This is a genomic window from Nocardia sp. NBC_01730, from assembly GCF_035920445.1.
Classification (GTDB): Bacteria; Actinomycetota; Actinomycetes; order Mycobacteriales; family Mycobacteriaceae; genus Nocardia.
Genome location: NZ_CP109162.1, coordinates 1498196 through 1555866, shown reverse-complemented (window position 1 = coordinate 1555866; position 57671 = coordinate 1498196). Strand labels below are relative to the sequence as shown.

Sequence of the window (57671 nt, the reverse complement as noted above, 5' to 3'; positions counted from 1 at the left end):
CAACTGCGGCGAGATGTCCTTGCCCCCCGCGCCGAACACGCCGCTGACCTGGTCATTGCCCAGTGGCCGCCCGTCGGTGACATCGTCGGAGGTGAGGGTGAAGGACGCTAGCCGAGGAAGTGCGTCATACGGGTTGTAGGTCATGGAACCTCTTTTCGGATCGGTTCAGCTGTGCAGTAGGAAGTGTTCGAGCACCCGGGTGCCGAATTCGAGAGCCTCCACCGGAACCCGCTCGTCGACGCCATGGAACAGGGCGGTGAAGTCCAACTCCGGCGGCAGCTGCAGCGGCGCGAAACCGAAGCAGCGAATCCCCAAGCGGGCGAACGCTTTTGCGTCCGTGCCACCGGACAGCATGTAAGGCACGGTGCGGCCACATGGGTCGTGGGCCAACACCGCGTCGTTCATCGCGTCGACCAGGTGCCCATCGAAGGTCGTCTCGTAGGAATCGAGTTTGGTGATCCACTCGCGTTCGACATCTGGGCCGATCAGTTCGTCCACCTCACGCTCGAACGCCGCCTGCCGTCCAGGGAGCACGCGACAGTCGACCACGGCCTCGGCGGTCTGCGGGATCACGTTGGCCTTGTAGCCCGCCTGCAGCATGGTCGGATTCGCGACGTCGCGCAGCGTCGCGCCGATGATGCGGGAGATGGTGCCCAGCTTGGCCAGCTGACCCTCGATGTCGGGACTGGACGGGTCGAACTCCAAGCCGGTCTCCTCGGCGACGGCGGCAAGGAACTCGGCCACCGAATCCGAAAGCACCAGCGGGAAGGTGTGTTTGCCCAGTCGCGCCACCGCGGCCGACAAAATGGTCACCGCGTTGTCCTCGTGCAGGAACGAGCCGTGACCGGCGCGGGCCTTGGCGCGCAACCGCATCCAACCCAGACCCTTCTCGGCCGTCTCCACCAGATACAGCCTGCGTTCGGTGCCGTCGGGGCGCGGGACAGTCAGCGAGAACCCGCCGACCTCCCCGACCGCCTCGGTGATGCCCTCGAACAGGTCGGGCCGGTTGTCCACCAGCCACTGCGCACCCCACTTGCCGCCGTTCTCCTCGTCGGCCAGGAACGCGAACACCAGATCACGCGGGGGCACCGTGCCCTCGAGCTTGAACTGGCGGGCCAGTGCCAGCATCATCCCGACCATGTCCTTCATGTCGATCGCGCCGCGACCCCACACGTAGCCGTCGCGCACCGCGCCCGAGAACGGGTGCACGCTCCAGTCGGAGGCCTCGGCGGGCACCACGTCCAAGTGCCCGTGGATCAGCAGCGCACCCCGGGTGGGATCGGCACCTTCGAGCCGCACGAACACGTTGCCGCGCCCCGGCGCCCCGGATTCCACGTACTCGGTGGTATACCCCGCCTGATTGAGCTGATCGGCCACCCACTGCGCGCACTCACACTCGCCCTTGGTGGTAGCCAGATCGCCGGTGTTGGAGGTGTCGAAGCGGATCAGCGTGCTGACCAGATCCACCACTTCCGACACCGCGCGTGAGCTTCTGTTCGGATCGATTCCTTCGCCAGTTGCGGACACGTCCCCCTTCCTACCACCTGACGGACGAGCCGCGGTGCGTACTCCCGCCGTGCCAGATCCGCGCGCACTCGGCTGAGGTGGGTAATCAGCCCGCTCGAGGCTCCGGGCGTATCCGCATCATCGTGATCGTAATCGGTGCCTCCCCTGATCCCTGCTGGTCGAATCCCGGGTCGGGCCGTCGAATCTGGTGATCCGGCGACGGCAATCTCGTCGGCATTCGCCCAGGCCGGAACTTCCCCACATCGCCCGATGGTGGCCCGCCGCCCGCCGGTTCGTCACCGCTGAACGTGATCACAGCCGCACCGACAATTGTTCGGGCGCGCAGCGATAGGCGAGTCAGTCCGACTGGTGCACACGCGCCGCGCCGATTCGATGTATGCGGTCGCGACCCCAAGCGCCCAATGGTTCCAGAGCGGCGTTGAGTGTGACCCCGAGGGCGGTGAGGCGGTATTCGACCCGGGGCGGCACCTCACGATAGACGACCCGGCTCACGATCCCGTCCTCCTCCAGCTCGCGCAGCTGCTGAATCAGCATCTTCTCCGAGACGCCCGGCAGGCCCCTGCGCAATTCGCCGAAGCGCCGGAAGCTATGGGTGGCCAGCTCCCACAGAATCAGCGCCTTCCACTTGCCGCCGACTACATCCATCGCGGCGTCGATGCCACAGAAATATGGCCCGGATCGCTTCGCGCCCATCGTCCGACCTCTCTACCTGCTTACACACCGTTTCGTAAGTACCAGACAAAATAGTAGGTACTTGCCGGTCCGCCGGGTACCGGGCAATCTTGGGTTCCAGCGCGCTGACCACGACGTTTTCGACCTTCCAAGGAGTTGAACCGCAATGGCGGAGATTACGAGCACCCCGGTGGCCATCCTAGGGCTGGGCGCGATGGGCCAAGCGCTGGCCGCAACCTTCCTGAAGGCGGGTCTGCCGACGACGGTATGGAACCGCACGCCCGGCAAAGACGCCGACCTCGTCGCCGCCGGAGCCGTCGGTGCTGCCACCGTCGACGAAGCAATCCGCGCGGGAGGACCGATTGTCACGATCCTGCTCGACCACGCGTCGGTGCACGCCACCCTGGACCCGGTGGCCGACCGGCTGGCCGGACGGCAGCTGATCAATTTGACCAGCACCGCTCCCGGCGAGGCTCGTGAACTCGCGGCATGGGCCGCCGAGCACGGCAGCGCCTACCTCGACGGCGGAATCATGGCAGTGCCGTCCATGATCGGCCAGCCGGGCGCCTCGATCCTCTACAGCGGCTCACGGGAAGTCTTCGACGCCCACCGCGAGACCCTCGAATTGCTCGCTGCCGCAGAGTACTTCGGTGACGACGCGGGATTCGCGTCAACCTACGACTTCGCCCTGCTCGCGGCCATGTATGCGATGTTCGGCGGCTTCTTGCACGGCGCGGCCATGATGCATTCGGTCGGCGTCTCGGCCGCCGAGTTCGGCGAACGGGCCGCCGCATGGGTAGCCGCGATGACCCAATCGCTTCCGTACCAGGGCGGCGTCATCGACGCCAGCAGCTACGCCGACCCCGTCCAATCCATCGCCTTCCACAAATCCGCACTCGATGCGATCAACCGCGCCAGCCGCGACGCGGGCGTCACCGTCGACTTCGTAGCTCCCCTCAAATCTCTCCTCGACCGCCAGGTATCCGACGGCCACGGCGCCCTCGCCTTCGAACGCACCTTCGAAGAACTCCACTGACCACCACCGCGAGCCGTGCGCCCGAACCCCCTTCGGCCGCACGGTCCGCGCGGCGCCGCCGCGCCGAAGCCATCCCGAGTATCCCCAGGTCCAGGCGCGATTTGGTCCACGCGGAGTGATCCGATAATCTTGCTGAGCACCACCGGTCCGGGTGGCGGAATGGCAGACGCGCTAGCTTGAGGTGCTAGTGCCCTTTAACGGGCGTGGGGGTTCAAGTCCCCCTCCGGACACAAAAACAGGGCGAATTTACCCAATCCGCGTGTCAGGGCAATGCCCTGACACCCACCTCTTTCCCATCCTCGCTGACCTGCGGTTTTCCGCCTGCGGGGGTGGTTCGTGTGACTGAGAACACACTCGCGCCGGTCATCCCGCTTCTCGTTCCCGGCACCACCGGTCGGTTCCCCGCGGGGCAGTCGGGTTCCGGTCTGCCGCTGCCGCGGATTCGTGAGCGCCACGAACAGACCGGCTTCTACTCGATACGCCCCATCGATACGAATGGGCGGGTGATGGACCGGGCACTACTCGATGTGCTCGCCTGGAAGCCAGGTGATCGGCTGCGCTGGCGCGTGCACGAGGACCTGATCATCATCTCCCGCCCTGGCTACGGAACGGTCGGTGTCACCAAGCACGGCCATCTGCGGCTGCCCGCGGAATCCCGCCACGCGGTGGGCCTGGTCATCGGCGCCCGGGTGCTGCTGGCCGCCGACCCGACCCACGGCATCCTCGTCGTCTACCCACCCGAGGCCCTCGCCGAGATGGCCGCCTGCCGCTTCGCCGGTGCCGACGACGGAGACCTGCCGTGAGCGCCGGCGCGGCCCGCGCGGCCGACATCGCGGCGGCGCTGCGGGTCTTGGACGGGCTCGGCCTGAACCTCGCCGACCTGCACACCACACCGCCACCACGCCCGCCCGCACCTACCTTCGCCGAATTCATCCCAGCCGTCCACGACGCAATGCCCGCCGGACGGACCCGCGATCACTACAAGACCTACTGGGACAAGCTCCTCCAGCAAAACGGGTGGCCCGAGCACCGGATCGATGAGGTGACCCTCGCCCAGCTCGAACAACTCGCCGAGAAGATCAAGGCCTCGCGCGTGCGACGCCGCAACGGGCGCGACGGGCGCAAGGTCGTCCAGCACGTCATCGACGCACTGCGCTACCTGTACCGCCGGGCAGAACACGACGAGCTCATCGATCCCGCCGACAATCCGACCACCAAACTGGACAAACCCCGAACCCTGCCCTCGACGCGGCGCGCCTTACCAGCGGCGCTGCTGGCCGAGATCGGCCGGGTAGCTGCTACCACCGGCAATGACCCCGAACTCGACACATTATTGCTGCGGCTGCATACCGAGACGGCGTGCCGCCGCGCTGGGGCGCTCGTGTTGCGTCCGCGGGATCTCGATCCGCTGCAGTGTCTGATCTTGCTGCGCGAGAAGGGCGACACGCAGCGCTGGCAACCGGTGTCACCGACCCTCATGCGTGCGCTGTGCCGCCACAGCGAGGACCGCGGTGGCGCCGCGAACGAGCAGTTACTGCGATACCGCAACGGCCATCCCATCACCCGCCGCCGCTACGACCACCTGTTCAACCGGCTCGGCCGACACCTGCCGTGGGTGCTCACCCACGGCATCAGCATCCACTGGCTACGTCACACCACCCTGACATGGGTTGAACGGACCTTCAGCTACGCGGTCGCCCGAGAATTCGCCGGACACACCGACAACCACAGCGAAGGCGCCACCACCACCTACATCCGCGCCACGGTCGAGGAAGTCGCCGCCGCGGTCGCACTGCTCACCGGCGAACCACACCCCCTCGCATCCAGTGACGGCGCCGCATGGATGCAGCTCGATCCGGCCACGATACGGACAAAGGAAATCTCGTCATGACAACACACACCGACATGCGCGAGCGGGCAACGCGAACAGACATCGACCCCACGGTGGCATGCCCTGACGCGAGTACGACACCACGCCGACGGACACACAGACGACCATCGGCAGCGTTCGACGTAACTCCGTCTCTCGCCCAGGGAGCTGCGCTGTGACCACAACCATCACTGACCAGCCCACCGCCACAACCGATTCCGACCTCAATGGGCGAGGCGTGGCGAACGAGATCGACATGATCCCTGCCTACCGTCGGCGCAGACTGCGCTGGCCGTGGTCGCAGCGAACACCGCACATCCGAGCCGACCTGGCCGAGCGTGTCGACCAGGCCTGCGCTCGAATCCCGTTGCAGCACAGCGTCGAGCTCTATGAGGCGATGGACGACAGTGAAATCGACGCCGAGCGACGGTTGCGGAAGGGCTTGCGTCGTAAAGCGCGCCGTCAACGCAAACGTGTGTTCGTCGCCGACCTCGCCGCCGAGAACCGCGACCGCCGCGAGACCGAGCGGATCCGCCGCCACGACGACCGTCAGCGCCGGTGGCATACACGGGCACGAGCCAGTCGACGGCGCTTCACCAGCGCCGACGCTCAGGAGGCCACGCTGCATCGCAAGGCGACGTGGTCCTCGCTGCGGCTGCGTGTGGTCATGGCCGTGGGGCTGGTGTGGTCAGCGATCAATGTCGGACGCAATCTTGCCCCCGCCGACGGCCCGACCGGGCCCACATGGTGGCTGCTGTGGATCCTGTCCTTCGGCATCGAGGCCATGATCTCGGTACCGGTCTTGGAGATCATGTCTCAAGCCGCCACCGCCGCCCGGCTCGGGCACCGAGTGGAACGCACCAAGATCATCGCTTTCGAAGCGACACTGTTGATAGCCACGGTCAGCCTCAACTGCGGACCGCACGTGGCCACGGGGAACTTCGGGCGCGCCGCGGAATACTCGGTCGCACCGATCATGGTGGTCGTGCTGATGTGGCTCCACGCCTGGCTTTCCGCCCGCTACGCCACCCTGATCGCCGAGGTCACCACCCCACACGACAGCAGCCACACCAGCAGCGACCAGACCGGCAACACAGGTGCCGATCGTCGCGAGCATGTCGTCGGATCGGGGTACTCGCATCCCTCCGCAAGCAGCGCAACGGAATTCCAGTCTGTGCACACGGGCCAGCCGGAGGCGGCGGCGATAGTTCGTCACCTCGCACCCGTTGCGACGCGGTCCGAGGCCACCACAACCACCGAATCGGTTGCCGCGCTGGCACCAACACCCGTTGGCGGTTCGGTAGACCAAGGCCCATACGCCACGACCGCTGTCGACGCCGAGCCGCATGACCGCTACACCGCGGTGGCCATGGAGATGGTACGGACAAGGGCGTCCCAGAAGTCCGTTGCCCACATCGTCGGAATCCTGCGGCTGGCCGACGGAGGACTCAACGCCAACGCCGTGGCAACTCAGATGAGCCGCGACACCCACACCGACTGGACCCGCTCAACGGTCGATCGAATCATCAAATGCGCCGACATCATCGGATTCCGCACCACCCCCCACGAACAGGAGGCACGCCTCACCGGGCGAACGGCGTAAACACGCCGCCGAGCCGCACTCGAAAACCCTGAAACGCCGGGGCAATCCCCGCGTCGTGGGTGCCTCGACCGCATCGAGGCATCCACGACAGACACACAACAAAACAAAAGCCCCCAGCTGCGAACTGAGGGCCGAACAACCCGAAGGCTGACGCATTGACACGCAGGCTTCAGGGTAGCTCACGCATGGGCGCGCCATCAACTGCTGCCAGAAACGACAGCAGCGGTTCCAGCGCAACCCCGCACCAGCTATCCCCGATACCCGAACCATCCGCTCCCACCGCCCCCCTCAGCTCACCCGACATGGTTGCGCAGGCGACGTTCACACGACTTGCACCATCGCTGGCAGCGCGGCGTTCCATGCGGCTATGGCGCCCCGAACTGGGCCGCTACAGCGAACACGCCCAACAACTGACCAAACGACTACCGCCCCAACCGGCGGCGCTGCCCCTCTATGTGCGACGTCGAACCAGACTGCTGGGCTTGGACTTCGACGCCAAACACCACAGCGCGGACAAGGTCGAGCGCGACGTGCACCAATGCCTGGCTTGGATCCGGGAATGCGGCGGCCGCGCGATCACCGACCGCAGCACCAGCGGCGGCCGACACATCCTCGTCCCACTCCCGATCGGCACCGCCCTCACCAAAAGTGAAGTGGAGCCGATCATGCGGCTGCTCGCCGAGCGCTTGGCCACCCTCGACATCACCCCGATGTTCAACGATGTCACCGGATCCCTCACCCCGCCCGGCTCACGCTGCAAAGAGGGCGGATACCGACAACTCGACGGCAGCCTCGACGCCGCCGCCAACACCCTCATCGCCCGCTCCACCCCCGGCTTCGTGGCCCGCCTGGTTGAACTCCTCGGCGCAGCACACATCACACCCACCACCGCGCGCACCACACCCGGTGCGCGCGCGTCGCGCGTGACCCGAACGAGCGCACCATGCGCGAGCACGCCAGACCGCACGCATCTGTGGGAAGGCAGCGGCGATCGTGCCCGACTGCGCACCGAATACCGCCGCCGGACACCGATGCCCGCGACGGTGACCACCTTCGCTGTCCACGGCCTCACGCCCGACGACCAGCGGTGGCGCGCGCGAGACGGTCGACTCGACCGCTCCGCCGCGCGCCAAGCAGTGCTCGCCGCCGCTGCCATGCAGGGAATGTCGTTCACCGACATCCAGGCACAACTCCCCTCCGCCGGCGGTTCCTGGGCGGGACTAGCTCAGGCCTACACCCGTTACGGGCACGGTGCCGATACCGCGTTACGCCGAGACTGGGACCACGCCTGCAGATGGGCCTCCACCAACGCCCCCGAATTCCTGCCACTCGGGCACAAGAAACAAGAGCACACAGGGGGGTGCAGGGGGGAACACCGCTTTCACGCGAAAACTCAAACCCGTTGGCTCGCCACCGCAACCCACTGGATCGATGCCCAATGGCCCCACTCTCCCCGACGATCCAACGCCCTCGCCGTCCTCCAAGCCCTCGCCTACGCCTCGGTCGTCGGCGGCCACGTCGTCAAAGGAGTACCGGTGGTCGAACTCGGCGGTCGATCACTGTCGATCATGGCAGGATGCATGCCCGAAACCACCCTCTGGCAAGTACTTCGGGACATCCGTGACCTGCCCGGCGCTCCCCTGCTCCGCGTCCGCCGCGGCACAGGCCTACTCGCCGACCGCTACGCCCTGGTCACCCCCCGACTCAGCCGCCGCCCGGACCCCGTACAGAGCAATCAAGCACAGGTGGAACCGGTCCACCAGGCATGGAGCGTGCTCGGCATCCACCGCCGACGCCTCTATGAAGTGATCGTCCACCACGGCCTCACCACGCCCGCCGACGCGCTCTCCGCCGCCCGAATGAGCCGCAGCGCAGGCTACTGCGCCCTCGCCGCACTCTCCACCACCGGACTCATCAGCCACACCCGCGGACTCGTCGAGCGTGGCCCGGTCAGCCTCGACGACATCGCGCGCGCCCACGGACTCCAGCAGGCGCACACCGAGCGCATCGCGCGCCACCGCCACGAACGCGCCGCCTGGACCACCTGGCTGGCAACCCGATTCGGTGCACCCCACCCCACCAGGCCGACAGACGATCACCGCGTCCCCGCCGAACCATGGCACCGCCGCGACACCGAGGACTACCTCGTCTCCGTGCTTGCCGCAGGCCCCCCAGACAGACCGCCCTCAAACCCGACCACTCGGCCGCCGACCCGATCTGAGTGTACTGCGCCCGCAGCGACCGGGCTGCGCGCGCCAACAGGCCCCAATGGTGACCCGACGAGCCCGGGAGCGCGCTCAGATCGCTCAGCCGAGTTTCATCAGCAGTAAACCCACACCACTATCGGCGATGGCCGCCCTATCCGGGCGCCATCAAGCCCCACCGCGCGGTCCGATCCCGGCGGCTGTGGGCACTGACTACAGCAGCAATGCCCGGTCGATCATCTGTCATGGTCTGCTGACGGATGACGGCGGATTGCACGCCTGTTCGACGGGGATTGAGCCCAAGCCCCTTCACTGCCAGCACATCGTTTCGTGTTTCCATGTCGGCTCCACATACATCGAGTCGGTCCACCATTTTGGTTGTCGTGGCGCTTGCCGGCGTGCAGGCACTCCTGCTCGTGTTGGCAGGCCGTCCCATCCGGTTGACGAGGCAGAGCATCGTGCTCGAATTCAGTCATTTTCCAGGCGAATTACTCCGGCTCGGTTACAGAACTGCGCGCACGCGGGGTAACGTCACGCGCGCGCGGCAGGCGCGCCCGAGTCGACCCTGCGGGTGAAGTGCACGACGAACGAACCCCACGTGCGGAGCTGATGTGTCTGCGAAGCAACACGTTCGGGTTGGTTGCCACAGAGGCAGCACTGCCGGTGATCGCTTGCGCGGGCCATCACATCCCGCACAAACGAACCTGGACAAGCCGCCCGGCCAACGGGGGTACCGCAATCCAACTCCTCCTGGACAGGCTCTACCTGCCATTCAGAGGAAACGTCAACTGCTCCGACACCGGCTCAGGACGCACAGGCAGGACTGGAGACCGTGCCGCGCCTCCGTGGGCGACGAACGCCAGCGCTTCGGCTATCGCGGCGGCCGCTACTGGGTCCTGCGGATCGAGCACCGTGCGGACCCGGGTCGCGTTAGGTCGCGTCAGGCCCATCGCCGCAGCGACAAGCGCTGGGTCTACTCCGCACTCGAGCATCCGGGTGTCGAAGGTGTACCGGAGCGTGCCCGGCGAGATCCGTTCGGTCACCCCAGCCTCTCGGCCGAGATCGCGAATGATCCGGTCGATCGACGGCGCGATCAACCGGCTGTCACGGCCGTCGCGCGAGATAAACAACGCCCGGCGCCGACGACCCGAACGTCGCAGGATCGCACGCCGCTCAACCAGCCACCGCCGCAACGCCTCCCGTGTGCTGGCAGCCAGAACCGCAGTCCTGACCTGCCCGTCGAGACTGTGCACGTGCAGGTGCCCGCCGTTGTCAGTCAACTGAAGGAAATCCGCATTGAGCAGGTGCACCTGCGAGACGGTCAGCCCGTTGTGAAGCAGCACCCTGACCATGGCATCCTCGCGAGGGCCGTGATCGGCAGCTGCCCGAAGCAGATCACGCTGCTCGTCGTTGTCGAGAGTTCTCGGCCTCGCCGGCCTCACCTTCACACGAGCAACCGCCGCCGGCCCCAACCCACGCCAGCGATAAAACGTATCGATTGCCGCCAACGCTAATTTCGCCGTCGCCGCACTTCGCTGCTCGAGCAGATGATCCCGATACGCGGCCACAGCACGGTCGCGAGCCGCAGGATCGTTCAGCGCTCCAGGATGATCCTGCGTGTTCTCCAGCCAGGCCAGCATGTCCGAGATCCGCTCGTAATACGTCTCCAGCGTGTTATTGGCAAAGTCCGCCCGGCCATCCAGATACTGACGGAACCGCTCCAACAACTCGCAAGCCCATACCGAACGCGGCCGACGCCGCGACCTCTCCAGCTCGCCGACCTCGAGCGCGCCCGCAATGCCGGCCATGATCACCTCCCATCAATTCTCAACCCGTTCAGAATCGCAGGTGACACCGACATCTAGCGAGCAGCGAACGATCTAACGACGGTTAGCCATCATCCGCGAACCGCTGGCGATGGCTAACCGTCGTTAGATCCATATGCCTCCTGAACGACGCGCTGCTGGCGGCGTGGATCGTCACCTTAGATTTCAATGCGCAACCAGACATTTCGGGCCCGTCGGTTAAAAGCTGTTGATCGCCGCCTGTCTCGGTTGTTTCGATTGGTGGCACCGAACTTGCCGCGCAGCTCGATGACGCGGTGTGGACCTGATCGTATTGAAGCAGGGCATACCCCCACCACGACCCTTGCCGGTCGTTGCCTGTTCCGTATCATCGCCGCAATGACGAGATGCTGGACGACTGATCAGCGAAGGAATCTTCGCGGGGCTGGAATCGGCTGGTGCTCGTGCTCGTGCTCGTGCCCGGGTCGGCGGCCGACGACCGAGCTGACCGAATTGTATGTGGTCAAAGCTTGCGAGATGTACATACGCGCGCGAGATCTACGGCGAACTCGACCATCAGGTCCGCCGGAAGTACACCGTCGCGCAGATCGCCGGGATGATCAGGGTGTCGCGTAAGACCGTTTACCGCTACCTCGATCCGGATGGGCGACGCCAGCCGTGCGGTAGTGCCGGTCAGTGAGGGATGGCGTCGATGATCGTGCGGGCGCCTTGGCGGAGTAGGTCGGAGCCGACGAAGAACCCCAGTGCTTGCGGGACGTCGGGTACGCCCCAGTGGTGAGAGTCCAGCCATTGGGCGCCGTCGAGGCTGAACACCTTGCCGTGCAGCGACAATCGCCCTGTCGCATCGGTGGTACACACCCCTGCGATCGGCGAGTTGCAGTGCCCTTGCAGGGCGTGCAGCATCGCCCGCTCGGCATCAGCGTGGCGGTGAGTCTCGGCGTCGTCGAGTCGTGCGCCCAGTTCGAGCAACTGCGTGTCATCGACGCGGCAGACGAGGGTGATGATCCCGGCGCCGATCGGCGGGCACATGACCTCGATCGGCAGGATTTCGGTGATCCGGTGCTGCTGGTTCACCCGATATAGTCCGGATACCGCGGCGATCAGTACGTCGACGTGGCCGTCTTCGAGACGGCCCAACCTCGTGTTGACGTTGCCGCGCAACGGCTTCACCTCGAGGTGCGGGTAGTGCAGCCGCAGCTGAGCGGTGCGGCGGACCGAACTGGTCCCGACCACCGCGCCGTCGGGCATCGCGGCGAGCGGGGCGCCGGTGCCGGTGATGATGGCGTCGTGGACATCCTCCCGCGGCGGGAAGCCTGCGAACGCGAGGCCGCCGGTGATCGGGATATCGCCGGGAATGTCCTTGAGACAGTGCACCGCAAGATCGGCGTCGCCGCGCAGCACCGCGTCATCGATCTCTTTGACGAACGCGCCCTTGCCGCCCAGCTTGGACAGGTCGCCCATCCACCGGTCCCCGGCGGACACCGGTCCCCGGCGGAAGTGACCTTGACCAGCTCTGTGCCGATGTCGGCGCCAAGGGTTTCGAGGTTGGCGGCGACCTGTTCGGCTTGGGCGAGGGCCATGGGGCTGGATCGGGTGGCGATCCGGATGATGCGCTGCGGCATACGACCGACCCTACAGCCGCCAGGTCCGGGCACCGACAACCAACCCGGAATCCCAATTCAGCAGGCTCACATGCAGACCCGGCTGGACACCAATCTCGGTCAGGAACCGCTGCACACGCTCCGGTGGCCACGTCGACTTGTCTATGTAGCAGATCGAAACGCTGTTTGACCAGCGTCGGCGCACCGTACTCGGCCGCGTCGGAAAACTCGACCGCGACAGGTTAATTTAAGGCCGTCTAACAACGCGATTCGTTGGCAGAGCCTGGCGATGAGTAGCATCGGCCATCCGCGTCGTCCACCTTCAGGTTCGATGTCTTCTAGATGAGGAGCAAACTGAGGCGGCACGATGTTGCGATCGACGACCGAGGGGGCACAGTGATTGACGCAGAGCTTCGTGCGCTGGGAAGCCGTGATCCATACAATGAGATCTTGTCTCTGCGAGACTGGTTGGCCCAAGAGCCCGAGTTCCGTGGCTGCGTCCAAGCCCGGGACGCGGTGGTGCAGCCCGAGCATATGGGGGCACTGGAGGATGTGCTGATCGTGGCGCTGGGAGGTGGCGGCGCGGCGACACTTCTCGCCAAGTCGATCTCGATTTGGCTGCAGCAACGTCGCTCCGGGATCAGCGTTCGTATCACCGCACCCGATGGCACCAACATCGAGGTCACCGGTGAAGGGCCAGCGGCTGACGAGATCGCCAAGGTTTTCGGCCCAAGCGCGCCAGAGTGAGGAGATAGTCCATGCGGTTGCCGGACGGGCCCCGCTCCCAATTGGTCCTGATCGGCACCAGCCAATACGAGGACAACCATCTGCCCAATTTGCCAGCCGTGCGTCACAACATCGAGGACCTGAAAACTGTCCTGACGGGCAGCGCAGGTGCAGCATTCCCCGAAAAGAACTGCGCGTCCGCCGTTGACGTCGCCGATCCGGGATCGATCTGGCCGCTCCTGCAAGGGGCTGCCGATGTCGCCGAGGACCTACTGCTCGTCTACTACGCCGGGCACGGGGTGCTGGATCAGCGAGGCCGCCTCTACCTGGGCCTTCCGCGGACAGCAAAGAAGGCCTACCACTGGACGTCCTTGGACATGAGTCACATTCGTGAAGTGATGGCCGAGTCCGGCGCCCATAACAGGGTGCTGATCCTCGACTGTTGTTTCTCCGGCCGGGCATATGAGGCAATGGGGGGCGACGACCCCGCATCGCTCGCGACCGGGCAAGTAGAGATCAGCGGAACATACACATTGACCTCTACCTCCGCGAACACACCTGCGCATGCGCCCGCCGGTGATCGGTATACAGCCTTCACTGGGGCTCTTCTCGATCTTCTGGAACGCGGAGCACCGGACGCCGAGGAATTCCTCACGCTCGACGAAATCTACCGTCATCTCCGACGTGTGCTGCGCTCACGCAATGCGCCGGCGCCGGAACGCAAAGGCACAAACAACGCATGCGATCTTGCTCTCGTCAGGAATCCCGTGCAATACAGCCGTCACCTGCCTCTGGCGCAGCGGATGCAATCCGCTTGGACAATGGTCAGTAAAGGTATCGCGCTCGGGCATTCGGGTCGGTTCGTGGAAGCGGTCGATGTATACGAACAGGTAATCACGATCTATCGTCACGACCCGTCCATGCGGGCGCAGGTTGCCGAGGCTCTGGTGCACAAAGCCTTTGCGTTCTCGCAACTCGGCTGGTATGAGGAGGGGCTGAATCTCTGCGATCATGTGATTACCCGGTATTTTCGCGACCCTTCTATGCAGGAGAGGGTCGCCGAAGCAATGGTGAACAAAGCCTCCACACTTGAGCAGCTAGGCCGGTTCGGCGAGGAATTGGACGTCTGCGAACAGGTGATAACCGGCTATGCCCGCGAAACCTCTATGTGGGACCATGTCGCAAAGGCGCTCGCAAACAAGACCTTCGCGCTCGGCCAATTGGAGCGATACGACGACGCGATAACGGCATGCGAGCAGATGATCGCCAAATACCGCGGGTCCCCATCTCAGCAACGTCTGGTCGCTGCGGCCATGGTGAACAAAGCCTTCGCGCTCGGGCAGTTGGAGCGGTTCGACGAGGAGTTAGACATCTGCGACCACGTGATAACCAATTACCGCGACAACCCAACCCCCGAGTTGCGTAAACAAGTAGCAATGGCGCTCGTCCATAAGGCCGCTGCACTTGCGCACTTGGGTCTACCCGGCGAAGCAGTTGACGTCTACGAGCAAGTGATCGCTGACTACACCTGCGATCTTGCGTTAAGCCATCCGGTAGCGGAGGCGAGGAGCGCCCTCGATCTTGCTCGAAAAACTGGCCTGCCTCACCCCGAGCACTTTCGTCATGCGCTCCAGCCCTCGATCGCGGAGATAGCCTGACGTCGCATCCTGACCGTGTGGGTCTGACGGTCGAATGCCGAGCCACCACAGCGGCAGCGTATTCGAGGGCTGCGAGGACTGACGGGACGTCTTCGCATTCGAGGTCTGGGTAGTCAGCCAAGATCATGGGAATGGCCTCACCGGCGGCCAGTAGACATAGCAGGGTTTCGACGGATACCGCATCCGCGGACTACCGGCATTGCCGCTTGCCGTGGCAGATGGCGGGGTCGATGGTGATACGGTCCAGCCGGCACATACGCCCACCGTAGCCGTCTCACGTCCCATCCGTGGCGACGTCTGCTGCGGGGATACCGTTTGGACGGTAGGGGCCGATGGCAGGGCGACGGCCAGGACTGGGACCGATGGCGGGTCCCCGAACTCGAGCTCGACGCATCATCGGCCACATCGGACTTCAACTGCGCCTTCCACAGGCTTCGTCCGATCAGCAGAGCTGCCCTCGCACTGCGGGAAGCATCACCCGAGCTGGGGGCCGCAATCTTGTATTCCGACGCCCCGTCTTCGACCGCCATGTCACGTATTTCGTTCGAGCGCTCGCTTTCGCATCGGGGTGAGTCGCTCCGCAGCTCATGGTCGTGTCTCTCGTGCCCGTAGCCACTGCTGTTCGAATTCTTCCTGGGAGATGTGTTCGGCTTCGAACTCGGGTTGGCTTGCGATCTCTTCGGGGGGTGCGATCGGGATCTCGGCGACACCGGCGGTGGCTGTTTCGTGGGTTTCGTCGGCCCATTCGGCATGGCCGTCGCGGTAGGTTTGGACTCGGCGTGTTTCATAGTTGTCGTCGCCGACTTCGTGGAAGTAGTGGACGGGCTCATCATCGAAGTCGTGGTGCCAGGTGACTTTCACATACCGCATACTCAGTTCCTTCCCGATCGGACGATCCGCCCTGCGAGATCGAGGGGCTCAGTGTTGGGGACAACGAAGACACCAGGCCTTCCCTGGACGACCGTCAGTCCGGAGACGTCGATTTCCAGGAAGTGCGAAAACTTTTGCCCGGCCCACGGTACGCGCAGGAACGCCGCCGACAGTTGAGCGGGTGTGCGCGTTCCAGGCTCGATGTCGGTCAGGTATTGCCCGTCACCGTAGCGGGCGTCTTTCGGGTTGTGTTCACGCAGCGACGGGCGCAACTGTTGGCTTTCCAGGATCGCGTCGTGGCCGTCCTGATTCGTGTAGTGGTAGAGGCTCTGCGGAGGCGCTCCCCCGGGCGCGGCGTCCGCCGGTGCGGGGTTTTGAGGATTGCTGGTCGGGGTGTTTGCGCATTCGTTCGGGATGAGGCCGAGAGGGTCGGACCAGGTGGTGGGGTTGTGGGGGTAGGTGCTGGGGTTGGGTGAGGCGGCGAGCCCGAGAGGGTCTGGGGTGAGGAAACGGCCGGTAGCGGGGTCGTAGGTGCGGTGGAGGTTGTAGTGCAGGCCGGTTTCGGGGTCGTGGATCTGTCCCGGGTACCGCAGTGGTGTGTCAGCTCGCCCGCTCCAATGGGTGCGACCCCACAGGTCGGTGGTCGCTGTGGCGACGGTGTCGGTGGTGTCGGGGTCGATGAGTTCGGTGGGGGCACCGACGAGGTCGGTGATGATGGCGTAGAACTCGCGGTCGACCGTGGCCTGGTCGGTGGTTTGGGTGATCGGGGTGTGTGAGTGGGGTTGATGTTCCCAACGAATAGTGGATTCGCTGGTGGATTGTTCGATGAGTCGGGTGCCGTCCCAGGTGTAGTCGGTGCGGTCGACGACGGTTCCGTCGGTGTCGAGGCGTTTTTTGGTGGTGCGGCGCCCGAGAGCGTCGTAGGTGTAATGCCACCGTTGATGGTCAGGGGTTCCGACCTCGACGAGCTGATCGAAACTGTTGTACCAGTAGTGCCAGACATCGGGTTTGCGGGAGAGCCGGGTGGTGGTCTTGCGGACCAGCCGACCCGACTCGTCGTAGTGGTAGCGGGTACGGCCATCGCGAATGAGGAGGTTGCCGCGGTACTCCCGTCCCACCGATGAGTCGACAGGAGGTCGCGGGGTGGGCGGTGGTGCCGCGACAGCGGGCGGCCCGGGTTCGGCGCTGTCAGGGTGGGATCGTGGTGCGCTGGTGATGTTGCTGAGCGGATCGTAGGTGTACTGCTCGTCGATGACGTCGTCGTGGGTGATCGTCGTGACCCGGCCCATCGGGTCGAGGCTGTAGTCGTAGCGTTGCGGTGCGTCTGCAGCGTGGTGGAGGGTGTGGTTGGTGAGGTATCCGTCTGGGCGGTAGCTGTATTCGTCGTGGCGCAGCACCCGAGGGGCGGGTCGTGTTGCTGTCGCGGGACCCAGGTCCAGGGAGGTGCTCGGGAATCCTGTCACCGCTTGGTGGGCGAGGCGACCGCTCGGGGTGAAGTCGAGCGCGACCGCGATTTCGCTGGTGCGCCAGTCGGTGAGACGGCCGAGCTGATCGTAGGAGAAGGCGAGATTGTGATGGCCGGTTGTGAGGGCACGCACACGGCCGGTGAAATCGTGCGTCCAGCTGGTTGTCGCGCCGGTCGGGCTGGTGCGGCGGACCCGGTACCCGAGCTGGTCGTAGTCGTGGCGTGTCACCGGCCGGTCGTCGACCCGTTGGGTGGCGAGTGCACCGGTCGGGGTGTAGGTGAATTCCAGTGTGTGGATGAGGTTTTCGTTGGTGCCGGTGACGGCGGTGAGGATCCTGCCTGCGGGGTCGTGGGTGTAGCGGACCCAGTCGCCGGAGTCGGAGGCGATTTCGGTGAGGCGACCGAGTGGGTCGTGGGTCTGGTGGCGGGTGATACCGGTTGGGGCGGTGATGGTGGTGACGCGACCGGTTTTGTCGTGGGTGTATCGGGTGGTGGCGCCGCTGTAGTCGGTTTCGGCGACCAGCCGCCCTACTGGGTTGTAGGTGTAGGTCCATGTGTGGCCCAGTGGGTTGGTGACGGTGGTGAGTCGTCGTTCGGTGTCCCAGGTGTAGCGGGTGGTGGACCCGTCGGGCTCGGTCCGTGTCGCCAGCAGGTCGAACGCTCCGTAGGCGAACCGGGTGATGTCACCGGCGCGGTTGGTGTGGGTGAGGACGTTGCCTTCGCCGTCGTAGGTCCAGGTCTCGGTATGGCTGTCGGGATCGGTGCGTTGGAGTAGCTTGCCTTCGGGTGACCACCGGTAGTGCGTGGTTTTCTCGAGAGGGTCGGTTACTTGTGTGGGGCGTCCGAAGTCGTCGCGGTCGATACGGGTGAGCGCGCCGTGCGGATCGGTGACTCGTATGGGGAGCCCGGCAGTGTCGACTTCGATGATGGTTCGGGCGCCGCTGGGTTGTGTGATCGTCGCGAGCGCACCGTTGGGGTGATACGAGTATTCGGTGCGGTTGCCGGCCGGATCGATGGTGGCGGCGAGGTTGGCGTCACGGTCCCATTCCTGCCGCCACACCGTGCCGTCCGGGCGAGTGATCATGGTCGGACGGTTGCGCCACAAATACTCGACCGTGAGGGATCGCCCGTCGGGGCGGGTCAACTGCGCGAGGTCGCCGTCGACGGTGTACCGGTAACTGGTTTTCCCGCCGTCGGCGGCGGTGACGTGCAGGGGTTTGCGGTCAGAGTTGTAGGCGATGCGGGTGCGGCCACCTTCGGGGTCGATCAGGTCGCGTAGTTGCAGGTCGCGGTCGAAGCCGTGGCTGGTGACCGCGTCGAGGGAGTTGGTGACGGTGGTGAGTCGGCCGGTGCCGTCAGCGAAGTCGAGGTAGGCGAAATCGGTGTTCAACACCGCGCCGGTGCCGCGCTGGAAGGCCACGCGACCGGACTCGTCGTAGGTGTTGACCATCTCGTTGCCGTTGGAATCGGTCCACGACCTCAAGCGGTGGGCGTCGTCGTAGGCGTATCGCATCCTCGCACCGACACCGTTGCTCACCGCGACCAGACTCCCCGCCTCGTAGGCGAACTCCCGGACCTGCGCCGAGGAGTCGCCGGAAGTGGTGGCGTGGACCGATAGTCCGGTGATACGCCCGCTGGTGGTCTCGATCCCGATCTGGTAGCCGCCCGAATGTGACACTGCGACGGGTTCGGCGTCGGTGTTGTAGTGGAAGCGAATACGGTTGAGGTGGCGGTCGGTGATCGCTGAGATGGCGTAGTTGCCGAGTCGGGACTCCAGGCCCGCGAGGGCGGGCTCGGGGGCGAAGTGCCAGATCAGTTCCCGCTGCTGATCGTGGACGCGATAGCCGCCGGTGTCGGTGCGTGTCAGCGTCCAGCGTTGTCCGCCGGTGACCGGCTCCACCGCGACACCGGGTTCAGCGTGCGGGTAGGCCAGCATGATCCCGTCCTCACCGACGAAGGTGACACCCTTGTGTTCGGCGACGATCCGCATGTCCAGGGTCGATGACCACGACGGGCCGAACCACCGACCGAATCGGTAGTTCGACCGGTGTGTTCGCCGCAGCACCATCGGCAGGATGCCGGGTAGGTCGATGTCGGTTTCGGGCAGCAGGAATTCGCCGGTCGCGATGTCGACCGGGTCGTCGGTACAGGTCTTCTGTTCGGGGGTCCGATCGGATTCATGGCTGGAGTCCTGCGCGCTATCGTAGGCGTCATGGTCGGCGTCGGCCCGCTGCTGCGGTGTCGGATCCGCGGGGGTGCTGTCGTGCGGTTCGTGGTGGGCAGGTGGTTGATCGTGGCCGCCGGGATGGGTGTCTGGGTCGCCCACATGGTCGGCGGGGGCCGGTGATTCATGGTGCGGTGCTGCAGGGCTGGCGTCGGAGTCAGGATGGTGACCCGTCTCGGGATCCGGGTGAGCTGCTGGAGGCCGATCCGCATCGGTGGGCGCCGGGGTGTCGGGGTCGGCATGCTGTGGTGCGGGATCAGAGCCCGGGTGCGGTGTAGGCGCGGAGTCCTCAGCCCGATATGGCACGGAAGAGCCGGTGTCGCCAGGGTGCGTAGCGGGATTCGAGTCCTGGTCGGCGCGCTGCGGTGCATCGTCGGTGTCCGGTCCGGTCTCTGCATCCGGATGTGGTTGCTGCGATGGCGCATCCGGCTGTCGAGGTTCGGCCGGGGTGTCGGTGGGGCGATCACCGGTGGTGTGGGGTCCGGGTGCGTCGGGTTGGGGGTCGGGGGTGGTGTGGGCGGCAGGCTGGGTGTTGGGTGCCGGTGAGTCGTGGCCGGGGGTGGGGATCTCGCGGGCGGCCGCCGTGGGTCGGGGTGTGTGGGTGCCGAGTTCGGTGGCGCGGTCGGTGATCCGCACGGCGTCTTCGACCTTGTTGACCGCGGTCGCGGCTGTTTTCGCGCCACCGGCGCCGCCGGTCGCCACGGTCAACAACGCATCACCGGTGATGCTGCCGGCGAACTCGAACGGATTCCTGCGCGCGTCCGACACCACCGACGACACGACCGCACCCGGATCGGCCGCGGCCACCACCAGACCTGTCCCCAAACTCGACACGCTCGACAGGTATTCGGCCGGATGCGTCACGTTGTAGGTGTCGGTGGGATTCACCGCCCGCACGAACTGCACCATAGAAGTGAAGCTGGTCAACAACCCGGACCCGAAGCTCTCCTTACCATGCTGATAGATGTCGGCCAGATCGCTCAGATTGCCCGACCAGCGTTCGGTGAACGGCGGTTCCGTGGGCGCGGTCGAGGCAGCCTCGAGAAGTTTGCCCGCTGCCGTGGACGCCGCGTTGTCGCGTTGCCAACGTGCACCACGCAGAATATCGCGGGCAGCGTCACGGATCGGAGTCCAGGTGTCGGCCAGTGTGCGGCCGGATTTTTCCTTGTCCGACAGTGCGTTCCACTCGTTCTTCTTCGAGCGTTCCTCGGTGTCGGCCTCATCCCACTTCGCGATCGCCTCGGCGGCTTTTCCTTGCGCGGCAACAACTTCGCTGTACCAGCTATCCAATGCAGTCGCGGCCTTACCTATCGCGTCGGCGCCGTCCCACCACAACTTCGGCTGCTTGTCGAAGACCGCGTTGAAGCCATCCGCGGCAGAACCGGTCCAGTTCGCGGTGTCGATCGTGCGCAACGCATCACCGGTGGAATCAATGCTGGTGCCCATCGTGCGCAACGCTTCCGCGGCGTCGTGGATAGCTGAGGGCTCCCCGCGTATCAGTTCCTTCGGATCACGGGTTTCACCGAGTTCACGCTCATCGACCTGGCCACCGGTCGCCGAAGCGATCCGATCCCCCAGATCATCGAGCGATTCCGCAACGCCATCAGCACCGACAGCGCGCGCGCCGGTAGCGAGCGCATCCAAACCGGCGTCAGCGGCTTGGCCTGCCGCCTCGATACCGGCTTCGACGACGCCCTCGACCGCGTCGCCGACACTGTTGATGAAGTTGTCGAACCCGATCCCCACCTACGAGCCTCCCCCTGGTTGTGTGATAGCCGCGGCCTGCTGCGCGGCACCGGTATTCCAACCCGGCTGTTGGCCGGTACCGTAGTTGCCGAGATTCGCCAGAGCTTGCGGCCCGACCGCGTGAACCACCTGCATATTCGTGCCGATCTTGGCCATAGCCGCATCGAGCGAGTCGCCGGTGTAGTCGGCGTTGCGGATCTGATTGATCCCGTTGTCGGCCACGGTGTCCGTCCACGACCGCGACGTGATCTCATCCCCCGACAGATGCGGGTTGCCCACCAAATGCGTCCACATCTGCTTCATCGTGTCCGACGCCAGCTGATCCATCATCTGATAACGGCCCGCCGCCAAACCCAGCACCTCGGCGATCTCGTTGCCCGCCTGCACAAGATACCGAACACCCCACGACCAACGTTCAGCGAACCGCTCCATCGCCTGCTGCACGTTCTGCCGACCAGCCTCCAACGGCGACAACGCCAACAACGAGAACCCGCGACCCGTTGCGCCGGTTTCCTTCACCCCCACATCGGACAGCTCACCGACGATCACATTGATGCCCTCGGCCGCCTTCACCAGCACCTGCGGATCAACATCCACGCTATCGCCCACTACCCCACCCCCCACCCGCCCGGCGGGGTCGGCGGGAACGCTATCGGCGCCACACCCGCGATATCGATGGCCACCCCCGTCGGCCGCGCACACCGCGCCGTGAACTCGTCCACGATCCGTCTACCCAGCAGCGTGTGGTAGCGGTACTCACTGCCCGGGGCCACTCCCCGCGCGGTCATGTAGTGCGCGAACTCGTCGACGCTGGTGAACGCTAACAGCCAATCCACACGACCGAACTCACTGACAAGCAACCGATCATCGCCGGTCAACGCCACCACGACCACAGCATCCGAGAAGGCCGCGCGGAGCGCTTCGGGTTGCCCGAAACCTGCATAGAACGCTGCGATCTCCGACCGCAATAGCGCACAACGGTCCGCTGCCGTTTCGGCTGGCACAACCGGGGTTGCATTGCTCACGGCAATACGAGCCCTTCACCCGCAAATCCCTTGGTGAGCGTATCAATCCACAGATCGTGAACGCGAACAGTGGACTCGCGCGACGCCCTGCGTGCTTCTCGGTCCATCCGCAGCCCCCAGGACACGCCGTCCCTCCTCTCAGTCCCGTTCACCGATTGCCTACGAACTATAGGACGCGCCGAAGGCCTGGCCGGTTCCACAGAAGCCGACCTCACCGAGCGGCCGCCGCGTGCACAATCGATCGAGCTCGGCCCAACTCCGCTGATTGTTGCCGAAGTGGGCGATACCGATTCCGGTTCCTGACTTATGTGCTCGACAAGACACACGCAGCGCCGGTGACGTTCAGGCCGGACCCGGCTGGTATGCGCCACTGTCCGGCGATCGCCGGTCGAGCAACTCCGCCAACCAGCCGACGTCGGTCATCGCAGCATCCAGTTCGGCGCGCGTGAGCTCGTCTCGCCGCTCCGGTAGATGCACGCCGTCGGCGACCCGCAGCGACCGCGATTCCGGTTGCGGCTGCGCTGATTCAGGTGACCACCCCAAGGCGCCTGCTGTTCGGCAGAACGGCTCCCACACGACCACCCACACAGCACTCCCCCTGTCTTGGTCGCCTTTTGCGCGCGAGAGTTGTAGGCCGATCCGGTCGTCGCCCAGTGGGTATCCGGGGTACAGCCAGGGGACGTCATCTGGGGTTCCGATCTTGGCCTTGCTGCGGCGGGTTGCCATGAGTTTTCGGATCAGTTCGTCCAGCGGCGTGGGAAGAATGAGGGGAGCTGCTACGAATGTTAATTGCGATGGTCTCATTATCGATCTGGATGTCATCGACGGTGAGGTGGCTGATGGTAGAGATCTCTCGGTTGCGTACGTCGGTCAGCCGCCAGTCCTTGAACGCCTCGACATCACGCACCGTAGCCGCGTCCCATGTGCGGCCGAAGACGCCCAGGAACTCCAGCCATACCGCCAACGAATACGCGTACCGCCGCATCGTGGTCGGTGCTGCAGCCGCCATCGAATCGGTGCGGAAGAACAGATTGACCCGTGGGCCCAGACGGCCGGACAGCGGCGTCAAGATCGGGGTTCCATGCCGCGCACCATCCGCGGCCGCCCGCTGATGGACGTCACCGAACCAGGCAACCCCTTCCACCACCGAGGCCGACTTGTAGAAGTCGTAGAAATCCACCGACCAATGACCAGACGAGGTAGCCAAACAGCCACTCCCAGCAAAGCAATCCGACAATGCCGGAGAGCCTCGAGAATGGGTGGGCATGTCGAGCCCGGCGAGCACCCGCTGACAGCCGCGCGTCGCGAAACTGGTGAGGAGCTCGGCATCGAACCAGTCTTCGACGTAGTGGGCGAGCAACCGCTGTTCCTCACCTGCACCACCACCGTCGGCCAGAGCGGAAGCCATGTCGATATCTCGCTGTGGCACGTGATCCGCGGCGACCGCGCTCGCCACTACCCACTCGATCCCGTCGAGTTCAACGGCGGACGATGGTGGGATCGGGACCCGTACGGGCTGCCGCGACCGATCCGCACATACCGCGATTCGTCCGGAAACTCGACGGCATTCTGATGCCACAGACGCTGTAGTGAGCGTGCTTGTTGTGATGCGGGAGAACTCCGGCACCGGCAAGTCAACGACGCCGGGCATCGAGACGAACCACTGCTCCGGCGCTGCGCCGGGCCCGAACCCACGGCCAGCCTGATCCCGGCCCTGGTCATCGCGTGGCGGCGGCAGCGCCGCCGCCACGGCCGTGCGGACCCGTTCCGGGGCGATGCCGCCGGCGGCCAATCCGTCGTAGAGCGCGCCGTGGCCGCGTCGATGCTCACCGACCAGGCTCAACCCGACCAGGGTGGTGACCGGGCCGTTCTTGCACAGCACCGCGCCGGTCAATTCGAACAACGCCTCGCCCCGCGCGGTGAGGCAGTTACGGAACGAACGACGAAACGACACAAGGTCATTCACGTCTACCGGGTGTGTCGGCTCGACCGCCACCGACGCATGGGGCACACTCAGAGACACGGCTACCGCTTCTTGCTTCAAGTTCTTGCAGGAACCCGAAGATGATGACGCGGTAGCCCTTTCGCGTCGCTGTGACACGCCGGGAAACACGGCGACATGCGGAACGGCAACATGTTTCGCCGAACCAGTACCATTGGCGACAATCCGCAGTCCAGGAGTGGCAATTCGCAGACCGATACGCCCTCAACGACGCCCAGCCCCGAGGTTAAATCTCAAGCTGAGAAGCGATCGAAGAAACGCCGCGACCTGTTCGTCCCGAGCGGTACATCATGTCGACGTCACCTTCCCAGGCCAGCGTGAACGTTATGGATCTCTCGTCTACGTCTGTTTTTCGCCCCCTGAAAGTGCCCTGAGCACTGTGACACCGGTCCGCGAGGTTGTCGGTGGTGCGGAATACCCTGTCGCGCATGCGGATCCTGCACACCTCCGACTGGCATATCGGGTTCCGGATGCGAGGCACGCCATTGCTGGCCGCCCAACAGGTCATACTCGTCGGGGAGATCCCGGCACTCGTCGAGGAGTGGGAAGTCGATCTCGTGGTCGTCGCCGGCGATATATACGACAAAACCGATCCATCCGAGGCCGAGGTCGCTGTTTGCCAGGACGCATTCGCCGCGATCCGAGCAGCGGGCGCACAGCTGTTGGTAATCGCAGGTAACCATGACTCACCGATCCGCCTGGGGGCCGGAGCGGTGTTCACTGCCGCAGGTGGGCTGCACCTGATGACCAGCGTGGCCGGCATCGGCAGCCCGGTGTTGTTCGAGGACGAGCACGGGCCTGTCGCGGTGTACGGGGTTCCGTGCCTGCAGTTCGCCGGATCCGAGCTCGGTAGTGCTGTGGGCCGGTCGCACGCCGACCGCTGGCGTGCTGCGATGACGCGGGTGCGCGCGGACCTGGCGGGCCGCCCAGGAGCGCGGGCGGTGGTGGTGGGGCACGTCTCGGTGGCCGACCCCACCGAACGCGGGCCGGAACGATTGCGGGTCGGCGGTCGTCACACCGTCCCGGTCGAGGTGTTCGCCGGAATCGACTATGTCGCGCTCGGTGACCTGCACTGGCCGCACGCGGTCTCCCCCGCGGTCCGCTACTCGGGCTCGCCGCTGCCCTATGTCTACGACTTCGGGCCGAGGACCATCGATTTCGACCCGCCGAAATCGGTCTGCATGATCGACCTAGACACAGACGGGCTGACCTCGACCACCGAAGTCCCTCTGCTCATGCCGTCCGGACTGGCCCGGGCCGAAGGGACGCTCGCCGAGCTCATGGCCGGCACGCGGTCGCTGGATTACATTCGCGCAACGCTAACCGATGCCGTTCGGCCGTCCGGGGCATGGAAGCAGCTACGCAGACGGTTCCCTTTCCTGGTTCGCGCCGAATGGGTCGATCCCGTCACCGCGAGCGTGACTCCACTTCACCCCGACGAAGCCGAACCACACGCGTCCCTCGCCATGGCCATGCCTGTGACCGGCGAACTTTGGCGCGGATTCTACGGCGAGATTGACCAGCCTTGTCTACGCTGCGGCGCACAGCCCGGACGACCCTGCTTCCAGATTCGCAGCGCACTCGGTGCCTCAAGCATCAACACCTTTCACCGCGAACGCGGACTCAACGACGCCGAACTGGCCCGGCTCGGCTACCAGCCCTACGAGGTCGACGACCAGGGCACCCGCCGCCAACTGTGGCGCACCCCGGGCCAGTGGCAAGTACAACGCGACGGCTGCCACGCGCTACCGCCAGCCCCGCCAACCGAACAGCCCGACGCGGCGGCCGGTCCTCCGAACGGGGCAGGGATCTGCGCCGCTCCGGGGTGCGCAGCGCCACTGAAACAACGCCGCGGTGGCAGACCGGCGCTGTACTGCTCCCCCAAATGCCGTGTTCGCGCCCACCGCGCCCGCATACCGGCTGCCGAAACGTGACCAGCATCCGGTTCAGAAATCGCTGGCCCAAACAGGTGTGGTGAAGTGCAGAGGTGATGGATGAACAGCACTCGGTGTTCCTGCCCGCCATGGTCCGTGAGCGGCTCGACCAGGCGGCGGTACCGATCCGTAGTGCTGGTGCGATGGTGCTTTGCGGATTCCCCGCATCAGGCAAGTCCTCGGCCGCGCGGTGGCTCGCCGCGCGTATGGGTGCAGTCGTGCTGGACAAGGACAAACTCGCACCGGTGTTGGAGGAGTCGGTGATGACGCGGCTGACCGGTGCGATCGCGATTCCGAAACCTATCGCGAGGTCGTTGCGCCAGACATCTACAACAGTCTGATCTGTACCGGACTGACCGTGGCCGTCCGCGACCCGATAATTCTGGACGCCCCATTCCTGTGGACCGTGCGCACGGCGGGTACCGCAGGTCTTCCATTATGCGCTTTCCTGCGGCAACACGCGGAAGCCGAGGCAGACCTGCAGGTCGTGACCATATGGCTCGACTCTCCCAGCGAACAGGTCCGGCAACGGATGATCGCGCGCGGTTCGGCCCGCGACACGCCCAAGCTGTCGGATTGGACCGGGTATCGGTCCGGTGTTCTCGATTCCGGAGTCCGGGAGCTCGCTCGCACAGTGTGTGATCTCGTGTCGACAACTGAGCCGGACCCGGTCAGCGCTCCGGGCCGGCACCGGTGAGAAGCGGCAGCAGCGATCCCACGACCATGTGGATCTCTCGAATCCGTTCGGGTGAGGCTGCGGTCAGCGGTGGGCGGACGTGGGTCGGGAACCGGGGCAGCCGAGCCGACACCGCGGCTTTGGCGAAGGCGATATCGCTTATCGGTCACCGTTTACGGACGTCGGTGTAGCGGTCGAATTCGTGTTGCCGGGTCCGGGAACGCTCGACGTCGCCGGCAGCCACCGCCGCCGCGACCGCCACCGGTAGCTCGATAACCGGCTCCACGGCGACCACAAAGCCTGACACAACACGAGTCGATACGAGTCGCAGGAAACGGGTAGTCGTCCGATTAGCCACTTGACCTGCATGAACATGGCATCCATCGAGCGCAGACGGGTAGCGCGGGCCGCAGCCGGATTGGTGTGCTTCCACCGCCACCAGCCACTGAAAGAAGCGGAGCGCACATGAACATCAAGATCCTGCCGATCATCATCGCGGCACTTCTGGGAGTGATCATCGGAATGATCACAGCGCTACTTGCCAAGGTCCAAGGGGCCCATGCGGTTCGCGCGATCCGCGACGCCGGAGTCGGGTTTGTCGGCACGGTGACGGTCACCGTGCTCCTCATAGACCACCTTGACCTGCTGTGACTGGCTGGGCCTTTCGGCCTCTTCCGAGGCTGCACCAGGTCCGAGTAGGTCGCGGTCGACCAGAGTTGCCCACGTTGCGATCGCGCTGGTCTCCGATTCCGGGTACCACGACCACGCCTTGCGAAGTTTCGGAAGGGTGAGGTCCGGTGCGAGGCTGGAGCCGGCGAATCCGATGCCTGGACCATGGTCGGTAGGTCGGGAAGCACCGTATCCGCACACGCCGATGCCGTCCTTGGCTTTGCGGCCGGTCAGGACCAAGCCGGCCGCGAGGCAGTTCCGGATGAACCCGGCCTCGTTGTGAGCCTCGATCGCGGCGGTCCGTACCAATCGTTCCACGGTGATCCGTTCGGGCTCGTCCCAGCCGTGCCGTCGGGCGATGTCGAGTTCGGCGCGTTTCGGCCACACCCGTTTCGGCGTCGAGTTGTCGGTGCGAGGGGCTACCGGGATGATGTCGTCGGGCCGATAGTCCTGCACGACGGTCAGGTAGGCGTCGAGGACCAAGTGGGCGATCGTGAGTGCGTCCGCGTCCGGGCCGCTGCTGTTGACCATGACGAACGTGGTGAGCGCCATCATGATCATCTCCCGTATCTCTTGCCAGTGTTCGCCGTCGGCGTCGATGCCGTATTCGTACTCGGCTGCCAGCAGAGAGGGCCCAAGGTCATCGAACAGCTCCGCCGCGCCTGGATGGTCGCAAGACCACAGAGCGACGGTCGCCACCCAGGTTTCGACTTGTTCGCGCATCGACATCGCCAGGCAGCCGGTCATGTCCGCGCGTTCGATACAGCACAACGCTGCCATCGAGCACTCGGAGCACATCAATGGATCGTCTAGATCACGATGTCGGCAGAGAGTACCGGTGACCACGAGGAGGAACTTGCCGATGAACTCATCGACGCACTCGATGTTCGACAGGTAGCAGTGCCCGCAGCGGCAACCCCACTGCCAGATATTCCGATGCGGCGAATCCTCGTCGAGCTCGCCGACAGCAACTCGCAACTCGGTTGATTGCATGCCCGCATACTGGCAGGGGCCACCGACACTGTCGGCGTCCGCCACGTGAGTGGATGTCGGTGTGCCCGAGCAGGATGGGGGCCATGAGCGAGCATCCGTGCCCGTCATCGTCGTTGGTGTCGATCGATGTCGAACCTGGAGGCCGAACAAGCCCGTTCGGATACATCGGGGTAGCCGAGATCATCGGCAACGAGGTCGAGGCAACCTGGATGGTCAAGTTCAGGTCGCCGCACTATCGATGGCCCGCCACCAGCGTCGACCCGGCACCGCCGTTCGGTCAGGTGTGGCCGTATATCGATGCGTTCATTGCCGACCGGATGGTTGCTGCCTTCGGATTCAGCTACGACATCAGAAGCCTCACGACACTGATCGGCGTGGAAGCAAGTCGTGCGCGCCCGATCCCTTTCGTCGACGGCCTAGCGCTCGCCAGATCGCTGTGTCCCGGTCATGTCGGATCGTTGCAGGCAGTCGTTCTCGCGCTGAACCTACTCACCAGAGACGAGCTCGCCGATCTGCACGGCCGACGTGCACCGAACCGGCCCGTCAACAAATGGCTCCTCCACGACTCCGAAGATGACGCGCTGGCGAACGCTCGATTATTCCTCCACGCAGCCAACGGAGACTTCGACGTGAACAGAATCATCAACTCGCACAATCTCACGATCCGAATTCTGACACCAGGATAAAACGAAGACCGAATTTCCAAAGTGGAGCCGATTATTGCGGAATATAAACTCGTCGCAAAGGCCGCCGGCCCCAACCCGAGCGAGCAACTAATTGTATTGGTGCGGAAACTTTTTCAAGGATTCTTATTGAGGGATGCAGCGAGTCCATCTAGCGAACACCGTGCAGTGCCGTGGGCTTCCAGTGATCGAGTCGGTGATGTCGTGATCCACCGGTTGCGGTCTTTGGCTAATGGCGCAGTGCAGCTACGAGATCCACTCGATGGCGGCACCGGCATGTAGTTCGAATGCTGTGCAGTTGTCGGTCCGGTCGTCGATGAGGAGCGCGTCGGTGAAGGACAGTCCTGCTTTGGTCAGCCATGGGCCGAAGAAGGATTGCGGGTCTTCGGATTTCAGTACGCCGGTGTCGCTGGAGCTGAGTATGTCGTCGAACGCGGCTGCGGCGTCCGGCAAGGTCGCCATGCCTGATCGGCGTTCGTTGCGGCCGAGCGCCGCGGTGCGGAAGACGCTTTCGAACAAGTCGATGTTATCGGTGGCCAGGACGACGGTCGCGTAGGTCCGGGCACGGCGCAGCGCCCGGAGCAGTGGCTGGTCGATGGGCATCCGGGCGATGTCGTCCGCGAGTTGGGTCAGGAGCTGGTCGACGTCGAGGTGTCGGTGGTGGGCGGCGAGGGTGGTGAGGATGTCACGGGAGCTGCGTGTCCCGCACATCCATTCGCGGCCCTCGCGGTTGCCCGTCGTGAACAGCCGGTCCAGCTCGCGGGTGAGGATCGTGTGCAACGGGTGTGTGGTGTTGTCGGTGATGCTGTGCCAGAACGGTTTCCGGCACAGCACTCCGTGCCAATCGCAGAAGATGACGCGGGGCCGGTTCGTGTCCCGCGCCAGCTGTTCGATCGTGCGAATTCTCGGGTGGGCGAGGGTCACTAGCGGTATTCGCGGGTCGCGGTGGCGCGATCGAGCCGGTCGAGGGTGAGCAGCCCGTCGAGGATCCGGTGGGTGGTGATTTGCCGGGCAACCATCTGCCGGATGGCTTCGTCGCCTTGTTCTGAGAGGTGCACGCCGTCGGTCCAGACGCTGGGTGCTCCGGTGGCCGGGGCAGTGGGTGTGGTGGGTGACCAGCCGAAGCAGGTGGCGGTGTAGGTGATGTCGTCCCAGATGTCGACGAAGAGTGCTCGGTGGTCTTCGGCGGCGCGGCGGGCGCGGCGGTTGTAGTCGGCCAGGTCACGGTTCGCGGCGGGGACGTCGATACTGGGATCCCATCCCATTGGGGGTTCGCCGATCACGAGGGTCCGGCGGGCGTGGTTGGTGAGGAGGTCGAGGGCGGCGCAGATGTTGGTGTCGTACTCGTCGATGCCAACTGCTTCGTCGTGGCGGCCCTGGTGGTGGCGCCAGACGTCGTTGATGCCGACGCCGACGACCGCGAGGTCCCACCGGCCGCCGTCGTCGACGGCGGCACGCAGGTTGGCGAGGACGTTACGGGAGGTCGCGCCTCCCTCGCCTCGGTTATCGGAGAGGATCGTGATCCAGGGATAGTGGATAGACCAGCCGGTGATCAGCGCGTGGACGTAACCGCGGTTGCGCCACTCGGTCACCTCGAGCTGTTGTCCGATGTCGGGCAGGTCGGCTTGGGTGGACAGTCGCGGATTGTGGGCTTCGTAGTGCTCCATCAGCGACGTTCCGAACCAGCCGATGCGCAGTTGTTGCCGTGGCTGCTCAGGATCGAGTGGGCCCGGGGTGCGGGTGACGACGCGAGCGGGCACGCCCACGGCGGTGGCGTTGGGGGCGAGTGAGGCTGAGACGACGGCGTTGGCACCGACGCGGGTGTTCTGCCCGATCGTGACTCCGGCGGTGATCGAGACTTTGTTGGCGATAACGGCCCCGGCTTCGATCGTGATAGGCGCGGCGTCGAATCCGCTGGCCCACGGGGTGATCGGTTCGCCAGGGGCCAGGTTCTCGTGGGTGCGGGGCCGGTGGTTGTGGTCGTGGATGTCGACCATGTTGGAGATGCCCGCGCCGCGGCCGATGCGGATGGTAGTCATCGCGGACACGACGACGTTCTCGCCGATCGCCACGTCGTCGCCGATGACAATGTGCCCGCCGGTATTGGCTTGCAGGGTGGTGCCGCGGCGGATGCTGACCCGGTCGCCGATGGTGATGGTGGCGTCGGTGTCGATAATGATGTCGACGTCGGCGGCGATGTCGCAGCCGGTGCCGATGTGCACCGCGTCATCGTGGCGGGCGCGGATCCGGTCGATGGTGGTGATCGTGTCGGTGTCGGTCACGCTTGTCATGATCCTGTCCTGGTGGTCGGGTGAAGCTAGCGGGTGCTGCTCGATGGTGGTGGGGTGATCAGGTAGTCGCCGATCACGATGGCGTCCAGGCCGAGGCGGGCGCCGCTGCTCAGCGCATCAGCCGGCGATCCGACGATCGGTTCGCCGGGGCCGTTGAAGCTGGTGTTCAACACCACTGCGATTCCGGTTTCGGCGGCGAAGGCGTGGAGCAGGCGCGCGTAGGCCGGTTGCAGGTCTGGATCGACCCGTTGCGGGCGCAGCGTGCCGTCGACGTGGACGACACCCGGAATTTGTTGGCGTGCTCGAGGTGTGGCGTCGTGGGCGACGATCATGCATTCTGCCGGACCGTCCGGCGTGGTCGTCCAGGGTCCCAGGTCGAGCATGCTCGGCGCGAGCGGTCGCCAGAGTTCGCGGCGTTTGATGTCGCGGTTGATGCGGTCGCGCGAGGCTGTGGTGTGGGGGTCGGCGAGGATGCTGCGGGCACCGAGCGCGCGGGGCCCGGCCTCGGCGCGGCCCTGGTGCCAGCCGATGACCTTGCCGTCAGCCAGCAAACGCGCGGCCGCAGTCGCGATATCGGGTGGGGTGGTGTAGTCGGCTCCGGCGGTCTGCAGCGCGGTCTCGATCGCGTGGTTGTCGTAGTCCGGGCCGAGCAGCGTGTGGGTTTGGCGGGGGCCGGGCACGGTGTATTCGCCGCGGCGGTGCGCGCACTCGAGGGCGGCGCCGAGCGCGCATCCGGCGTCGCTGGCGGCGGGCTGCACGAACAGGGTCTCGATATCGGGTGTGCGGGCGAGGATTCCGTTGGTGGTGCAGTTGAGTGCGACTCCACCGGCCAGGCACAACGCCGTGGAACCGGTTTCGTCGAGCGCGGTCGCGACGACGCTGATCAAGCAGCGTTGCAACAGCAGTTGCGCCGAGGCCGCGAGATCGGCAGCGATTCCGCGATGCGTGTCATCTCCGGCTGTCGGTAGTGCGGGGACTCCGGCGTCGGTGAACGCCTTGCCGTAGGCGCGGCGCAGGTCGCGGTAGTAGGAGAAGTCGCTGTAGCGGGCGGTGTGGTCGGCATCGGGTGGAAGGCCGTAGCCGGTGAGGTCGAGGTGGTAGCCGCAGCTGGCGGGGTTCAGGAAGTCCAGGTCGACGGTGGGGCGGCCGTAGGCGGCCAGGCCCATCAGCTTGCCTGCGTTGGTCCAGTCGCCGAGCCCGGCGTGCTCGGTGGCGAATTGGTAAAACCAGCCCAGCGACTGGGTGAAAGGGAATTCGCGCAGAGTGTGCAGGCCCGTGCGGGTGCCGTGGTGGATGCTGGTGGAGATCCCGTCTCCGGAACCGTCGACAACGACGACAGCGGCGTCGGTGACACCGGCCGGGTAGAACGCGCTGGCGGCGTGGGCGAGGTGATGGCCGATGACGGTCAACCGGCGCGGTCCCCCCGCGTCGCGCGCCGCCGGACCGAGCAGTTCGGCGATCATGTCCTTATCGGCGATATGGTCACAGTCGTTGGGCCAGTACGGGTTCCACGCGACCGCGACTTCGTCGACGTCGCTCCACCCGATTCCGGCCTGGTGCAGGCACCACGCCGCGGAGGCCGCGGCGGAGCGGGAGTCGCGGTGGTGTTTGATCCGGGAGAACCGCTCCTCCTCCGCGAAGGCGACGACCCGGCCGTCGGCAACGAGGCAGGCGGAGGCGTCGTGGTGGTAAGGGCCACCGAGCCCGAGAACGTATCCCACCGTTCACTCCTTCCGCACGGCCCCGGCTGGTGCCGGGGACAGCGAGTTGCAGACCGCGGCGTGCACATCGTCGACGGTGATGGTGTCCATGCAGCCGCCGACGCCGCCGCAGGTGACCTGGTGCGCGCACGGCGAACACGCCAGTCTCGACCGCAGTGCGGTCACGGTGTCGGCGTGGCGGGGAATGACTTCGGCGCCGTTGCTCGGCCCGAGCAGCACCACCACGGGCAGGTCGTGGGCGAGAGCGAGGTGGAACCCGAGGCTGTCGCCGGTGACCATCGCGTCGCAGAAGTCCGGTACCGCAGCGAACTCCTCCAAGGGGATAGAGTCGTAGCGGACCCGGCCGCCGCCGGTGTCCAGCTCGCGCAGCAGTTGGCGGCAGACATGGGCATCGTCAGGGCCGCCGGTGATGACCAGCCGGTTCCCGTCGTCGAGCAGCCGCCGCCCGAGTTCGCTCCAGTACTGCACCGGCCACAGCTTGGTGGCCTTGGAGCCGCCGACGTTCAAGCACACCCATCCGCCACTGGTGCCCAGCCGCGCCGCAACACGGTCCTTCGCCTCATCCGGGACCGTCAGCTGGTACGGCTCGCCGGTGTAGGTGTATCCGGCGACCTCGAAATATAGTTCGGTCCAGGTCTTTTCGTTTCCGTGGGTGCGGAAGTCGTTCCAGGTGTTCATCGCGAAGAAGTGCCGCGCGGCCTGCCCGAGCGGATAGAGGGTGTTGTGGTCGCCGCCATAGGCGAGCCCGGCGCGGTGGTCGGCGCTGATGCGGGGCACGAGCCCAGCAGCAGCGGGATGGCGTTCGAAGCTGTAGATGGCGTCGTAGTGCTCGGCGAGCAGCGTGTTTGCGGTGTCGGCGTCCCAGACCAGGACCCGGTCGACATGCGGGATCATCGCCACGATGGGCGCGGACTCGGCGCCGATGAGCCAGGTGATGTGCGCGCCGGGGTGTTCGGCCTTGATCCGGGCCGGAAGCGGGGACGCGATGAGCATGTCGCCCATGCGCTTGAGCATCACGATCAGAATCCGGTGCGTGACCGGGGCATACAGCGTGCAGCCGGGGCATGCCCGCCAGTGCTGGCACGGCATGCCGCCGACGAAGTGGCGGCAATCCGGATGCCAAGAGAATTCATTCGCGGTCAGCGTCAGCTCGGTGGTGGTCACGGGGTCCTCGCTTCCTGCCGCCGCGCCCGGCGCAGCAGGTGCGCGAGCTCGTCGGCGGCCTGTTGGTCGTCGCTGGTCACGTAGCGGGTGCGCAGGGCATCGACCGCCAGGGTGACCGACTCCGGTGGTTCGCGGTGGATCAGCACGCGGGCCATGAGCGCGGCGAGTTCATCGACGCCCTTGCCATCGAGGCCAGCGAAGGTCAACTCCTGCACACCCAGCCGCAACCCGGGCGCGCTCAGATAGGGAATCTCGATGGCATTGACCACGATCCCGGCCTCATACAGCAGCCCGGCCGAGGTCTCGGCGGGACAGATCGGGTCGATGTCCACCCACACCTGATGTGATCGGGTGTGGCCGAGCTCGGCCGCGCAGACGGTGAACCCTTGGGCGGTGAGGGCGGCAGCCAGGGAGCGGGCGTTGGCGACGACTGCGGCGGCGTAGTCGCAGGCGTGGTCGGTCATCCACGCCACCGAGAACGCCAGCGCAGCGACGTCGGCGGGATGGTGGTGCGACACCCATCCGGCGGCGTGCACGTCGACCTGCCGAGCCAGACCGGCATTGTTGGTGGCCACGACACCTTTGCCGGGTGGGCCAGGAAAGGTCTTGTGGACGCTGCCGCCGAGGCTGTCGGCGCCCTCGGCGAGAGGGTTCTGGAACGCACCGCCAGCGACCAGCCCGAGGGTGTGGGAGCCGTCGTAGTGAATCCTCGCCCGATCGCCGACCGCGGCGCGGATTGCGACGATGTCATGGGGAAACAACGCCATGAACGAGTCGAGGTAAACCAGCAACGGCCCGCCGATACCGCGCGCCCTCCGCGCCAGCGCATCCACATCGACGCACCAGTTGCTCGGGTCCATGGGCAGGGGTTGCCAGTGCAACCCGAACCGGTTGGCGACGAACCGGGTCGAACCGTGCCCGCCGTCGGTTTCGGCCAGGCTGAACACGGTGCCTGCCGATCCGGTTAACGCCGAGACGGCCACGGTCATCGCCGACAATCCCGACACCGGTTTCAGGCTCACGTACTTCGCGTCGAGCAGCGCACCGATCCCACGTCCGGCCGCCTCCTCGAGGTCGGTGAGTTCGCCGCGGCCCGGCCACGCCCAATTCGCCTCGCCCGCACGACCGAAGCAGTAACGGGTAAGGGCTTCGGTCAGATACGGCACCCGCGCGAGGGCGGGCATCTGGTTCTCGCTGGCGATCAGGTGCAGCCGCCGCGAACTGGCAACCTCGAATCGCACCAGCCGCTCAACCAGCTCTGCGAGGTTCACCGCCGCACCACCTGCCGAACGCGGGCATGGACCGAGCCTGCTGGGGCACGCACCGGCTGGAACCGCTCAACCTTCGGCCGCTGCCTGGGGTCCAGGTCGATGCGGTACCCGGCGAGCACGACCGCGACCAGCAACAGGGTGGTCGCCTCGGCGAACCCGCGGCCTGCACATGCATGCGCGCCCCGCCCGAACGCCAGCAGCCCCGCCGCGCGGCGCGCACCATCCGGCCCGCAGAAGCGTTGAGGGTGAAAAGCTTCCGGGTCGGTGAACAGCTCGGGAAGCAGGTGGGTGGCGGGGGCGCTGTAGGCGACGTGCCATCCGGCCGGGATGGTATAGCCACCGACCTGGACATCCGTGACCGCCTGCCGGGTGGCGATCGTATTGGGGGTATGCAGGCGCGCGCACTCGGCAAGCACCCGCCGCAACCCCGGTGCGCCACCGCGGACGATCGCCTGGACCGGGTCGGTGACCAGGTCGCGGGCGTCGGTAGCGAGCGCGTCGGCGAGCTGGTCATCAAGTGCGCATTCGATCAGCAGCCAGGTGACCAGGCTGGCCGTGGTCTCCCGCGCCGCGATCAGCAGCGCCAGCAGGTGATCGACCCCCTCCCCGCCCGGGGCCCGCCCTGAGGCGATGAGCGCAGACACCACCGACGGCCGCGCGCTGTCGGCCGCGCGAACCGTGCACGCCTGCAACAACTCCCGCAGCTCCACGGCCGCGTCGAGGGCCGCCGCGAACACCTCGTCCCCACCTTCACTGTGAGTTGGCGGGAGTTCGGCGCCGACGACGAACCGATCGAACAACTCCGGCACCCGCAGCGCGGTCGGATCATCAGCGGCCAGACCCAGGATCGCCGTCAGGCACACCTCCATCGTGTAGTCGCGCGCAGCCTGATACAGCGCCACCACCGCCGCCTCGGCCCACCGGCTGACGTGGCGGTGCGCGACCTCGGCCACACTCGGCAGGTAGGCGGCCACCGCGTCGTGCCGCAACCCGGCCGACAGGTAGGTGCGTACGGTCTCGTGCTCACGGCCGCGCAGGGTGAACACCGCGCGCCGGAACAGCGTGTGCACCGTCGCAGTGTTGTGCACCGCCAGCCCGCCCTCGCGTTCCCGCGCGAACATCTCCCGCACCGCGGCCGACCCGACGCAGTACGCCGTCGGTGCACCGGCCCGGGTGTCGAGGGCGAACACGTCGCCGAGCCCGTGATGTCGGGCGGCGAGGAACCGTGGCAGATCCGGAGGTGGGGATTCGGACAGGATCGGGGGCGGCCTCACGCGATCGCCTCGCAGGCATCCAGAGTCGCCACGGTGCGGGCGAGGATGTGTTCATGGTCGAGGGCGACCGGCGTGGTCGTTCGGCGGCACTCGCACGAGGTCGGCAGATCGGCGGGGGCACCGCTGACGCTGTAGGCGACCAGCCCGTCCACGATCGGATTCGCGCAGCGTTCGCACGAGTCCGGGTACACCGAGTCGAAGTCGGTGCCGCGCATGTTGATACACGCCACCCGCACCGCCGCTTTCGTGTGTGCGCCGCGCACCGCGTCGACGACCGCCCACAGGTTCGGGGCGTAATAGTGGCCGCGCTGGTACAGCCACCATGCCACCGTGTTCGGCGCCAATCGGGTCGGGCACAACGTCACCCCTGCCACGCCAAGCGACGCCACGTAGGCCGTCGAGTCGATCACGTCGGTCACCGCTTCGGCCTCGGTGAGAAACGGCGGACCGATCATCAAATACACCTTGGGAAGCACGTTATGCGCCTGCATCAACGCCACTGCGGCCTCGAAGGATTCGCGTGTGACGCGGGTATTGACGAGGGTTTCGCGCACCAGCCGGTCCGCCGACTGCAACCCGATCCCGACCTCAAGCTGTACATCGCCGAGAGCGTCGACGAACGGGACGAGGGTTTCGGTGGTGACGAACTGTGGCAGTGACTCGACGACTAGGCGGCGAACTCCGGTGGCCGCGGCCCGGCGGGCGATATCGACCTGCACATCGGCCGGCACCTCACGGCGGGCGAAGAACGACCCGTCGTTGTAGAGGGCGAGCATGTCGTAGTCCGGCTCGTCATCGGTGCGGTCCAGCATGGTGACAACTTGTCCACGCAGGCCGTCAGCGTTCGCGCCGTGCAGGCCGAAGTTGTTGTAGTTGGTGAACGGGCACATCGTGCAGGTCGGGACGCTGCATCCGCCCGACATCAGGATCGCCTTCTTGCGGCCGTAGGTGGTGCCGTCGGCGTCGCGGACGGTGTCGTAGCCGACGTACCGCGGCTTTTGCAGGTGTTCGACCGCGGTCACCTCTCGCAGTGACCGCGACAACACCGTGATCCGGTGGCGTAGCGCCTTCTCTCCATCGAGCACGTCGGTTGTGCTGGTAGACATCGCGTTTCCTCCGATCACAGGGACTTCACAAGCTCGCCCACGCCGACGGTTTCGGCTCGGATGTGGTCAAACAGGTCACAGGCATAACTGCGGATTTCGTTCACGCTCACCGGTTCCAGGCCGGGCATCGCCCTCCGCAGGAGCCGCATATCCGCGCACGTCCAGTACTGGTAGCGGTCGCGGACTGGGTTCGGCACTCCCACCATCGGCACCGGGGCGCCGGCCCACTCGGTGCACCAGCCCAGCAACGTCTCGAACCGGATCGCGGTCCCGGAGCCGAGGTTGTAGACCCCGCGGATGTGCGGGTTGTCGAGCAGCCGCACCAGAGTTGAGACCAGCAGCTGTACCGGTAGGTAGTCCCGCGCGGCGGTCAGGGTATCGTTGAACAACCGCACCGGTTGCCCGGCGGCCGCGGTGGTGAGGATCTGCCACAGGATCGACGCCATGCGCCCCTTGGACTGTTCGCCGGGGCCGAAGACGTTGGTGTAGCGCAGCCCAACAAAGTCCAGGCCGAATACCGCCGCGCGGCGACGCATCGCCCGATCCATCACGAGCTTCGATTTCGCGTACGCGTTGAGCGGGCCTGAGCAGCGCCCTCGATCGTAGGCGTCGGATTCCAGCGAGGAAACACCTTGCGGCACAATGCCGTACACGCTGCCCGACGAGGCGTACACCAGACGTGTCCCGGATTCGGCGCACGCGCGCGCAATCCGCAGCGGCATCGTCGCGTTGCACCACCGCAGCCGCTCGTCATCCGGGGCGAGAGTGTCGCTGATCGCCGCCTGATGGACGACTACCGCGAATTCCCCTCCAGCGACCCGCGCCAGCAGCGCCGGGTCGGCGGCGTCTGCGGTGATCGACTCCCACACCCGGCCCTCGTGGGCCGGGTGGTGGTCGACCCCGGTCACCATCCACCCCGCCGCATGCAGATCGGCGGCCGTGTGGCTGCCGATGAACCCCGCCACTCCCGTTACCAGCACCGAGCGGGTCATGACCGCACCATCCGCCCGGCAACAGCACGCTCGATCAACTCACTCGTCGACACCCCATCCAAGTACGGGCCGAAAACGACCTGGCCCCCATGGCGCTGCACCACCGCAGCCTCGGGCAGCTCGGTAACACCGTAGTCGCCGCCCTTGATCCAGATGTGCGGCCGCACCTGCTCCAGCAGCTCGGCGGGGGTGTCCTCGTCGAACACTACGACCGCATCCACGCACGCAAACGCCGCCAGCATCGCCGCCCGCTGCGCCTGCGGCACAAGAGGCCGGCTCGAGCCCTTCAACCTGGATAGGGAGGCGTCGCTGTTGAGCAGCACGATCAGGCAGTCCCCCATCGCGCGCGCAGCCTCCAACAGCTGGCGGTGCCCGTCGTGCAGCACATCGAAGCAGCCGCCGGTAGCCACCACCCGACCGCCCGCCGCGCGAACCCGCTCTGCCATCGCGACCCCGTCAACATCGCGATCACCCCGCGGTCGCGGGCCCGGCGGGCGGTGTCCGGCCACATAGTCAGCGGCCACGACGACTGCGCGTTGTACCGCTGTCGACGGGATCCGTGCGCGGATCAGCTCTTCCAACAGCGTGACCGCGAACCGGTCGCCCGCCCCGCAAGCGTCGCCGTGCTCGCGCCGCGGTGCTGGGAACACCTGCGCGGGATCGGTGTCGGAGCCGACCAGGACCGCGCCGTCGGCGCCGCGAGTGACAACCGCATGCCCGCATCGCCACCAGGATCGCAGGTTCCGAGCCCGGCGGACATCGGCATCGAGATCACCGGCAGCAGCCTCTTCTCCACTGAGGTGAGCGGCTTCCTCATGGTTCGGCACAACAACGCTCACCCGCTCGACGGGGGCCGGTCCGTGCCGGTGCGGATCCCACACCACTGGCATACGCCGCGCCACGGTCGACAGCAGCGAACGCAGCCGAGGTTGCGCGGCCACCCCGCGCCCGTAGTCGGCGACCAGCACCCCGTTCGCCTCGGCGAGCGCATTCGCGACTTCCGGCGGCGGATCGCCCACCGGGCACGGCGGTGCAGAATCATCGACCATCACCAGGGTCTGGCCCCTCGCCCGCATACGCAATTTCACCGGCGTCGGCCCCATGGTGCCGAGGTCGATCACCGATACCCCCGCCGCGGCGAGGTCCGCGCGTATCCGCCGCCCGGGGTCGTCGTCGCCGATCGCGGTCATCAGCGTGACCTCGCAGCCGTCTGCGGCGGCGAGCATCGCGGCCAGGCCCGCGCCGCCCGGCCGCCACTGTCGCGACACCGCGCTCAGCACCGGCACCGGCGCCTCCGGCGACACCCGCGTGACCTCACCGCACCAGTCGCAGTCCGCCAGCACATCACCGACCACCACCACGCGCCGAACCCGCTCAGCCACCGTGCCGTTGGACTGTGGGGCGATCGGCATCGAACCCGACGGGGCGGAGGACAGGGCCGCATCGACGGCCGCGCACAGTTCGTGCGCGATCAGCAGATGGCATTCCTGGATTGTCGATGTCGCCGAGGACTCGATGGCCACCACCTCGTCACACACCTGTGCCAGCGCGCTCCCGGCGGGGCCGGTCAATGCGAAGGTGAGCATTCCCAGTGCGTTCGCCTCCGCGGCCGCCGTGATCACGTTCGCGCTGCGCCCGGAGGTGGAGATCGCGACCAGCACATCGCCTTCGCGGCCGTGCGCGCGTACCTGCCGTGCATACAACTCGTCGAATCCGTAGTCGTTGCCGATCGCGGTCACCACCGCCGAATCGGTGGTCAACGCCAACGCTGCCAACGGGTTCCGCTCGGACTCGAACCGGCCCACCAGCTCGGCCACCAAGTGCTGTGCCTGCGCTGCGCTTCCACCGTTGCCGACCGCCAGCACCCGCCCGCCTCGCCGCAGCCGGTTGGCCAGCATCTGGCCCCATGACCTGACCTTCTCCAGGTCCGCGCCCTCCAGCGCCGCGGAAAGCTTCGCGACGCGATCCGTACCGGATTCGTTCATAGGGCTCTCCCCCGCTCGATCCTTCACCAACGAATCTCCCTGCAAATCAAGACATTTGATGTGAAATGTGGTGGGCATTGGCCCGATTCGACCCCCGTCATCGCATTCGCCCGACTGCGGCGGAATAGCGCACTTCTGCCGCCTACGGCGGCTCCCAGCCGAGCCGCTGCGGGCGGCGCTGGTCGAGGTCATCGGTGGGCCGCCAGCGGTGCGCCGCGACCAGCCCAGGCTCGATAGGATCGCAGCCCGATAGAAGGGCCGCGACCTCCTTGCTACTGCGGGGCCGGAACTCAATTCCCTTACCGGCGTATATCTCGGCCGCGCGGTCGACCACAGCGGTGTCGACATCTCGGGCACATCCTTCTACTCGATGAAAAGTTGCTGACACGGAAGAGGTTTCATCTCTGCGGTCACCCTGTCGTCGACGGTCACCCGCGGCCGTCCCAGGCGCTTCGCATCCTGGGCGAAGGCCTCGGCGGCACACCGCTCTGCTCGGTAGTGCTGAATCGGCACTCCCGGCATGTCGAAGTCAACGACCAGGCGGCACTCCATGACCTGTCAATCGGCCTGCGGTATGCCGGTCCACTGCGGTAATCCCTCGGCGATGCGCCGCATCGTCTCCTCATCTCGGGAGAACGACCGCGGCCCCTGGCCGTCGGGCTCGTCTCGGGACGCCACGACCGTCGCCCGCACCTCACTCAGCCGCTCGAAATACGGCGGCAACGTCGCCCCTGGATCACGCTGCGGCAGAATATCTGTCATGACTGAACTCCTCGCGCACGTAGCGAGCAGATTGGGCCAGCAGCGGCCCGGGCGCCGCCATCAGTGTTTTCCATGGACCTCAGAATCGGTGCATGTTGGCCTGCCCGGAACTGCCGCTTCACCGCGTTGCACTGACGTTTTGATGACCTTCGGTGCTGGCCTCTGCTTTCGAGGCGGCCGCTCGATGACACACTGACCGCGTGGAACTCAACGGGTCGCCGATCAGCCAGTCCGAGATCCCAGCAACGTACTCATGCAGCACAGCTGTCAACTCTGCAGTGCCTACCTGATCGGTCCGCTCAGATCCCGGCAACGCCAGCTCGCAGCGGGTCAGGGTCCCGCCAGCCGGACTACGGTGGCGCTTCACGGTGCCGCCGCTGTCCGGGTCAACGAGCTCGATCACCTCACCACTGACCGGTTCGTCGGAGTGGTCCCGTGATTCCCAGACCTCGACCGCCAACGTCGCGGCCAGCGGCGGACGGACCACCCGGACCTGCAGCCTGTTGGCGTCAGCCGTCACGTGACTCGCCGCCGCACCAACGATCAGACGCATGAGCGAATCGACCGGCTGGACCAGGCTGCTGAGACCCGCACGCGAAAGCCCCCAGTGCGTGTGGGACAGCACCACACCAACAGGGTCAGCGAACGCACTGACCGTGACATCGACTAAGGTGCCTGGCTGGTCATCAAGACTGATCTCGCCCAGCCGCGCCAGGCTTCGCCCTTCTCGCAGCTGTGTAGCCGGCGAATCGGCATACACCACCAGCAGCGATGGACATGCGTCCGACATCCTTCGCAACATCAATTCTCTTGGTACACCTAGGCCGTCGAAATGCTGCGGCGACGGAACGAGCAGATATGTCAGCTCACCATCGCAACCCGCCAGCGCGTCCAGCAGCATCCACAACGCAGTTGTCGGTGGCGGACTGCCCAGCACCCGATTCAGGACAATCTCGCGGCGGGCGGCGGTCGCTCGTAACTGCTCACGGTTGCCTGGGGTCAACATCTTCCACAACACTTCAGCTGGTGGCTCCAACTCGGCGAACACTCGCCCCTGAACCGAACCCCCGCAATAGCGGGCCAGCTCCTCGAACATGCGCATAACCTGACCTGCGCGGTCACCGACCAGTGACAGCTGCAGGTACCCGAACGTAGGCGTCATCGCGTCATTCCTTCATCACCAACCTGCCAGGAATGCTCCGCGCTAGGCGTGACCACGTGCACACTGCGTCTGTGTTGCGACGATCCCAATCCGTGCGGCACACAGCCCACAGCCGAAACTGCTGCACTGCGTGGACGTGAACTAGTCCCGAATGCACGATGTCCCTCCGCTAGTCGTCGTTGAGGTCGGCGGACAGAAGCGCCACTGCTGCGACCCACACCGAGTTGGGCACATCGCAGTCCCCGCGGACAATCGCGGCCGCAGCGGCGGCGTCAAACGGTCCCTGCTCTGCTGCCGCGAAGTTCGGCGCCTCGGCGCTAGGCCTGCATGGTTCTGGCATGGCGTACCTCCGTATGCATAGCCGTACCTCTTGTGACAACAAGCATCAGCAGTCCCGGATCGCCGAGTAAGCCGCACCACGAGTCAGTTCGACTAGTCGGTTCAACGACTAGTCGAACTAGTCAATTTGTCATTGGGACTCCCGAACCACCGTCGAACGTGGCTAGCCTGGAGGAACATCCGGCCGCGGCAGACCGGATGACGCGCCGACGAATGGAGTCTCTATGAACTTCCAACCGGCACAGTCAGGGGCGATCGACCCGACTGTGTGGGAAGGCATGGAGATGCGCAAGGCATTGGCAGCACGGAACCTGAAGAGAGTTTTCGAGCTACTTCAGCGATGCGGGATTTCGCAACGCGCGATCGGACGTGCGACCGTACTTGGGCAAAACGAGATATATGAAGTTCTCCATAAAGGCAGGCAATTAGGAAACTATGACGTGCTGGCGCGTGTCGCTGACGGATTGGGAATACCACGCGGATATATGGGTCTAGCATATGGCCGCACGACCGAGATGGCACTCGATCTCGCAACTGCGACGTGCTCAACTGCGCCAAATGAACGTGACGAGGTGCGGCAACTGCTGTCCCACGCGGCGAATGTCACCATGGGAACAGCGGTCGGTGACATCGCTCGCTGGTGGCAACCGTTCGATCACGAGACTGCGCCAGCACCGGCCAGAATCGGAGATTCCGACGTCGAGCATATTCGTACGCTCACCGCGGCCATGCGAATGGTCGACTATCGACACGGCGGCGGAGCTTGCCGAGACGCGGTCGCAGCGCAGGTCCGGTGGGCTCAACAACTACTCGGCGCCGAGTGCAGCACATCCATGAGCTCCAAGCTGTATGCCGCTCTCGCGGATCTCCACAACTTGGCTGGTTGGACGTCCTTCGACGTCGGAATGTACAGTATCGCCCGCCAACATTTCGGAAGGGCGCTCGAATTAGCGCATGGGGCAGGAGATCATTCACTTGCCGCCAATGTGCTCTATCGCACCGGAAGGCTGCACCTACACCGAGGGATGGCTAGGGAAGCCCTCAGATTCTTCCAGTTGGGACAGATAGCTGCACAAGATTCCGGATGTACCCTGACGGTCGCAATGTTATGCGCGAACGAAGGTTGGGCATACGCGATGCTTGGTGATGCAAACCAAATGTGGAGTTCGTTGAAACGCGCACAAGATGAATTCGCACGAGCCGAGTCCGCCAAGGCGCAGGCTTGGGTACGGTTCTTTGGAGATGCAGATTTGAACGCATTGGTTGGCGTTGCGCTCACGGGGAACCGGGAAGCCACCGAGAAAGAACTCAGCGAGGGTATCGAACACATCGAAACAGCCATTTCACTACGTGGTCCCGACATGACCCGCAGTAGGGTCTTTGAATTAACCGCTCTCGCTACGGCGTATCTTCGCTCGGGCTCCCGAGATATCGGTCTGGACATTGGTCAGCAAGCGGTCGCCACCGCTGGCGCTGTGCGTTCCATCCGGACAGTCGATCGCTTATCCCCGCTCCGCAATGCCGCTATCACGCGGAAAAAGGACGCCGATCTACAATATCTTGTCCGCAAAATCGACTCACTACAGGCTTCCGTATGACAAAATCTTCGCTCGATCGCCGCAACGACTCGCGTTCCGTCGACCCCTCCCAGTGGGCGACGGAAATTCTGGCATGCGCATGTGAGGAAGTGAATGTAGATCCGACCGGCGCCCGCCTGATCAAGTTCACCAACAACGCAGTCTTCGCCCTCGCGACCGCGCCGATCGTAGTACGCATTGCGGGCTCCACGGTGGTACGCGAGCGCGTCCGGAAGGTAGTCGGGGTCGCTCGGTGGCTCGCAGAGCATGACATGCCTGCAGTGCGTTTGATAAATGATTTCCCGCAACCATTGCACGTGAACGAGGTGGCAGTCACCTTTTGGCATCGGGTTGACTCGCCGGACGCGACCTGTCAGCCAGACGGTCGCGATCTCGGTCGAATTCTGCGCAAGTTCCATTCTCTCAACCCGCCAGATATGGAGTTGCCGGTGTGGAATCCGCTCAAGGGAATTCGTCAGCGAATAGACCAACAGGAAATTTTGACGGGCTACGACTATCGATACCTGCTACGAATATGCGACGAGGTAGAGGAGGATCTGTCGAGGGTCGAGTACTTCATGCCCCATGGTCCGATTCATGGCGACGGGTTCGCAGGTAACCTAATTTCTGGGCCTGACGGAGTCGTTATCTGTGACTTCGACTCAACTGCTCTCGGGCCTAGAGAGTGGGATCTCACTCCGCTTGCAGTTGGGCGCCTCCGCTTTCGCTACCCCGTCAACTACCATGAGCAGTTAGTTAGCGAGTACGGTGTGGACATAATGGCGTGGCCATACTTTCCGGTGCTTCGCCGACTACGCGAACTTCAGTTGGTCACAAGTGTACTACCTGTGCTCAGCGCCAATCCGAATTTGTATGACCAATGGCACCATCGGTTCACGAGCTTTCGAGACAACGACACATGTGCTGTCTGGACGCCATATAAATGACGTCGGCCGTGTACCGAGTTGGAAATGCGCTATTCTCAGGCGAGCGTGCTGTGACGGTTGCAGCGCAGCAAGTGCTGGTCAACGCCGGCTGGATTGTGCCGGCCGAGAGCAAGCCGCAGTGAGGTGTGAATCATGAAGCCGCCGAGTACCCTCCGACACATCCATATCGAATTCAACTCCTTAAAGCTGGATTTCACCGCTTCCGCCGAGCTGGCGCAGAACGTGGCCGATGTACTGGCGCAAGGCTTTCCGGGGTTCGTTGTCACGATCGATGACGACATCCCTCCGGATCCGCCGCCGCGCCCCTGCACAGACCCCTTGGACTGACCCCGGACCAACTGCCCCTGGCTTATCTCAGCAGCAATGGGCACCATTCTCGAAGGAACTGTCGTGACCCTGCCCACTCCCCGCGGTGTCCCGCGGTCATCTGGCCGATCCCACCGGCTTAGTACTGCAACGACAGGTTGTGATGGCCTCGTCTTTTTAGTGGCTGACTCGGGCGCGGGTCTGGCTGGTTCGTCTCCAGTTCGACCAGTGCACGATATGGGCGATCGTGTGGGTCACCGGTGTTGTGATGCGGTTCCATAATCGGCGGATCTCGTTGGCCGACAGTGGGATCAGCGTGATGCCGTTACCGGTTGTAGGGCCCCTTTTTTCGCGGTGTCTCGTGTGAGCACGAGGAACGCCGCGGCAGCCAGGGACAGTGTGATATGTCGATACCACGCCCGGTAGCTGCGGACCTGGTAGTGGTCGAGCCCGGTCTCGTTCTTGGCCGTCTGGAAGGATTCCTCGATGGCCCACCGGGTTCCGGCGACACGAACGAGTTCGGTAATCGTGGTCGCGGCGGGACCGAAGCAGACGTAGTAGGCGATGTCGGTGGGGTCGCGCAGGCTGCGGCGGGCCAGCAGCCAATGGCCCCATTCCCGGCGCCGCAGTGGGCGGATATCGGCCACCGCCCACTCGTAGATCCTCGGCCCGTGTGCGCCGTTCCCACAGCTGACCGACGTCCAGCAGTCCTCGGCAAGTGCGGCGATGACCCGATCGACACGAGCCTTGACCAGCCCCATCGTGACCACCATCGAGTTCTTCGCCACCACCAGGACATGGGCGATGTCCTGCGATTCCAGCCACATGCGCAGCTTGGTGTCCACACCGTATGCTTCGTCGCCGGTGACCCACCCGAACGGGACCCCGGCTTCTACGGAGCGGGCGATCATTCGTTGCGCGAGCACTGGTTTGGTCGCCATCTTCACCTCATCGCCGATGCCGGCGGCCCGGCAGCGCTCACGATCACAGAACCATTGCTTGGGCACATACAGCTCCCGGTCGATCAACGCCCGTCCACGCGGCGACGCATAGGCCAGAAAGACTCCGATCTGCGAGTTCTCGATCCGCCCCGCGGTCCCGGAGTACTGGCGGGCCACTCCCGCGGACTTGATGCCCTTCTTCACGAAACCGGTCTCGTCCACGATCAACACACCCTGCCGGCCATCGCCGAGGGCCTCCACCACCGCGGAACGAACATCATCACGCAGTCCATCGACATCCCAGGCATAGAAGTTCAATAGCCGCTGCATCCGTTCCGGACCACGATCCCCGAGAGCCTCTGCAAGGGTCCATCCGTTCTTGCGTTCGGACTCGCCGAGCAGCCCCCGCACATACGACCGCATCTGACGACGCGACTCCACCCTGGGAAACCGGTGAGCGAACCGCCCCACGAACGCCTCGAAACCCGCCGACCACCCAACCGCCATCTCCACCAACACAACAAGATCAACTACCAAACAACAGCGCTACATCACAACCTGTCGTTGCAGTATTAGACCGTGTCTCATGTGGTTGATTTCGCGAGTTTCTTGTAGCAGGTCAGTGTTGCGGCGAGGGTGAGGAAGGCGAGGAAGTGGGTGGCTTTGTGGTCGTAGCGGATGTTGAGGCGGTGGTAGCCGGTCAACCAGGAAATGGGGCGCTCGATCACCCACCGGTGGCGGCCGAGACGCTGCGAGGATTCAATGCCTTTGCGGGCGATGCGGACGCCGATGCCGCGGTCTCGCACCCATTGCCGCAGTTCGGCGGTGTCGTATGCCTTGCCGGCGTGCAGCTTGCCAGGTTTGCGTCGGCGCGGACCGCGCCGCGACCGGATGGCTGGGATCGCTTTGACCAGCGGCCGCAACGCTTGGGCGTCGTTGGTGTTGGCCGCCGAAATACCCACCGACAAAGGGATTCCCCCGCGGTCGGACAAGACATGGATCTTCGAGCCGGGCTTGCCGCGATCGACTGGGCTCGGACCGGTCAAAGGTCCCCCTAATGAGATTTAGCGGGTCGGTTGATCGGGCAGACTCGCTGCCGGTAGCGGCCAGCGGGTGAGCACTCTTTGCCCCCGGGACATTCGAGTCCTGAAAAAAGATCGTGCCCCCGCTGGTCGACCGGGAGGATGGATCGCTGATGGGATGTCGTGCCCGCCGTCGCTGGCGTGAGTACTTTTCATTAGGGTGCCGAGAGTTCTCCCGAACGCTGCCGCAACAACATCGGTTGAGCGACAGGAGAATTCGAGGTGCTGTTCGTCGGAGACGACTGGGCCGAAGACCACCACGACGTCGAGTTGATGGACCCGTCCGGGCGCAGACTCGCCAGAGCACGGCTTCCAGAAGGAGTGGCCGGGATCGCGCGTTTACATGCGATGCTCGCCGAGCATCTGGGCGAGGACACCGAGGCCGGCGAGGTGACGATCGGGATCGAAACCGATCGTGGTCCGTGGGTGGCGGCGTTGATCGCCGCGGGTTACTCGGTGTATGCGGTCAACCCGCTGCAGGCCGCTCGTTATCGGGAACGGCATGTGGTGTCCGGGGCAAAGAGCGACCCGGCCGATGCGCATGTGCTGGCCGACATGGTGCGCACCGACTCCCACCAGCTGCGCCCCATCGCCGCCGACAGCCCTGAGGTCGAGGCGTTGAAAGCGGTCGCACGCGTGCACAAGACCTTGATCTGGGAACGCACTCGGACCGTGCAACGACTACGGCACGGGCTGCGTGAATACTTCCCCGCCGCACTGGAGGCATTCGCGGACCTGACTGCCGCCGACAGCCTCGAACTGCTCGGCAAGGCACCGGAACCGGTGGCTGCGGCTCGGTTGTCACTCAACCAGATCCGGGCCGCGCTGCGTCGCGCTCGACGCCGTGATGTCGAGGTGAAAGCCGCCGCAATCCAGGCGATACTGCGGGCCGAGCAGCTGCGCCGAGACGTGGTGATCGATAGCGCCTACGCAGCCGTCACCCGGGCGTTGGTCAGCGTGCTGATCACCCTGAGCGAGCAGATCGCTGCGCTGCAAGGGCAGGTGGAGGCGCATTTTCACCTGCACCCGGACGCTGAGATCGTGCTGTCCCAGCCCGGGATGGGCGTGGTTCTTGCTCGCCGAATTCGGAGACGCCCGCGACCGATACGCCTCGGCGAAGGCCCGCAAAAACTACGCCGGCACCAGCCCGATCACCCGCGCCTCCGGGAAGAAGAAGATCGTCGCCGCACGGTTCGTGCACAACGACCGGCTCATCGACGCTCTCCTCCGTCAAGCCTTCAGCGCCATCACGGTCTCACCCGGTGCCCGCGCCTACTACGACAAACATCGCGCCCGCGGCCTGGACCACCACCCGGCACTACGCCAACTTGCCAACCGCCTCGTCGGGATCCTCCACGGCTGCCTCAAAACCAGCACCACTTACAGCGAGGCCACCGCCTGGTCGGCTCCAACCGAAAATTCCACTGCTGCTTGACGTCCAAGCCCCTGGGATGTCTTTTTCGCCCGAACACTCGCCGCGTCGATCACCGCCCGCGACCAGTCGATCAAGCCTCGACTGCCCAGCTCGTCCAGGACGGCGTTGTGTAAACGCCGCCACAGCCCGGCCTCGGTCCACACGCTGAACCGGCGGTGCGCCGTGGGCACCGTCACCCCGAACGACGGCGGCAGCATCCGCCACGCACAACCACTGACCAGCACGAACACCACCGCGGTGAACACCGCACGCTCGTCGGCCGGGGCGGTGCCACCGCCCTGCGGACGCGCAGTGAACTCCGGAAGCAACGGCTCGACCAAAGCCCACAAATCGTCCGGGACAAGACGTTTCGACAACTCATCGACCACGAGTCGAACATCATGCAGCACAGCCGATTCCGGCACAACACAAACGAACTACAACCACGTAAGACACGGTCTTAGGCCCGGCTCGAACAACCCTTACCGGATGCCGGACCACTCGTAGGGGTATTCACTCGCGTCGAGTAGCCCACTACGAGTTGATCGCCGAGACGCTGTCGTCGTAGCCGGGGCAACCGCTGGATTTCGTCTCTCCTGACTACAGTCGACCTCACCACAGCAGGCCACCCCCGGCGCAACGACGCTCGACCCTATCTACATCGCCGGAGTGGCTGTGTCGTACCTCCACGGGCCGGCCGCACGGATTAAAGATCTTTCGGTAATTCAGTGAGTCGTACCGATCGGATTGTGCTGTGGCGTAGGACAATCGCAGGGTGTCAGAGCGGGTGCCACCATCGGGTGGGCGGGAGAGTGGCCGAAAGAGTAAGCGCGCCCGGATGCGTCGTGATTTCGACGCGTTGCGGGAGCGTCGTATGCGGGCGGTGGAGATGTTCGAGGCCGGTAGGCGGCAGGTCGATGTGGTGGTGGAGCTCGAGGTGTCGGCGCAGACGGCGTCGCGCTGGCACAAGGCGTGGGTCGAAGGTGGACGAGACGCTTTGGCGAGTGTGGGCCGGGCGGGTCGTCGGCCACGGTTGAGCGATGAGCACGTTCGCGAGGTCGAAGCCGCATTGATGAAGGGCCCCAAGGTGAATGGGTTTCCAACCGACATGTGGACCTTGGCGCGGGTAGCCGAGGTGATCGAGCGCGTTACCGGGGTGCGGTATTCACAGACGCAGACCTGGACGATCCTGCGTGAGCGGATGGGATGGAGTCGGCAGCGTCCGGCGCGCCGCGCGGTCGAGCGCAACGACGAGGCGATCGCGGTGTGGCGCAAGACCGAGTGGCCGCGCATAAAAAAAGCGCTCGGCGCCGAGGTGCGTGGATCTGCTTCCAAGACGAGAGCGGATTCTCCCTGCTGCCCGCAGTGAGAGCGACCTGGGCGCCCAAAGGTGTCACACCGACGCTGCGGCACCGGTTTTCGTGGAAACGACTGTCGATGGCCGGGGTCCTGGCCTATCGGTCCGACCGCAGTGGCGCGGCGTTCGTGTTCCAGATCAAAGAGGGTGCTTACAACACCGAGTCGCTGATCGAATTCCTCACCGCATTGGGTAGGCACTTCGCCGGTGACGCGGTCACCCTGATCTGGGACGGGCTGCCCTCGCACCGCTCCAAGGCCATGAAAGCCTGGATCGCGACCCAACGCATGTGGCTGCGCGTCGAGCAACTCCCGCCCTACGGCTACGAACTCAACCCCATCGAAATGGTCTGGGGCAACATCAAATCCACCGAACTGGCCAATCTGTGTCCCGACACGATCGATGAAGCCCGCGCCGCTACCGAAACCGGGCTCGAACGCGTCGGCACGAACTACGATCTGTGTTTCAACTTCCTCGACCACACCGGGCTTCTCCTTTGACAGCAACTCACTCTATTACCGAAAGATCTTTAGATGCCTCAGCTGTGCGGCCATCACGGCATCGTTTCCGAGCGTCGTCCACAAGGCTGCTTCGTGGACCAGCGCGTATATATGCAAGGTGCCCTCGTGCGGGACACGCTGCCGGACGATCCGCGCGAATACCGCCGCGTCGAGATCGTTGCGTGTGCCGACGAACCCGATACAAGTCCACAGCACTTCGCGGGCGTAGTCCCGCGTCTGGAGTGGTCCGGGAATCAACTCGGTGGTGTAGGTCCGCAGCAGGCGGGTTCGGCTCGTCATGTCCTTGCGCTGTCGGCGCTCGTGCCCGGCGGCGGTGACGCGCGTCCACTCTGCCCACTGGGCTTGGACATTGCGCAGCGCCGCGACCAGATCGGGCAGCGCCAACGGAGCTTCGCAGACGCGGCACCACACTGTCAGTGTCGCCGAGGCTGTCCAACGGGTGTCATCCCGTCCCCCCCGTCCAATTCACAGGCCTGATCAGTCCGGCTCATGCTGCCTCGCACGGCCGAGATCTGCATGTCTTGGCACACTGTCGGCACACTGAAAGCTGCCGATGACCTGCGAGAGACCCCTGCGATCAACGGCTTGGAGTTCGCGAATCGACCCAATAGAGAAGTCGTGGCCAGCGCAGCCCCCAGCACTTGTCAATGCCGACAGCACTGAAAGTTTGCGCCGACAGCGGCCCTAGGATCGACCCTGACGCACCCCCACTCGCGGTCTGCGGCCAAACACCGACTTCGCGTCCACGACCGTTTCCATGGTTCTGCGTAGTCCGACATTGCCTTCGAGGACTTCCCGGTTCGACAGGGCGCCGGAGCGTGAATATAAGGCAGCGGGTCCGCTGCGACCAAGGAACTTGGTTCGCGCCGCGTCCGCCCAGCGCCGGATCTTCTCGAGCAGAGGTTTCAGCTGCTCGACGAGAGGCCGAACGGCGCCGGTGACGATTTCCGCGACCTTCGCCGTGAGTTCCCCGATGATCGTTGCGATACGCCGGGCCTTCACAGCGATGCGTCCGGCCAGGGCGGTGTTGCCTTTATTGACAGCCTCGCCCGGAGACGGTGCATTCGACGAACTCCTGGTCCCACTTCTCGATCTTGCGGATCATGTGGCGACGAACTCCGGAGACCGGTTTGCGGACGCCGTCGCTTGATGGCTCGGCTTCACCCTGGCGGACAGCCGCTGAACTCACTGTGCGCGAGCGGCGCCACCGGTGGTGGTTCGTGACGATCCGACGAATGTCGTTGCCGCTTGGTATCTTTCGTCGCACTTCGATCGAGAGAAAGAATGAGGCGAGCATTGATGAGCGAAGCTGCCACGAACTATGCCGAATATTACTTCGAAGGCGGTTCGACGCGTAAAGCCGTTTCGGCGCCCGACCGACCACCGGGCAGGAATTGCACGTGTTCGACCACCCGCTGCGCCTGGATCGGTGAGTCCGGGTCCGTGACGCGGGCCAGGCTCGCCAGTCCCAAATACGGGTCAGCGCCCACCAATTCGGCCAGTTGCCCACCTGCGGGGTCGGCCTCCACCACTAGCGAGGGATCGGGGCCGGGCCAGGCTTGCGCGAGAGCCACCGTCGTGGTGGTTGTCCCGGCGCGCGGTCCCAGGCCCGCGACCGTGATCAACAGCGGCGCCTGCGGGCCCGGGACTGTCGGTGTGGCCTTCACGAGGGCACGCTGGTGCCCGCCGCGACAGGACCGGGCGGGCGGGTTCGATAGATGAGGGTCTGTGCTGTGGTCGTGGTCATCCCTGGTCCTGGACGTTGCTGATCAGCAGGCCACCGCCCTCGCCGGGGCGGGTGTTGATGAGTTGGAGGTAGTCGATGCGTTGCCGGTCGGGGTGCAGCTCGACCACGTGCACGTTCGCGGTGGTCTCCGAGATCAGGGTGACCGCCACACAATGGGTGCTGCCCGCCGGAATTGAAGTGATCCCGGCGGCGAGCCCCTCGGCGGCGATCCCGGACTCCGGTGCCAGCAGCCCCATCGCCGCCTCGACGCTGCGCTGGATGTAGTAGGCCGCCTCGAAGGAGGCGATCACCCCGGCGACGGTGGCGGTGGTGTCTCCGGGGCGGTCGGAGACCACGGTGCCCGACAACCCGGTGCACGCCCCCTCCACCGCCGCCGTGGCATGCACCGGATCAGCGGGGTCACGGGAGTCGTTGCCCCACACGGCTACCACACCGATCATCACGGCAGCGGTGGCCGCCAGCGCGGCCCACACCCGCCCCGGCACCCGATGCCCGGCACCGTCCCACCGCGCCGGTGCCACGGCCGTGTCGGCCGCGTCAGGAGTCTGTGGCAGCGCCACCAGCCATCGGCCCTCCCGTGGCGGTGGTTCAGGACTCGACCCGGACCCGGTCTCGGGTTCAAGGTCGAGATCGAGATCGGGGTCGGGGTCGGGGTCGGACACGAGGTGCAGGGCCGGTGCCATTCGCGGCTGCTCGAGCCAGGCCCACGGGTCGGCCTCACTGGGCTTCGGCTTCTTGCCGAACATCATTCACCTCGCCTCATCGAGAGCGTTTCTCGGACTGTGTGATTCGCCGGGCCTGCCCGCACCGCGTGGAGGGGTTCGGGGTGCGGGCAGGGTTCCCCGGAGGGGTCTAGGAGTGGGCCGCGTGCTCGGAGTCCGGCGGCACGCGCCCGGTGTTGCGCGGCCGGCGAGTGGATGTCCTCGCCCAGCCTGGCGAGGACATCGCTGGTGGCCGCACTCGCGGTGTCGCGGTGGCCGGTCTCGTATTCGCGCCAGCTGACCTCGGTTCCGCGTTGCCGGTAGGCGATGAGTGTGCGGCGCCCGGCGTGCACCGGAACGATCGCGTCGAGACTGCCGTGATACAAGTGCAGCGGCATCACAGGCTTTGTGTGGGCGAGGGTTTCCAACGCCAGCACACGCCGCCACCACGGATCGTTCCAGGGGTCGGGCCGTCGGCACCAGTGCGCCAAGGGTTGCGGAAACCGTTGCAGCAGTTCGGTTCCGGTGAGGTGTTCGGCTTCGGCCACAGCCGCCACTCCGTCCTCGTTCAGGACGTGGCGCAGCGGGATGTGCTCGTAGGCTCGTGAGAGTCCGATCAGTCCGGCCAGCCCCACTGCCGCGCCCTCGCCCTGGCTGAACGCGGGCGCCAGCGCTGCGAGGTCGGAGGCGACGGCTCCGGCGGCGATGCCGCGCAGATCCAGCTCGGGCGCGTACCAGGGATGCAGTTCACCGGCGGCGGCGACCGCTCGCCCGCCGTCGGCGTATCCCCAGGCCAGCACCGGCGCGACCGGGACATCGAGATTCGCGCCTCGATAGACCGCGCGCGCGAGGTCGAGCACGACCCGCCCACCGGCGCGCGCAGCAAGGAAGGTGTGCGGTTCGGCGCCGGTGACGCCGAGTCCTTCACCGTCGGGCACCGCCACCACCCACCCCCGCCCCAGTGCCGCTTCGATCCCGGCGGTGTCGGGTTCGGTGCCGATCGCCAGCAGCTGCGACGGCGCGCACACCCCGCCGAGTCCGCGAAACTCTGGGCAGTACACCAGGATCGCGGTGGCACCGGGCTCGGCGATCGCCTCGGGGATCAGCACGATCCCCGAGGCGGGGATGAGTTCGGTGCGGGAATTGGTGGAGATGTAGATGATCTGCCACGCTCCCGCCGCCCGGGTCAGTTGCGGCACGAACACCGGCCGGGTGCGCACCAGGTCTCCGGGGCGGCTGCCGTCGAGGGTCGGCGCGTTGTAGAACTCGCTGTTCATGGGTGCCTCCCGGCGAGGTCGTGGGCCAGCGCGGTCATCCACGCGATCCCGCTGGCGAGCTGCCCGGCGGCGGCGTATCCGGTGTGGCGGCCGACCGGGTCGGAGTATCGAAGCCACACAGCCGGATTCATCAGATCGGCGTTGTCGGCGACCAACTGCCCCCACGCGCCCGAGAGCTGTGCGGCCAGTCTCGGCAACTGCCCGACCGGGTCCCGGGCCACGACCCCGGCGATCTGCCCCCACCGGGCCGTCGCGGCGGCCGTCTCCTCCGGGGACGGTGGTGGGGTGCGGGGGTCGGCGGCAGTGGTGAGCCGCTCGGCGAGACTGGCCTCGGGCACGTAGTCGACGACGCCGGGGCCGGTGCGGAAGTCGCGGTTCACCACGGTAGTCCAGGCGTCACCGAGCACGCCCGACAGCAGGGCCTGGATCGAGCCGAGCGCTGCTAGGGGATCACGCAGGTCCGCCTGGGCGGCGACCTGCGCGGCCACCCGCAACAGCGCGGCGTGATCGGGTGCCGCGCAACTCAAGTCGCCCTCGACACAGATATCGGCGACCCGGCCGGTCAACGCGCCGTAGCTGACACCGTCGGCGGCGATCCCGCTGCCGGACGCGGGTGTGGTGGTGATCGCCACCCCCGACACTGCCGCCCCCGCTGTGCCGGGGGCTGGGTCGGGGGTGAGTTGGCCGGGGCGACCGGGGATCACAGGCGATCCGGGGGCGCGATCAGGATCGGAATAGAGAGCGATACCCGCGATCTTCTCGGGTCCGACCGGTCCCTCGCCCGCGCCGACAGCTCGCGCGAATTCCGACACCACCTGCGCGCCTTGGGAATACCCGATCCCGGCCAGCGCGGTGTCCGGGCACGCGGCGGCGATCCGCTCGGCGGTGGCCTCGAGCGCGGCGACGCCCTCGCGGACCGAGTCCGCGTAGGGGTCGGGGCCGCCGCCGGTGCCCACCGCGCCCCCGAATCCGGCGGGATAGGCGATATAGCTGCGCTGCACCAGATCCGGGACAGCGGCCATTCCGCGCGGAACGGAAACCGTTTGGATTGCGTCACAGGAGTGACGCGGACTTGACCCATCCCAAAATTACCCCAAACTTTCGGGGTGATTCTGCGTGACCAAGCATGCAGTACATTCCGACATAATCGCCGGTAGGGCAGTCACATGGGACGGCCCGTGATCAAGGGTGAACACAGGAAAACCCCGAACCCATAACTGAACCGCCCCGACTTTTCGGCCGCTTCCTTCTTTGTGAAGGATGTGGGCCATGCCCAAGCGTTATCCGATCGAGCAGCGTGAGCGTGCGGTGAAGATGGTGCTGGACCGACTCGACGGCTATCCGTCGTCGTATGCCGCCTGCCAAGCGCTCGCGCCGAAACTCGGAGTCCACCCGGAGTCGTTGCGTGTCTGGGTGAAGCAGGCCCAGATCGACACCGGTAAGGCTCCCGGTGTGACGAGCGCGGAGCAGGTGCGGATCAGGGAACTCGAACGAGAAGTGCGAGATCTGGAGGAGGCCAACGAGATTCTGAAAGCGGCCTCGATTTTCTTCGCGCGGGAGATCGACCCGCGCCGCCGGTGATCTGCCAATTCATAGATCAGATGCGTGCACAGGGTTACCGGGTCGATCCGATCTGTCGCGTGCTCACCGAGCAGGGCGTGCAGGTCGCCGGACGCACCTATAGGAACTGGAAAACCGCCCCGCCCTCGCCGCGGACGGTGACCGACGCATATCTGACCGATGCCTTGCGAGCCACCTCCGGCACGCCCGAAGAAATGTATGGGCGCCGCAAGATGACTCCGTATCTGCGCCGCCAGGGCTATCGGGTCGGCATCGGCACCGTCGACCGGCTGATGCGCGACGAAGGCCTGTCCGGCGTGGTCCGCGGCGGCAAGCATCGCACCACGATCGCGGGGAAAGGTCCCGGTCATCGCCGTGCCCCGGATCTGGTCGACCGCGATTTCACTGCGGTTGAGCCAAATCGCAAGTGGGTCACCGACTTTACTTACGTGCCTACCTGGACCGGGTTTGTGTATGTATAAGTTACGTGGAATCTCACCGGTAGCCACCCGATCCCCTGCGGCCGTGACCACGAATTAGGGAGGTGGATCGAGCAACTGGATGAGGGTGGTCGACCGGTGGCCGGTGTTGCGGCGGCACGAACGCGCGGCCGAGTGGCTACAAGTGTGGGCTGATCTGGGCCGTGCGCCGCGCACCATCGATGCGTATGCGCGGGGCCTGGCGGAGTTTCTGCAGGTGTGCGAGCGGGATGGGATCGATCCGGTGACCGCGACGCGGGCTGACGTGGCGGTGTTCGTGCGGGAGTTGACAGCGCGTCCGAGCCGGCGCGGCGCGAATGTGGTAGCGCTGGATTCGGGGGCGGGTTTGGCCAACGCGACGCTGCAGCAGCGTCTGGTTCCGGTGCGGCTGTTTTTCGATTTCCTTGTCGAGGAAGGGGTTCGGGAGTCGAATCCCGTTGGGCGGGGCAGGTATACGCCTTCCGGGCGGTTCGGCGGTCGTGGGCGTGCGCTGGTGCCGCGGATGGTGAAGCTGCCGTGGATTCCCAGCGAGGCGGAATGGCTGCGTCTGCTGGAGACCTTCGCCGAGGAGCCGATCCGGAACCGGGTGATGCTCGCGCTGGCTTACGACGCCGCGCTGCGCCGGGAAGAGCTGTGTTCGCTGCGCAGCGATGATCTCGATCCCGCGCACCGCATGTTGCGGGTGCGGGCGGAGAAGACCAAGACC

The 57671-nt window shown here is 65.5% G+C and carries 50 protein-coding genes, 1 tRNA gene and 5 pseudogenes (2 of these 56 running past the window's edge); 22 read left to right on the top strand and 34 right to left on the bottom strand.

The window, feature by feature from the left end; translation table 11 throughout:
• The 3 genes from OHB12_RS06195 to OHB12_RS06185 form a co-directional block, all read right to left on the bottom strand.
• Window positions 1-144: the beginning of a YbhB/YbcL family Raf kinase inhibitor-like protein gene (locus tag OHB12_RS06195; protein WP_327116976.1), read on the bottom strand. It extends 390 nt beyond the left edge of the window; the window shows 144 of its 534 coding nt (coding positions 1-144); the start codon lies at window positions 142-144; the stop codon falls past the left edge of the window.
• Window positions 145-165: 21 nt separating this feature from the next.
• The gene (locus OHB12_RS06190) at window positions 166-1527 is read right to left on the bottom strand and encodes a M20/M25/M40 family metallo-hydrolase (protein WP_327116974.1); all 1362 of its coding nucleotides are present in this window, start codon (window positions 1525-1527) and stop codon (window positions 166-168) included.
• A gap of 336 nt (window positions 1528-1863) precedes the next feature.
• Window positions 1864-2220: a winged helix-turn-helix transcriptional regulator gene (locus OHB12_RS06185; protein ID WP_327116972.1), complete on the bottom strand. Its 357-nt coding sequence runs from the start codon at window positions 2218-2220 to the stop codon at window positions 1864-1866.
• 145 nt (window positions 2221-2365) lie between these two features.
• On the opposite strand from OHB12_RS06185, the gene OHB12_RS06180 reads away from it, so the two are divergent.
• The 6 genes from OHB12_RS06180 (at window position 2366) to OHB12_RS06155 (ending at window position 9038) form a co-directional block, all read left to right on the top strand.
• On the top strand, window positions 2366-3235 hold the full coding sequence (locus OHB12_RS06180) for an NAD(P)-dependent oxidoreductase (RefSeq protein ID WP_327116970.1): 870 nt from the start codon (window positions 2366-2368) through the stop codon (window positions 3233-3235).
• A 145-nt stretch (window positions 3236-3380) separates the two neighbouring features.
• Window positions 3381-3465 (top strand) — tRNA-Leu (locus OHB12_RS06175).
• 108 nt (window positions 3466-3573) lie between these two features.
• Complete coding sequence (locus OHB12_RS06170) at window positions 3574-4038, top strand: hypothetical protein (protein WP_327116968.1); 465 nt, start codon at window positions 3574-3576, stop codon at window positions 4036-4038.
• A complete protein-coding gene (locus OHB12_RS06165; protein WP_327116966.1) occupies window positions 4035-5126 on the top strand; it encodes a tyrosine-type recombinase/integrase in 1092 nt (363 codons plus the stop codon). Before OHB12_RS06170 ends, OHB12_RS06165 begins: the two co-directional genes overlap by 4 nt.
• A 154-nt stretch (window positions 5127-5280) precedes the next feature.
• Complete coding sequence (locus OHB12_RS06160) at window positions 5281-6708, top strand: hypothetical protein (protein WP_327116964.1); 1428 nt, start codon at window positions 5281-5283, stop codon at window positions 6706-6708.
• Window positions 6709-7067: 359 nt separating this feature from the next.
• Window positions 7068-9038: a hypothetical protein gene (locus OHB12_RS06155; RefSeq protein ID WP_327116962.1), complete on the top strand. Its 1971-nt coding sequence runs from the start codon at window positions 7068-7070 to the stop codon at window positions 9036-9038.
• A 635-nt stretch (window positions 9039-9673) separates the two neighbouring features.
• Here OHB12_RS06155 and OHB12_RS06150 read toward each other — a convergent pair.
• Window positions 9674-10720 carry a tyrosine-type recombinase/integrase gene (locus OHB12_RS06150; RefSeq protein ID WP_327116960.1) on the bottom strand — a complete coding sequence of 349 codons (1047 nt, stop codon included), beginning with the start codon at window positions 10718-10720 and terminating at the stop codon, window positions 9674-9676.
• Window positions 10721-11213: 493 nt separating this feature from the next.
• Here OHB12_RS06150 and OHB12_RS36155 point away from each other — a divergent pair, with 493 nt between their 5' ends.
• Complete coding sequence (locus tag OHB12_RS36155) at window positions 11214-11396, top strand: terminase gpP N-terminus-related DNA-binding protein (protein ID WP_442799976.1); 183 nt, start codon at window positions 11214-11216, stop codon at window positions 11394-11396.
• Here the strand turns inward: OHB12_RS36155 and hemC are convergent.
• Window positions 11390-12178: a hydroxymethylbilane synthase gene (hemC, locus tag OHB12_RS06145; protein WP_327116958.1), complete on the bottom strand. Its 789-nt coding sequence runs from the start codon at window positions 12176-12178 to the stop codon at window positions 11390-11392. The two genes, OHB12_RS36155 and hemC, sit on opposite strands and share 7 nt — an antisense overlap.
• Before the next feature lie 590 nt (window positions 12179-12768).
• Here hemC and OHB12_RS06140 point away from each other — a divergent pair.
• The gene (locus OHB12_RS06140; protein WP_327116956.1) at window positions 12769-13065 is read left to right on the top strand and encodes an effector-associated constant component EACC1; all 297 of its coding nucleotides are present in this window, start codon (window positions 12769-12771) and stop codon (window positions 13063-13065) included.
• An 11-nt stretch (window positions 13066-13076) separates the two neighbouring features.
• Window positions 13077-14702 (top strand): caspase, EACC1-associated type, encoded by a 1626-nt coding sequence (locus OHB12_RS06135; protein ID WP_327116953.1) that lies wholly within the window; start codon window positions 13077-13079, stop codon window positions 14700-14702.
• Window positions 14703-14769: 67 nt separating this feature from the next.
• On the opposite strand, the pseudogene OHB12_RS06130 reads toward OHB12_RS06135, so the two are convergent.
• From OHB12_RS06130 to OHB12_RS06105, 6 genes and pseudogenes are all read right to left on the bottom strand, one after another.
• Window positions 14770-14868 (bottom strand): annotated as a pseudogene (locus tag OHB12_RS06130) (DUF433 domain-containing protein); the annotation flags it as partial.
• Between the two features lie 419 nt (window positions 14869-15287).
• Window positions 15288-15572 carry a DUF6881 domain-containing protein gene (locus tag OHB12_RS06125; protein WP_327116951.1) on the bottom strand — a complete coding sequence of 95 codons (285 nt, stop codon included), beginning with the start codon at window positions 15570-15572 and terminating at the stop codon, window positions 15288-15290.
• 2 nt (window positions 15573-15574) lie between these two features.
• On the bottom strand, window positions 15575-21007 hold the full coding sequence (locus OHB12_RS06120) for a putative T7SS-secreted protein (RefSeq protein ID WP_327116950.1): 5433 nt from the start codon (window positions 21005-21007) through the stop codon (window positions 15575-15577).
• Entirely contained in the window at window positions 21008-21604 is a 597-nt protein-coding gene (locus tag OHB12_RS06115) for a hypothetical protein (protein ID WP_327116949.1), read from the bottom strand.
• A gap of 11 nt (window positions 21605-21615) precedes the next feature.
• Window positions 21616-22032, bottom strand: coding sequence for a hypothetical protein (locus OHB12_RS06110; protein ID WP_327116947.1), 417 nt, complete (start codon window positions 22030-22032; stop codon window positions 21616-21618).
• Window positions 22033-22374: 342 nt separating this feature from the next.
• Window positions 22375-22758 carry a hypothetical protein gene (locus OHB12_RS06105; RefSeq protein ID WP_327116945.1) on the bottom strand — a complete coding sequence of 128 codons (384 nt, stop codon included), beginning with the start codon at window positions 22756-22758 and terminating at the stop codon, window positions 22375-22377.
• Between OHB12_RS06105 and OHB12_RS36150 the strand changes: the two genes are divergently transcribed.
• Window positions 22757-23605: an NUDIX domain-containing protein gene (locus OHB12_RS36150; protein ID WP_442800075.1), complete on the top strand. Its 849-nt coding sequence runs from the start codon at window positions 22757-22759 to the stop codon at window positions 23603-23605. The two genes, OHB12_RS06105 and OHB12_RS36150, sit on opposite strands and share 2 nt — an antisense overlap.
• A gap of 174 nt (window positions 23606-23779) precedes the next feature.
• On the opposite strand, the pseudogene OHB12_RS36145 reads toward OHB12_RS36150, so the two are convergent.
• Window positions 23780-23986 (bottom strand): annotated as a pseudogene (locus OHB12_RS36145) (transposase); the annotation flags it as partial.
• A 455-nt stretch (window positions 23987-24441) separates the two neighbouring features.
• Here OHB12_RS36145 and OHB12_RS06095 point away from each other — a divergent pair.
• On the top strand, window positions 24442-25968 hold the full coding sequence (locus tag OHB12_RS06095; RefSeq protein WP_327116941.1) for a metallophosphoesterase family protein: 1527 nt from the start codon (window positions 24442-24444) through the stop codon (window positions 25966-25968).
• A 56-nt stretch (window positions 25969-26024) separates the two neighbouring features.
• A complete protein-coding gene (locus OHB12_RS06090) occupies window positions 26025-26309 on the top strand; it encodes an AAA family ATPase (protein ID WP_327116939.1) in 285 nt (94 codons plus the stop codon).
• A 501-nt stretch (window positions 26310-26810) separates the two neighbouring features.
• Here OHB12_RS06090 and OHB12_RS06085 read toward each other — a convergent pair.
• Complete coding sequence (locus OHB12_RS06085; RefSeq protein ID WP_327116937.1) at window positions 26811-26951, bottom strand: hypothetical protein; 141 nt, start codon at window positions 26949-26951, stop codon at window positions 26811-26813.
• A gap of 227 nt (window positions 26952-27178) precedes the next feature.
• On the bottom strand, window positions 27179-28306 hold the full coding sequence (locus tag OHB12_RS06080; RefSeq protein WP_327116935.1) for a hypothetical protein: 1128 nt from the start codon (window positions 28304-28306) through the stop codon (window positions 27179-27181).
• An 83-nt stretch (window positions 28307-28389) separates the two neighbouring features.
• On the opposite strand from OHB12_RS06080, the gene OHB12_RS06075 reads away from it, so the two are divergent.
• Entirely contained in the window at window positions 28390-28992 is a 603-nt protein-coding gene (locus OHB12_RS06075) for a 3'-5' exonuclease (protein WP_327116933.1), read from the top strand.
• Window positions 28993-29235: 243 nt separating this feature from the next.
• Here OHB12_RS06075 and OHB12_RS06070 read toward each other — a convergent pair whose 3' ends face one another.
• The 12 genes from OHB12_RS06070 to OHB12_RS06020 form a co-directional block, all read right to left on the bottom strand.
• Entirely contained in the window at window positions 29236-29913 is a 678-nt protein-coding gene (locus tag OHB12_RS06070) for a hypothetical protein (RefSeq protein WP_327116931.1), read from the bottom strand.
• Window positions 29913-31280, bottom strand: coding sequence for a DUF459 domain-containing protein (locus tag OHB12_RS06065; protein WP_327116929.1), 1368 nt, complete (start codon window positions 31278-31280; stop codon window positions 29913-29915). Before OHB12_RS06065 ends, OHB12_RS06070 begins: the two co-directional genes overlap by 1 nt.
• A 26-nt stretch (window positions 31281-31306) precedes the next feature.
• On the bottom strand, window positions 31307-33001 hold the full coding sequence (locus tag OHB12_RS06060) for a carbamoyltransferase family protein (RefSeq protein ID WP_327116927.1): 1695 nt from the start codon (window positions 32999-33001) through the stop codon (window positions 31307-31309).
• Window positions 33002-33004: 3 nt separating this feature from the next.
• The gene (locus OHB12_RS06055) at window positions 33005-34165 is read right to left on the bottom strand and encodes a glycosyltransferase family 9 protein (RefSeq protein WP_327116925.1); all 1161 of its coding nucleotides are present in this window, start codon (window positions 34163-34165) and stop codon (window positions 33005-33007) included.
• On the bottom strand, window positions 34162-35436 hold the full coding sequence (locus tag OHB12_RS06050) for a hypothetical protein (protein ID WP_327116923.1): 1275 nt from the start codon (window positions 35434-35436) through the stop codon (window positions 34162-34164). The genes OHB12_RS06055 and OHB12_RS06050 overlap by 4 nt, the downstream gene beginning before the upstream one ends.
• Entirely contained in the window at window positions 35433-36710 is a 1278-nt protein-coding gene (locus tag OHB12_RS06045; RefSeq protein WP_327116921.1) for a cytochrome P450, read from the bottom strand. Before OHB12_RS06045 ends, OHB12_RS06050 begins: the two co-directional genes overlap by 4 nt.
• Window positions 36707-37816: a hypothetical protein gene (locus OHB12_RS06040; RefSeq protein WP_327116919.1), complete on the bottom strand. Its 1110-nt coding sequence runs from the start codon at window positions 37814-37816 to the stop codon at window positions 36707-36709. The genes OHB12_RS06045 and OHB12_RS06040 overlap by 4 nt, the downstream gene beginning before the upstream one ends.
• A 14-nt stretch (window positions 37817-37830) precedes the next feature.
• Window positions 37831-38808: an NAD-dependent epimerase/dehydratase family protein gene (locus tag OHB12_RS06035; RefSeq protein ID WP_327116917.1), complete on the bottom strand. Its 978-nt coding sequence runs from the start codon at window positions 38806-38808 to the stop codon at window positions 37831-37833.
• Window positions 38805-40793 carry a PfkB family carbohydrate kinase gene (locus tag OHB12_RS06030; RefSeq protein ID WP_327116915.1) on the bottom strand — a complete coding sequence of 663 codons (1989 nt, stop codon included), beginning with the start codon at window positions 40791-40793 and terminating at the stop codon, window positions 38805-38807. Before OHB12_RS06030 ends, OHB12_RS06035 begins: the two co-directional genes overlap by 4 nt.
• A 142-nt stretch (window positions 40794-40935) precedes the next feature.
• Window positions 40936-41181 carry an SAM-dependent methyltransferase gene (locus OHB12_RS36140; protein WP_442799975.1) on the bottom strand — a complete coding sequence of 82 codons (246 nt, stop codon included), beginning with the start codon at window positions 41179-41181 and terminating at the stop codon, window positions 40936-40938.
• Window positions 41182-41351: 170 nt separating this feature from the next.
• Window positions 41352-41555 carry a hypothetical protein gene (locus tag OHB12_RS06025; RefSeq protein WP_327116913.1) on the bottom strand — a complete coding sequence of 68 codons (204 nt, stop codon included), beginning with the start codon at window positions 41553-41555 and terminating at the stop codon, window positions 41352-41354.
• A gap of 118 nt (window positions 41556-41673) precedes the next feature.
• Window positions 41674-42717 (bottom strand): hypothetical protein, encoded by a 1044-nt coding sequence (locus tag OHB12_RS06020; protein WP_327116911.1) that lies wholly within the window; start codon window positions 42715-42717, stop codon window positions 41674-41676.
• Window positions 42718-43280: 563 nt separating this feature from the next.
• Here OHB12_RS06020 and OHB12_RS06015 point away from each other — a divergent pair.
• The 3 genes from OHB12_RS06015 to OHB12_RS06005 all read left to right on the top strand — a co-directional run bounded on the left by OHB12_RS06015 (window position 43281) and on the right by OHB12_RS06005 (window position 45907).
• Window positions 43281-44654: a transcriptional regulator gene (locus tag OHB12_RS06015; protein WP_327116909.1), complete on the top strand. Its 1374-nt coding sequence runs from the start codon at window positions 43281-43283 to the stop codon at window positions 44652-44654.
• On the top strand, window positions 44651-45580 hold the full coding sequence (locus OHB12_RS06010) for a phosphotransferase family protein (RefSeq protein ID WP_327116907.1): 930 nt from the start codon (window positions 44651-44653) through the stop codon (window positions 45578-45580). The genes OHB12_RS06015 and OHB12_RS06010 overlap by 4 nt, the downstream gene beginning before the upstream one ends.
• 132 nt (window positions 45581-45712) lie before the next feature.
• Window positions 45713-45907: a hypothetical protein gene (locus OHB12_RS06005; RefSeq protein WP_327116905.1), complete on the top strand. Its 195-nt coding sequence runs from the start codon at window positions 45713-45715 to the stop codon at window positions 45905-45907.
• A 290-nt stretch (window positions 45908-46197) separates the two neighbouring features.
• On the opposite strand, the gene OHB12_RS06000 is transcribed toward OHB12_RS06005, so the two are convergent.
• The gene (locus OHB12_RS06000) at window positions 46198-47334 is read right to left on the bottom strand and encodes an IS701 family transposase (protein WP_327116903.1); all 1137 of its coding nucleotides are present in this window, start codon (window positions 47332-47334) and stop codon (window positions 46198-46200) included.
• 77 nt (window positions 47335-47411) lie between these two features.
• Window positions 47412-47882, bottom strand: a pseudogene (locus OHB12_RS05995) (IS5 family transposase); the annotation flags it as partial.
• Between the two features lie 249 nt (window positions 47883-48131).
• On the opposite strand from OHB12_RS05995, the pseudogene OHB12_RS05990 reads away from it, so the two are divergent.
• Window positions 48132-49344 (top strand): annotated as a pseudogene (locus OHB12_RS05990) (IS110 family transposase).
• 20 nt (window positions 49345-49364) lie between these two features.
• On the opposite strand, the pseudogene OHB12_RS05985 reads toward OHB12_RS05990, so the two are convergent.
• Window positions 49365-49712 (bottom strand): annotated as a pseudogene (locus tag OHB12_RS05985) (transposase); the annotation flags it as partial.
• Window positions 49713-50161: 449 nt separating this feature from the next.
• On the opposite strand from OHB12_RS05985, the gene OHB12_RS05980 reads away from it, so the two are divergent.
• Together OHB12_RS05980 and OHB12_RS05975 are read left to right on the top strand one after the other, a co-directional pair.
• On the top strand, window positions 50162-50692 hold the full coding sequence (locus OHB12_RS05980) for a winged helix-turn-helix domain-containing protein (protein WP_327116901.1): 531 nt from the start codon (window positions 50162-50164) through the stop codon (window positions 50690-50692).
• Complete coding sequence (locus tag OHB12_RS05975; RefSeq protein ID WP_327116899.1) at window positions 50590-51180, top strand: IS630 family transposase; 591 nt, start codon at window positions 50590-50592, stop codon at window positions 51178-51180. The genes OHB12_RS05980 and OHB12_RS05975 overlap by 103 nt, the downstream gene beginning before the upstream one ends.
• Before the next feature lie 15 nt (window positions 51181-51195).
• Here OHB12_RS05975 and OHB12_RS05970 read toward each other — a convergent pair whose 3' ends face one another.
• The 5 genes from OHB12_RS05970 to OHB12_RS05950 form a co-directional block, all read right to left on the bottom strand.
• The gene (locus tag OHB12_RS05970) at window positions 51196-51585 is read right to left on the bottom strand and encodes a Scr1 family TA system antitoxin-like transcriptional regulator (protein WP_327116897.1); all 390 of its coding nucleotides are present in this window, start codon (window positions 51583-51585) and stop codon (window positions 51196-51198) included.
• 947 nt (window positions 51586-52532) lie between these two features.
• Window positions 52533-52868, bottom strand: a complete 336-nt coding sequence (locus tag OHB12_RS05965; RefSeq protein WP_327116895.1) for a hypothetical protein — start codon at window positions 52866-52868, stop codon at window positions 52533-52535.
• Window positions 52869-52944: 76 nt separating this feature from the next.
• Window positions 52945-53697 carry a hypothetical protein gene (locus tag OHB12_RS05960; protein WP_327116893.1) on the bottom strand — a complete coding sequence of 251 codons (753 nt, stop codon included), beginning with the start codon at window positions 53695-53697 and terminating at the stop codon, window positions 52945-52947.
• Window positions 53694-54926: a lipase family protein gene (locus OHB12_RS05955; protein ID WP_327116891.1), complete on the bottom strand. Its 1233-nt coding sequence runs from the start codon at window positions 54924-54926 to the stop codon at window positions 53694-53696. Before OHB12_RS05955 ends, OHB12_RS05960 begins: the two co-directional genes overlap by 4 nt.
• Entirely contained in the window at window positions 54923-55948 is a 1026-nt protein-coding gene (locus OHB12_RS05950; RefSeq protein WP_327116889.1) for a cutinase family protein, read from the bottom strand. The genes OHB12_RS05955 and OHB12_RS05950 overlap by 4 nt, the downstream gene beginning before the upstream one ends.
• A gap of 247 nt (window positions 55949-56195) precedes the next feature.
• Between OHB12_RS05950 and OHB12_RS05945 the strand changes: the two genes are divergently transcribed.
• The 3 genes from OHB12_RS05945 to OHB12_RS05935 form a co-directional block, all read left to right on the top strand.
• A complete protein-coding gene (locus OHB12_RS05945; protein ID WP_327116887.1) occupies window positions 56196-56507 on the top strand; it encodes a transposase in 312 nt (103 codons plus the stop codon).
• 20 nt (window positions 56508-56527) lie between these two features.
• Complete coding sequence (locus OHB12_RS05940; protein ID WP_327116885.1) at window positions 56528-56968, top strand: IS3 family transposase; 441 nt, start codon at window positions 56528-56530, stop codon at window positions 56966-56968.
• 79 nt (window positions 56969-57047) lie between these two features.
• Window positions 57048-57671 carry the 5' portion of a tyrosine-type recombinase/integrase gene (locus OHB12_RS05935; protein ID WP_327115784.1) on the top strand. The gene runs 441 nt beyond the window's last position, so only the first 624 of its 1065 coding nucleotides appear in the window; its start codon is at window positions 57048-57050; its stop codon lies off the right edge, out of view.

What these genes read in the sequence shown, in the direction of transcription:
- OHB12_RS06185 (WP_327116972.1), bottom strand. Translation starts at nt 2,220, where the DNA reads ATGGGCGCGAAGCGATCCGGGCCATATTTCTGTGGCATCGACGCCGCG.
- OHB12_RS06180 (WP_327116970.1), top strand. Translation starts at nt 2,366, where the DNA reads ATGGCGGAGATTACGAGCACCCCGGTGGCCATCCTAGGGCTGGGCGCG.
- OHB12_RS06155 (WP_327116962.1), top strand. Translation starts at nt 7,068, where the DNA reads ATGCGGCTATGGCGCCCCGAACTGGGCCGCTACAGCGAACACGCCCAA.
- OHB12_RS06150 (WP_327116960.1), bottom strand. Translation starts at nt 10,720, where the DNA reads ATGGCCGGCATTGCGGGCGCGCTCGAGGTCGGCGAGCTGGAGAGGTCG.
- OHB12_RS36155 (WP_442799976.1), top strand. Translation starts at nt 11,214, where the DNA reads ATGTGGTCAAAGCTTGCGAGATGTACATACGCGCGCGAGATCTACGGC.
- hemC (WP_327116958.1), bottom strand. Translation starts at nt 12,178, where the DNA reads ATGGGCGACCTGTCCAAGCTGGGCGGCAAGGGCGCGTTCGTCAAAGAG.
- OHB12_RS06135 (WP_327116953.1), top strand. Translation starts at nt 13,077, where the DNA reads ATGCGGTTGCCGGACGGGCCCCGCTCCCAATTGGTCCTGATCGGCACC.
- OHB12_RS06125 (WP_327116951.1), bottom strand. Translation starts at nt 15,572, where the DNA reads ATGCGGTATGTGAAAGTCACCTGGCACCACGACTTCGATGATGAGCCC.
- OHB12_RS36150 (WP_442800075.1), top strand. Translation starts at nt 22,757, where the DNA reads ATGAGTTTTCGGATCAGTTCGTCCAGCGGCGTGGGAAGAATGAGGGGA.
- OHB12_RS06105 (WP_327116945.1), bottom strand. Translation starts at nt 22,758, where the DNA reads ATGGCAACCCGCCGCAGCAAGGCCAAGATCGGAACCCCAGATGACGTC.
- OHB12_RS06090 (WP_327116939.1), top strand. Translation starts at nt 26,025, where the DNA reads ATGGATGAACAGCACTCGGTGTTCCTGCCCGCCATGGTCCGTGAGCGG.
- OHB12_RS06080 (WP_327116935.1), bottom strand. Translation starts at nt 28,306, where the DNA reads ATGCAATCAACCGAGTTGCGAGTTGCTGTCGGCGAGCTCGACGAGGAT.
- OHB12_RS06075 (WP_327116933.1), top strand. Translation starts at nt 28,390, where the DNA reads ATGAGCGAGCATCCGTGCCCGTCATCGTCGTTGGTGTCGATCGATGTC.
- OHB12_RS06065 (WP_327116929.1), bottom strand. Translation starts at nt 31,280, where the DNA reads ATGACAAGCGTGACCGACACCGACACGATCACCACCATCGACCGGATC.
- OHB12_RS06040 (WP_327116919.1), bottom strand. Translation starts at nt 37,816, where the DNA reads ATGTCTACCAGCACAACCGACGTGCTCGATGGAGAGAAGGCGCTACGC.
- OHB12_RS06035 (WP_327116917.1), bottom strand. Translation starts at nt 38,808, where the DNA reads ATGACCCGCTCGGTGCTGGTAACGGGAGTGGCGGGGTTCATCGGCAGC.
- OHB12_RS06030 (WP_327116915.1), bottom strand. Translation starts at nt 40,793, where the DNA reads ATGAACGAATCCGGTACGGATCGCGTCGCGAAGCTTTCCGCGGCGCTG.
- OHB12_RS06025 (WP_327116913.1), bottom strand. Translation starts at nt 41,555, where the DNA reads ATGACAGATATTCTGCCGCAGCGTGATCCAGGGGCGACGTTGCCGCCG.
- OHB12_RS06020 (WP_327116911.1), bottom strand. Translation starts at nt 42,717, where the DNA reads ATGACGCCTACGTTCGGGTACCTGCAGCTGTCACTGGTCGGTGACCGC.
- OHB12_RS06015 (WP_327116909.1), top strand. Translation starts at nt 43,281, where the DNA reads ATGAACTTCCAACCGGCACAGTCAGGGGCGATCGACCCGACTGTGTGG.
- OHB12_RS06010 (WP_327116907.1), top strand. Translation starts at nt 44,651, where the DNA reads ATGACAAAATCTTCGCTCGATCGCCGCAACGACTCGCGTTCCGTCGAC.
- OHB12_RS06005 (WP_327116905.1), top strand. Translation starts at nt 45,713, where the DNA reads ATGAAGCCGCCGAGTACCCTCCGACACATCCATATCGAATTCAACTCC.
- OHB12_RS06000 (WP_327116903.1), bottom strand. Translation starts at nt 47,334, where the DNA reads ATGGCGGTTGGGTGGTCGGCGGGTTTCGAGGCGTTCGTGGGGCGGTTC.
- OHB12_RS05980 (WP_327116901.1), top strand. Translation starts at nt 50,162, where the DNA reads ATGCGTCGTGATTTCGACGCGTTGCGGGAGCGTCGTATGCGGGCGGTG.
- OHB12_RS05960 (WP_327116893.1), bottom strand. Translation starts at nt 53,697, where the DNA reads ATGATGTTCGGCAAGAAGCCGAAGCCCAGTGAGGCCGACCCGTGGGCC.
- OHB12_RS05955 (WP_327116891.1), bottom strand. Translation starts at nt 54,926, where the DNA reads ATGAACAGCGAGTTCTACAACGCGCCGACCCTCGACGGCAGCCGCCCC.
- OHB12_RS05950 (WP_327116889.1), bottom strand. Translation starts at nt 55,948, where the DNA reads ATGGCCGCTGTCCCGGATCTGGTGCAGCGCAGCTATATCGCCTATCCC.
- OHB12_RS05945 (WP_327116887.1), top strand. Translation starts at nt 56,196, where the DNA reads ATGCCCAAGCGTTATCCGATCGAGCAGCGTGAGCGTGCGGTGAAGATG.
- OHB12_RS05940 (WP_327116885.1), top strand. Translation starts at nt 56,528, where the DNA reads ATGCGTGCACAGGGTTACCGGGTCGATCCGATCTGTCGCGTGCTCACC.